52 protein-coding genes and 1 other RNA gene (2 of these 53 cut by a window edge) are annotated in these 57671 nt (G+C 45.3%); 35 read left to right on the forward strand and 18 right to left on the reverse strand.

Annotation, left to right across the window (positions count from 1 at the left end):
- The 4 genes from radA to C7379_RS04410 form a co-directional block, all read left to right on the forward strand.
- Nucleotides 1-317, forward strand: the end of a protein-coding gene (radA, locus tag C7379_RS04395) for a DNA repair protein RadA (protein ID WP_116616163.1). 1093 nt of this gene lie to the left of the window's left edge; 317 of the gene's 1410 nt are visible here — the last part of the coding sequence; the start codon falls outside the window, past its left edge; it ends in the stop codon at nt 315-317.
- 111 nt (nt 318-428) lie between these two features.
- The gene (gene queC / locus C7379_RS04400; protein WP_116616164.1) at nt 429-1139 is read left to right on the forward strand and encodes a 7-cyano-7-deazaguanine synthase QueC; all 711 of its coding nucleotides are present in this window, start codon (nt 429-431) and stop codon (nt 1137-1139) included.
- 172 nt (nt 1140-1311) lie between these two features.
- Entirely contained in the window at nt 1312-2562 is a 1251-nt protein-coding gene (locus C7379_RS04405) for a phosphoglycerate kinase (RefSeq protein ID WP_116616165.1), read from the forward strand.
- Between the two features lie 253 nt (nt 2563-2815).
- Entirely contained in the window at nt 2816-4054 is a 1239-nt protein-coding gene (locus C7379_RS04410; protein ID WP_116616166.1) for a type IX secretion system plug protein, read from the forward strand.
- A 39-nt stretch (nt 4055-4093) separates the two neighbouring features.
- On the opposite strand, the gene C7379_RS04415 is transcribed toward C7379_RS04410, so the two are convergent.
- A complete protein-coding gene (locus tag C7379_RS04415; protein WP_116616167.1) occupies nt 4094-5758 on the reverse strand; it encodes a calcineurin-like phosphoesterase C-terminal domain-containing protein in 1665 nt (554 codons plus the stop codon).
- Nucleotides 5759-6101: 343 nt separating this feature from the next.
- Between C7379_RS04415 and C7379_RS04420 the strand changes: the two genes are divergently transcribed.
- From C7379_RS04420 to C7379_RS04440, 5 genes are all read left to right on the forward strand, one after another.
- The gene (locus C7379_RS04420; RefSeq protein ID WP_116616168.1) at nt 6102-6590 is read left to right on the forward strand and encodes a low molecular weight protein-tyrosine-phosphatase; all 489 of its coding nucleotides are present in this window, start codon (nt 6102-6104) and stop codon (nt 6588-6590) included.
- Nucleotides 6578-7219 (forward strand): HAD family hydrolase, encoded by a 642-nt coding sequence (locus C7379_RS04425; protein ID WP_116616169.1) that lies wholly within the window; start codon nt 6578-6580, stop codon nt 7217-7219. The genes C7379_RS04420 and C7379_RS04425 overlap by 13 nt, the downstream gene beginning before the upstream one ends.
- A gap of 852 nt (nt 7220-8071) precedes the next feature.
- Nucleotides 8072-8632: an RNA polymerase sigma factor gene (locus C7379_RS04430; protein ID WP_116616170.1), complete on the forward strand. Its 561-nt coding sequence runs from the start codon at nt 8072-8074 to the stop codon at nt 8630-8632.
- On the forward strand, nt 8629-9954 hold the full coding sequence (locus C7379_RS04435) for an outer membrane beta-barrel protein (protein WP_116616171.1): 1326 nt from the start codon (nt 8629-8631) through the stop codon (nt 9952-9954). The genes C7379_RS04430 and C7379_RS04435 overlap by 4 nt, the downstream gene beginning before the upstream one ends.
- 182 nt (nt 9955-10136) lie before the next feature.
- Entirely contained in the window at nt 10137-10739 is a 603-nt protein-coding gene (locus C7379_RS04440; RefSeq protein WP_116616172.1) for a DUF4840 domain-containing protein, read from the forward strand.
- Nucleotides 10740-11112: 373 nt separating this feature from the next.
- Here C7379_RS04440 and ssrA read toward each other — a convergent pair.
- Nucleotides 11113-11511: a transfer-messenger RNA gene (gene ssrA / locus C7379_RS04445) on the reverse strand.
- 576 nt (nt 11512-12087) lie between these two features.
- Nucleotides 12088-12210, reverse strand: a complete 123-nt coding sequence (locus tag C7379_RS13080) for a hypothetical protein (protein WP_262500756.1) — start codon at nt 12208-12210, stop codon at nt 12088-12090.
- 122 nt (nt 12211-12332) lie between these two features.
- Here C7379_RS13080 and C7379_RS04450 point away from each other — a divergent pair, with 122 nt between their 5' ends.
- The 12 genes from C7379_RS04450 to C7379_RS04505 all read left to right on the forward strand — a co-directional run bounded on the left by C7379_RS04450 (nt 12333) and on the right by C7379_RS04505 (nt 26691).
- On the forward strand, nt 12333-13412 hold the full coding sequence (locus C7379_RS04450) for a bifunctional hydroxymethylpyrimidine kinase/phosphomethylpyrimidine kinase (RefSeq protein WP_243406712.1): 1080 nt from the start codon (nt 12333-12335) through the stop codon (nt 13410-13412).
- Between the two features lie 99 nt (nt 13413-13511).
- Nucleotides 13512-14384: a pyridoxal 5'-phosphate synthase lyase subunit PdxS gene (gene pdxS / locus C7379_RS04455; RefSeq protein ID WP_116616174.1), complete on the forward strand. Its 873-nt coding sequence runs from the start codon at nt 13512-13514 to the stop codon at nt 14382-14384.
- A complete protein-coding gene (gene pdxT, locus C7379_RS04460) occupies nt 14381-14941 on the forward strand; it encodes a pyridoxal 5'-phosphate synthase glutaminase subunit PdxT (RefSeq protein ID WP_116616175.1) in 561 nt (186 codons plus the stop codon). Before pdxS ends, pdxT begins: the two co-directional genes overlap by 4 nt.
- A 312-nt stretch (nt 14942-15253) precedes the next feature.
- The gene (locus tag C7379_RS04465) at nt 15254-17854 is read left to right on the forward strand and encodes an SLBB domain-containing protein (RefSeq protein ID WP_116616176.1); all 2601 of its coding nucleotides are present in this window, start codon (nt 15254-15256) and stop codon (nt 17852-17854) included.
- 20 nt (nt 17855-17874) lie between these two features.
- Nucleotides 17875-19209: a lipopolysaccharide biosynthesis protein gene (locus tag C7379_RS04470; RefSeq protein WP_116616177.1), complete on the forward strand. Its 1335-nt coding sequence runs from the start codon at nt 17875-17877 to the stop codon at nt 19207-19209.
- Nucleotides 19197-20489: a glycosyltransferase gene (locus C7379_RS04475; RefSeq protein ID WP_116616178.1), complete on the forward strand. Its 1293-nt coding sequence runs from the start codon at nt 19197-19199 to the stop codon at nt 20487-20489. The genes C7379_RS04470 and C7379_RS04475 overlap by 13 nt, the downstream gene beginning before the upstream one ends.
- A gap of 11 nt (nt 20490-20500) precedes the next feature.
- Nucleotides 20501-21562, forward strand: a complete 1062-nt coding sequence (locus C7379_RS04480; protein WP_116616179.1) for a Wzz/FepE/Etk N-terminal domain-containing protein — start codon at nt 20501-20503, stop codon at nt 21560-21562.
- Nucleotides 21563-22228 (forward strand): acyltransferase, encoded by a 666-nt coding sequence (locus C7379_RS04485; RefSeq protein ID WP_116616180.1) that lies wholly within the window; start codon nt 21563-21565, stop codon nt 22226-22228.
- The gene (locus C7379_RS04490; RefSeq protein ID WP_116616181.1) at nt 22225-23373 is read left to right on the forward strand and encodes an EpsG family protein; all 1149 of its coding nucleotides are present in this window, start codon (nt 22225-22227) and stop codon (nt 23371-23373) included. The genes C7379_RS04485 and C7379_RS04490 overlap by 4 nt, the downstream gene beginning before the upstream one ends.
- 20 nt (nt 23374-23393) lie before the next feature.
- Nucleotides 23394-24488, forward strand: a complete 1095-nt coding sequence (locus tag C7379_RS04495; RefSeq protein ID WP_116616182.1) for a glycosyltransferase — start codon at nt 23394-23396, stop codon at nt 24486-24488.
- On the forward strand, nt 24485-25618 hold the full coding sequence (locus C7379_RS04500; RefSeq protein ID WP_116616183.1) for a glycosyltransferase family 4 protein: 1134 nt from the start codon (nt 24485-24487) through the stop codon (nt 25616-25618). The genes C7379_RS04495 and C7379_RS04500 overlap by 4 nt, the downstream gene beginning before the upstream one ends.
- 11 nt (nt 25619-25629) lie before the next feature.
- Nucleotides 25630-26691 carry a glycosyltransferase family 4 protein gene (locus tag C7379_RS04505; protein ID WP_116616184.1) on the forward strand — a complete coding sequence of 354 codons (1062 nt, stop codon included), beginning with the start codon at nt 25630-25632 and terminating at the stop codon, nt 26689-26691.
- A 29-nt stretch (nt 26692-26720) separates the two neighbouring features.
- Here C7379_RS04505 and C7379_RS04510 read toward each other — a convergent pair whose 3' ends face one another.
- Nucleotides 26721-27842, reverse strand: a complete 1122-nt coding sequence (locus tag C7379_RS04510) for a glycosyltransferase (RefSeq protein ID WP_336469917.1) — start codon at nt 27840-27842, stop codon at nt 26721-26723.
- A gap of 630 nt (nt 27843-28472) precedes the next feature.
- On the opposite strand from C7379_RS04510, the gene C7379_RS04515 reads away from it, so the two are divergent.
- A complete protein-coding gene (locus tag C7379_RS04515; protein ID WP_116616185.1) occupies nt 28473-29138 on the forward strand; it encodes a sugar transferase in 666 nt (221 codons plus the stop codon).
- 26 nt (nt 29139-29164) lie between these two features.
- Here the strand turns inward: C7379_RS04515 and C7379_RS04520 are convergent, their stop codons facing one another.
- On the reverse strand, nt 29165-29602 hold the full coding sequence (locus C7379_RS04520; RefSeq protein WP_116616186.1) for a lipocalin-like domain-containing protein: 438 nt from the start codon (nt 29600-29602) through the stop codon (nt 29165-29167).
- A complete protein-coding gene (locus C7379_RS04525; RefSeq protein ID WP_116616187.1) occupies nt 29599-31173 on the reverse strand; it encodes a capsule assembly Wzi family protein in 1575 nt (524 codons plus the stop codon). The genes C7379_RS04520 and C7379_RS04525 overlap by 4 nt, the downstream gene beginning before the upstream one ends.
- Before the next feature lie 225 nt (nt 31174-31398).
- Between C7379_RS04525 and C7379_RS04530 the strand changes: the two genes are divergently transcribed.
- Nucleotides 31399-32475, forward strand: a complete 1077-nt coding sequence (locus tag C7379_RS04530) for a hypothetical protein (protein WP_116616188.1) — start codon at nt 31399-31401, stop codon at nt 32473-32475.
- A gap of 530 nt (nt 32476-33005) precedes the next feature.
- On the opposite strand, the gene C7379_RS04540 is transcribed toward C7379_RS04530, so the two are convergent.
- The gene (locus C7379_RS04540) at nt 33006-33512 is read right to left on the reverse strand and encodes a histidine phosphatase family protein (protein ID WP_116616190.1); all 507 of its coding nucleotides are present in this window, start codon (nt 33510-33512) and stop codon (nt 33006-33008) included.
- 183 nt (nt 33513-33695) lie between these two features.
- On the opposite strand from C7379_RS04540, the gene C7379_RS04545 reads away from it, so the two are divergent.
- Nucleotides 33696-34523 carry an HdeD family acid-resistance protein gene (locus C7379_RS04545; RefSeq protein WP_116616191.1) on the forward strand — a complete coding sequence of 276 codons (828 nt, stop codon included), beginning with the start codon at nt 33696-33698 and terminating at the stop codon, nt 34521-34523.
- A 259-nt stretch (nt 34524-34782) separates the two neighbouring features.
- Here the strand turns inward: C7379_RS04545 and udk are convergent, their stop codons facing one another.
- The 3 genes from udk to C7379_RS04560 form a co-directional block, all read right to left on the reverse strand.
- Nucleotides 34783-35439, reverse strand: coding sequence for a uridine kinase (udk, locus tag C7379_RS04550; protein ID WP_116616192.1), 657 nt, complete (start codon nt 35437-35439; stop codon nt 34783-34785).
- Between the two features lie 55 nt (nt 35440-35494).
- The gene (locus tag C7379_RS04555) at nt 35495-36019 is read right to left on the reverse strand and encodes a uracil-DNA glycosylase family protein (RefSeq protein ID WP_116616229.1); all 525 of its coding nucleotides are present in this window, start codon (nt 36017-36019) and stop codon (nt 35495-35497) included.
- 208 nt (nt 36020-36227) lie between these two features.
- Nucleotides 36228-37274, reverse strand: a complete 1047-nt coding sequence (locus tag C7379_RS04560) for an endonuclease/exonuclease/phosphatase family protein (protein ID WP_116616193.1) — start codon at nt 37272-37274, stop codon at nt 36228-36230.
- Between the two features lie 145 nt (nt 37275-37419).
- On the opposite strand from C7379_RS04560, the gene C7379_RS04565 reads away from it, so the two are divergent.
- From C7379_RS04565 to C7379_RS04590, 6 genes are all read left to right on the forward strand, one after another.
- Complete coding sequence (locus C7379_RS04565) at nt 37420-39903, forward strand: TonB-dependent receptor (protein ID WP_116616194.1); 2484 nt, start codon at nt 37420-37422, stop codon at nt 39901-39903.
- A 10-nt stretch (nt 39904-39913) separates the two neighbouring features.
- On the forward strand, nt 39914-40771 hold the full coding sequence (locus C7379_RS04570; protein WP_116616195.1) for a DUF5689 domain-containing protein: 858 nt from the start codon (nt 39914-39916) through the stop codon (nt 40769-40771).
- A gap of 18 nt (nt 40772-40789) precedes the next feature.
- On the forward strand, nt 40790-42142 hold the full coding sequence (locus C7379_RS04575) for an OB-fold nucleic acid binding domain-containing protein (RefSeq protein ID WP_116616196.1): 1353 nt from the start codon (nt 40790-40792) through the stop codon (nt 42140-42142).
- A gap of 129 nt (nt 42143-42271) precedes the next feature.
- Nucleotides 42272-42523, forward strand: a complete 252-nt coding sequence (locus tag C7379_RS04580; protein WP_116616197.1) for a type B 50S ribosomal protein L31 — start codon at nt 42272-42274, stop codon at nt 42521-42523.
- Between the two features lie 117 nt (nt 42524-42640).
- The gene (locus C7379_RS04585) at nt 42641-43546 is read left to right on the forward strand and encodes a DNA/RNA non-specific endonuclease (protein ID WP_116616198.1); all 906 of its coding nucleotides are present in this window, start codon (nt 42641-42643) and stop codon (nt 43544-43546) included.
- A gap of 601 nt (nt 43547-44147) precedes the next feature.
- A complete protein-coding gene (locus C7379_RS04590; RefSeq protein ID WP_116616230.1) occupies nt 44148-44393 on the forward strand; it encodes a GlsB/YeaQ/YmgE family stress response membrane protein in 246 nt (81 codons plus the stop codon).
- A 276-nt stretch (nt 44394-44669) separates the two neighbouring features.
- Here the strand turns inward: C7379_RS04590 and C7379_RS04595 are convergent, their stop codons facing one another.
- The 3 genes from C7379_RS04595 to fldA form a co-directional block, all read right to left on the reverse strand.
- Nucleotides 44670-45125 carry a DIP1984 family protein gene (locus C7379_RS04595; RefSeq protein WP_116616199.1) on the reverse strand — a complete coding sequence of 152 codons (456 nt, stop codon included), beginning with the start codon at nt 45123-45125 and terminating at the stop codon, nt 44670-44672.
- A 445-nt stretch (nt 45126-45570) separates the two neighbouring features.
- Nucleotides 45571-45930 carry a DUF2023 family protein gene (locus tag C7379_RS04600; protein WP_116616200.1) on the reverse strand — a complete coding sequence of 120 codons (360 nt, stop codon included), beginning with the start codon at nt 45928-45930 and terminating at the stop codon, nt 45571-45573.
- Between the two features lie 68 nt (nt 45931-45998).
- Nucleotides 45999-46487 carry a flavodoxin FldA gene (fldA, locus tag C7379_RS04605; RefSeq protein ID WP_116616201.1) on the reverse strand — a complete coding sequence of 163 codons (489 nt, stop codon included), beginning with the start codon at nt 46485-46487 and terminating at the stop codon, nt 45999-46001.
- 696 nt (nt 46488-47183) lie between these two features.
- On the opposite strand from fldA, the gene C7379_RS04615 reads away from it, so the two are divergent.
- Together C7379_RS04615 and aroC are read left to right on the forward strand one after the other, a co-directional pair.
- Nucleotides 47184-47762 carry an FKBP-type peptidyl-prolyl cis-trans isomerase gene (locus C7379_RS04615; RefSeq protein WP_116616203.1) on the forward strand — a complete coding sequence of 193 codons (579 nt, stop codon included), beginning with the start codon at nt 47184-47186 and terminating at the stop codon, nt 47760-47762.
- 173 nt (nt 47763-47935) lie between these two features.
- Complete coding sequence (gene aroC / locus C7379_RS04620) at nt 47936-49012, forward strand: chorismate synthase (protein WP_116616204.1); 1077 nt, start codon at nt 47936-47938, stop codon at nt 49010-49012.
- 1187 nt (nt 49013-50199) lie between these two features.
- Here aroC and C7379_RS04630 read toward each other — a convergent pair.
- The 4 genes from C7379_RS04630 to holA all read right to left on the reverse strand — a co-directional run bounded on the left by C7379_RS04630 (nt 50200) and on the right by holA (nt 54291).
- Nucleotides 50200-51105, reverse strand: a complete 906-nt coding sequence (locus C7379_RS04630; protein WP_116616206.1) for a dihydroorotate dehydrogenase — start codon at nt 51103-51105, stop codon at nt 50200-50202.
- Nucleotides 51099-51872, reverse strand: coding sequence for a dihydroorotate dehydrogenase electron transfer subunit (locus C7379_RS04635; protein WP_116616207.1), 774 nt, complete (start codon nt 51870-51872; stop codon nt 51099-51101). Before C7379_RS04635 ends, C7379_RS04630 begins: the two co-directional genes overlap by 7 nt.
- A gap of 143 nt (nt 51873-52015) precedes the next feature.
- Nucleotides 52016-52480 (reverse strand): helix-turn-helix domain-containing protein, encoded by a 465-nt coding sequence (locus C7379_RS04640; RefSeq protein WP_116616208.1) that lies wholly within the window; start codon nt 52478-52480, stop codon nt 52016-52018.
- Nucleotides 52481-53262: 782 nt separating this feature from the next.
- The gene (gene holA / locus C7379_RS04645; RefSeq protein ID WP_116616209.1) at nt 53263-54291 is read right to left on the reverse strand and encodes a DNA polymerase III subunit delta; all 1029 of its coding nucleotides are present in this window, start codon (nt 54289-54291) and stop codon (nt 53263-53265) included.
- 79 nt (nt 54292-54370) lie between these two features.
- Between holA and C7379_RS04650 the strand changes: the two genes are divergently transcribed.
- Nucleotides 54371-54820 carry a type I restriction enzyme HsdR N-terminal domain-containing protein gene (locus C7379_RS04650; protein WP_116616210.1) on the forward strand — a complete coding sequence of 150 codons (450 nt, stop codon included), beginning with the start codon at nt 54371-54373 and terminating at the stop codon, nt 54818-54820.
- Between the two features lie 144 nt (nt 54821-54964).
- Here the strand turns inward: C7379_RS04650 and C7379_RS04655 are convergent, their stop codons facing one another.
- On the reverse strand, nt 54965-55174 hold the full coding sequence (locus tag C7379_RS04655; protein WP_116616211.1) for a hypothetical protein: 210 nt from the start codon (nt 55172-55174) through the stop codon (nt 54965-54967).
- Between the two features lie 256 nt (nt 55175-55430).
- Between C7379_RS04655 and C7379_RS04660 the strand changes: the two genes are divergently transcribed.
- Both C7379_RS04660 and C7379_RS04665 read left to right on the forward strand, forming a co-directional pair.
- On the forward strand, nt 55431-56249 hold the full coding sequence (locus C7379_RS04660; protein ID WP_116616212.1) for a DnaJ domain-containing protein: 819 nt from the start codon (nt 55431-55433) through the stop codon (nt 56247-56249).
- Between the two features lie 588 nt (nt 56250-56837).
- Nucleotides 56838-57671: the 5' end (the start) of an outer membrane beta-barrel protein gene (locus C7379_RS04665; RefSeq protein WP_116616213.1), read on the forward strand. Its footprint extends 1527 nt past the window's final position; the window shows 834 of its 2361 coding nt (coding positions 1-834); its start codon is at nt 56838-56840; its stop codon lies beyond the right edge, outside the window.

Below are 57671 nucleotides of genomic sequence, written 5' to 3' on the forward strand. Positions count from 1 at the left end.
ACGTGTTCCTGAACATAGCCGGAGGATTGCGTGTCACGGACATGGCCATGGACCTCAGCGTTATAGCCGCGGTTCTCTCAAGTAACGTGGACACTCCCATAGAGTCTGGCTGGTGCATGTGTGGCGAGGTGGGATTGAGTGGCGAGGTGAGACCGGTGAGCCGCGTGGAGCAACGAATCACAGAAGCGGAGAAACTTGGGTTCACCCACATCATACTGCCATCTTACAACATGAAAAGCCTTAGCCGCAAAAACTTCAAGATAGAAATGCACCCTGTTAAAAAAGTGGAGGGTGCCTTGCGAGCGCTTTTCGGATAAGCGGGCGCACGCAAACCTGCTTTCAGCACCCCCAAATCCCATACATGGGAAAAATTCATGACAACACAATCAAGGCATCAGTATTTAGATATAAAATAGACACATATAAATATGACTGAAAAAAAAGAAGAAGTATCGCCTCGCGACAATAGCATAGAGAAAGAAAACAAGGCTGACTGTGTATTGATAGTGAGCGGTGGCATGGATTCTATCACCATGCTTTATGAGTTTAAGGACCGAATAGCCTTGGGAATCTCCTTTGACTATGGAAGTAAGCACAACGCCAAAGAAATTCCCCTCGCCAAACTACATTGCCAGCGTTTGGGTATTCCGCACCTCACCATCCCACTCCATTTTATGGCACAGTATTTCAGGTCGAGTTTGCTCAAGGGCGGCGAGGACATTCCGGAGGGAAACTACGATGACGACAACATGCGCTCCACGGTGGTACCTTTTCGCAATGGCATTATGCTAAGCATAGCGACTGGCATAGCTGAGAGCCATGATCTCAGGTATGTTATGATGGCCAACCACTCTGGAGATCACACCATATACCCTGACTGCACACCCCAATTTGTACAAGCCATGAGCCAGGCCACAGAAGCCGGGACGTTTCCCGGCATCAAGATCCTCGCCCCATATACAAGGATAAACAAGGCGGACATAGCGCGTCGAGGCAAGATTCTGAAAATAGATTATTCCGAGACATGGAGCTGCTACAAAGGCGAGGAATTTCATTGTGGCGTGTGCGGCACGTGCAGAGAACGCCGAGAAGCCCTTGCCGAGGCTGGTATCGATGACACGACCATATACATGGACTAACGGTCGCACAGTCCAACACTTGCCCCATTCGTTGCGACACAGACGTAACAAAAAGCTAATTATTGAGCGACAACGATAAAAAACAACGTTTGTCTCTTCAGATTATCATATAAAATAAGTAACTTTGCAATAAGTAAAAGACCATTTATCTCACTATAAAATATTGTAAAGTATGACAATCGAACAATTTAATTTTGCCGGCAAAAAGGCTATCGTTCGCGTAGATTTCAACGTGCCATTGGATGAGAATGGCAAAGTGACAGACGACACACGTATCCGCGGGGCTCTCCCTACCTTGAAAAAGATATTGGATGACGGTGGCTCCGTTATCATGATGAGTCACATGGGCAAGCCCAAGGGCAAGGTGAACGCGAAACTTAGCTTGTGCCAGATCGTAGATGCCGTGTCAGAACGACTTGGCGTGCAGGTCAAGTTTGCCAAAGACTGTGCCAATGCCGAGGCTGAGGCCAAGGCTCTCGCCCCGGGCGAAGCCCTGCTGTTGGAGAACCTTCGCTTCTATCCTGAAGAGGAAGGGAAACCCGTAGGCTTAGAAAAAGGCACTCCGGAATACGACGCCGCAGCAAAAAAAATGAAAGAGTCGCAAAAGAAATTTGCTGAGAAACTGGCTTCGTACGCGGACGTATATGTAAACGACGCTTTTGGAACCGCTCACCGCAAGCACGCCTCTACGGCGGTGATAGCTGACTATTTTGACGCAGATTCCAAAATGTTGGGGTTCTTGATGGAAAAAGAAGTTTCCGCTATTGACAGCGTTTTGAAAAATGCCAAGCACCCTTTCACCGCCATTATCGGCGGCTCGAAAGTCAGTTCAAAACTCGGTGTGATTAAAAACCTGCTTGACAAAGTAGACAATCTTATCATTGGCGGTGGCATGGGCTATACTTTTATCAAGGCACAAGGTGGAAAAATCGGCAAATCCCTGCACGAAGACGACCTTATACCCGAAGCTCTTAATGTTTTAGCGGAAGCAAAGAAGAAAGGAGTAAATCTTTCTTTATCGGTTGCGACCATCTGCGGTAAAGAATTTTCAAACGATACCGAGCGCAAAAAGTTTCCAATAAACCAGATACCTGACGAGTGGGAAGGTATGGACGCAAGCGAAGAGAGTTTGGCCAATTGGAAAAAAATTATTCTTGACTCCAAGACCATTTTGTGGAACGGACCTGTTGGTGTGTTCGAGTTCGAGAACTTCGCGCATGGTACTGGCGAGATCGCCAAGTACGTGGCAGAGAGCACTCAGAAGAATGGCGCATTCTCTCTCGTAGGCGGAGGAGACTCCGTGGCGGCCGTCAACAAATTTGGCTTGGCTGACAAGGTGTCTTACGTATCTACCGGTGGCGGTGCAATGCTCGAAGCCATTGAAGGAAAGACACTTCCTGGCGTAGCCGCTATCAAAGGTTGATTGGGTGTCAATCCATTGTCTTCATCGTTTTGTAAACGCCAATGTCTCAGCGTTAAGGCCAAGGAGGGATTGTTGAAACAATAGCTTTTTGACAGCAAGGCATGATGATGCTCATGGACAAAGAGACACTTATTAAACGCCTTCCCTGAATTTGGGGAAGGCGTTATTTTGACATTCAGGCCATGATAAAAGCAAAAAATAATTTGCTTCTACATTTATTTTATTACATTTGTGTCATCAACGCATTATTACTATGAGCAAACTGGTTCTTTTTGTCATATTATTGGCGAACGCGACTCTCATGTCATTTGGACAGCGAAACAACGTGGCAGACCCCAAGATAGCCTCGTTACAGGTAATGGCAGGCGAAAACTGGATGGGTATGCCTGTCATAGAATTAGGGCAACCTACCCCCATAACCATATCGTTTGACGTCCTGACACACAACTACCATCGCTACATTTACAAAGTGGAACACTGCGACGCAGACTGGTCTACTTCCTCGGGAATTTTCGAGAGCGATTATTGTGAGGGCTTTGCGCAGGGTAATGTCATCGAGAATTTAAGGCAATCCCAAGGCACGAACCAGCTTTACACCCATTACACGTTGCGCATACCTAATGAGAAATGTATTTTAAAATTGAGTGGCAACTACAAAGTTATCATATACGACGAGCAAAACGAGGACTCGACCGTACTTACAGCTTGCTTCATGGTGGTGGAGCCCATGATGAAACTCAGCATGGAGGTGTCTGCTAATACAGATGCGGGAATAAACGATAAGTACCAGCAGGTTTCCATGAAGTTGGATTTTGGCAATACAAAAGTAACCGACCCATCAACGCAAATAAAAACCGTGGTGTTGCAAAATGGGCTTTGGCACACTGCCGCGCGCAACGTCAAACCACAATACATCACACCCAATGGGATGGCATGGAGTCACAATAAAGACCTGATCTTCGATGGTGGCAACGAATTTCGCAAATTCGAAATGTTAGACATGAACCACGCCACGATGGGATTGGAAAGCGTGTCATGGGATGGACATACATACCATGCCACAGTTTGGAAAGACACTCCACGCCCCAATTATGTATATAACAGAGATGCGGACGGAGCCTTTTATCCCAGAACATCAGATAATTACGATAACGACGTTACTTCTGAGTATGCTGTGACACATTTTTGTCTTGTATCTCCACGTCTTCAGGGCGAGGTCTATCTCAATGGAGCATGGACCAATGACCACCTATCGCCCAAATACAAAATGACTTGGAACGACACCGACAAGCTCTATCAGGCTAACGTTTTGCTAAAGCAAGGTTATTATAATTACCAATATGTTCTCCGACAACCCAATGGAAAGATTGTGTTAGTTCCATCCGAAGGAAATTTTTTCCAAACGCAAAATACTTATCAGGCATTGGTTTATTACAGAGGCGCCGGTGATCGGACTGATAGATTGGTCTCTTACGTACAATCAAAACACTAATCGTACATAATATTATCATTATTTACTACCTATTCTCTCCTATTTCATCATTGTATGAAACGCTTTGGGACGCATCATTTTTTCTTGATAAATGTTTCCAAAACGATCCGTCACTCTAATGAGTAGTGTGGTGTTAGGATGGTTGGCTTGCACCATAAACATATGACTTGTAGGAACTGTTGGGAAATCGACCAAGCGTGCTCCACCCCTCCTAACACGTATGGCATCATACGAAATGATATGTAATGGGTCGTACGTTTGAACCTGCGTTACATCAAGTTTCTTTCCATTTTCACTCACCTCTACAATCCATTCGGGGTCATAGTTCCACACGTTGATAAGCACTTTGTTATCGTTTCGGCGTGTGGCATAGTTATGCGCATATTGCGTCATATCCTTAATAAACTTAGGAGCGTAACTCTTTGGAGCGATCCACGTGGTGTTCAGGTCATAACTTCTGAACTGGTAGCTTCTTGAATGAGCAGCACTTTTATAATACCATTTCACTTGATTGCCTTGCCAAAGGTACACACCGTAACCGCTCGGAGAACCATCTTGGCAAACAGAATTACCCGCTAATTTATCTGTCCACCACCATGTACCACAGATGGCAGGTGTGTTATGGTCAATAATATGAGCCGTTTGTTGCAAATGATGAGCTTTGTGAAGATGTCCGGAAAGCACTTGCACGTTATCAAATCTACGTAGTACCTCCTCTAATTCCCCACCATTTTTAAGGAGATAATCACATGTCTCTTTTCCGTTTTTAAGGTTGGGATGTTTGTATATGGGCGAGTGCATCGCAATGACAATAGGCGTATGACTATTGTCTATGAGCGCAAGATCTTTTTTTAGCCAGTTCATCTGCTGACTTTCAATGGACTCGCGAAAGTTTATTTTACCTACATGACCTTCTCTGCCGTTCTCGTTGATATACTCGGTATTGTCTAATACAACGTAATGTACCTTGCCAAGATTGAAAGAATAGTATTTGGGGCCGCATGCGTCAATGAACTTTTGAGACGAAGCTCTATCACCTTGTTTATACGGATTACCATCATGGTTTCCCATATTGTGAAACACTGGGGCTTTAATTATCTTCATCTGCTCCTTAGCTTCTCTGATAGTGAAATGATTACTATACCAATAAATATCCCAACTCTCATCCCCCAAACTTATCCCATAAACTTTATAACCCTGACGTTTAAGATCTGAAATAGAGCTGTTGATATCGTCGGCCACTTTTCTGAACTGCTTGATGTCATCGTTTTGAGCAGCCAAATGAAAGTCGGCCATAGCCAAAACAGCATGCTTTTCATTGTCCACTTTATTTAGCTCGAAATCGGCCTCTTCTACAGATTTATCTTTTTTTGAATCCAGATACTTAAAAAAAAGAGGTGAGTTCCCATCCAAACTCACCTCGTAACCACTTGGTATTGACACAAAAACATAACCTAACTCTTTCTTCGAATTCAGTCGATATACCCCGTTCGAATCTGTCACCGCAATCTCTACTCCATCCGAGACCTCCACTCCCACGACACCTTCGCCATTACAACTCACTTTTCCCGTAACAGTATAATTGGTAGTGAGTGCTTGCTCACGCCAATCAAAGTTACTGGGCAAAATCGTGTCTTCGCCAAAATAGTCTCCCAAAGGCACCATAAGCGTTAATACCAAAAAAGTGAATAAACCTTTTTCCATCTTTTATTATAGTGTTGATGAATACTTGTAGTTGTCAGTTTTTACACTGCTGCAAATTTACTATCTAATAATGTCAATATCGTTACACTTGTTTTGTAATTCTCATACTAAATGATTACAATTCGTTTTCAATTCCAAACCAAGTCCATAATAATATAAGATATTGATAGATAGCTCATAAATAAAAAAACCGGAAGCAACCAGAGGCACATCCTACGATTGTAAAACAAACGTTATTGCTGTGAATATTCTGTCTCAAACATTATTGATCTCACTGTTTTTTGGTATCTTTGCACCACCCCACCACATTTAACATCCACAGCAATCCCACTATAAACGAATAATGAAAGAAAAAAGAATCAAAATTCTTTTCATTTGCTTAGGCAATATATGCCGTTCTCCGGCAGCTGAAGGCGTGATGCAAAAGATGGTCGACAATCGCGGACTTGCCAACTTGTTTTACATAGACTCTGCGGGCATTGGCGGCTGGCATGTTGGGCAACTGCCCGACAAACGCATGAGACTCCACGGCAAAGCACGTGGTTACCATTTTGTTCACCACGCCAGACAGTTTGATGCTGAGAGCGATTTCAAAAAGTTCGATATGATAATCACTATGGACGAAGACAACTATCGCACCATTAGGTCCATGGCAACTGACGATGACGAGCGCGACAAAGTGCTGCGCATGAAAACATATTTTAAAAGTTATACAGATGCCGAGAGCGTACCCGACCCATATTATGGTGGTGACAGCGACTTTGAATTGGCTCTCGACTTGATAGAAGATGGATGCGAAAATCTTTTAGACCAATTGACATGTACAAACTGATTATACTTGATTTTGATGGTACCATTGGCGACACCAACCAGATTATAATTGACACATTGCAAACAACGCTCTGTACGCTCGGTTTGCCCAAACGTTCTAAGGAGCAATGCCGACGCACCATCGGTTTACCACTGGTTGAAAGTTTCAGGGCCATGATGCCTCTCTCTAACGAACAGAACAGACTATGTGTGGAAACTTACCATCGTCTGTTCCATGAGAAAAACAAGAACTACAAGGTGAACGTGTTCCCCGGTGTTATTGAGGCCATCAAGAAATGGCATAATGATGGCATTCTCATCTCATTGGCAAGCAGCCGTGGCCATGCCACGCTTGCAGCATTTGTGTCCGACTTGAAACTTGACAATTATATTGCGTTGGTTTTAGGAGCAGATGACGTGAAGATTGCTAAGCCAGACCCCTACCCGGTTTTGAAAACACTGAAGCAGCTTGGTGTCAGCGCAAAAGATACGCTTGTTGTGGGCGATATGAGTTTTGACATACTTATGGGTAAGCGTGCGGGATGCCGAACATGTGGTGTCACTTACGGTAATGGTACTGTAGACGAGCTGCGGTTGGCTGGCGCAGACATTATCACAGACTCTCTTATGAAAATAGATAGCATGAGTTGATAAACCTCTATTGCTTTCATGATTAATATTTGGCGTGCAACCAAGCATATTTGATAACGGCTAAATAACATAAAATCAATATTACACAAATCCACACGAGGGGGCGTCAAAATAGGCATACCTTTTTTATGAATAAAGCCCCAATAGCGTCCTAAGTAATTTTGTCAAACATCACGTAAAGTTTCTTTTCTTTAGTTTCCTTTCTCACCACGAAGCGAGAAGTCAAGAATGAACTGTGTGCGACCATCGCTCTAACACAGCATAAGGAGCCCTATCCCCGAGAATGCACTTCTGGTGCACAAGCGAGAAAATCTTTCCAATGGCTTCCATGCGCAAGTCAGTCTTGGCAAGGTAGGTGTCATACGCTATTAGTACCGCAGGCAAATATGTGTTTCTTTCTTCCAAGCATACTGATTAGCACAGAGCCGTTGTAATGTGAGAAGCCTTTTATGACAAAGAATGGATGCATCACTGATATTTGGAACACGTGAAGATTTATGAACTGACAGTTCCTCTCATGTTTCATTCCGTCATGACTGCGGCAATCCAAGTTAGCGTTTTCAAGGTAGGCGCATGAATGTGTCCATAACGGCAATACGACGTTTTTCACTGAAAAAATTGCGGATTTCTAATGGTAATTTTTTTCATGGATTTGATTTTTTGAGTAATATTTTCTCAAATCTTATCTATTCATTTCCTGTGATATACGGAAATACCAAAGCTTTTTTATGAAAAAATAAACGTTCATATCTTAATCCGAAACTTGCGTAAAATACCGTTAGACTGCAAATTTGTTTAAAAACTATGCAAGTTTTACGGTCTTATGACGTTTAGAAGACAGAAAAACTATTCATGACGTACACCCAAACTGGCAAGGAGGAAGATATTATCAACCTGTTTCGCGAAGACAACGTCTTGGCGATGAATAAATTGTACGCCGAATTTGCCCCATATCTCACGGGCATTTGTGCTCGTTACATTGCGGAAGACGCTGAGTTGAAAGATGTGTTGCAAGAGTCTTTTATCAAGATTTTCACACGGATAGACCACTTTGAATATCGTGGCCAAGGTTCGTTACGGGCTTGGATGGCCCGTATTGTGATCAATGAAAGCCTGCAAACACTGCGTCAGAAAAAGAAGTTCCCTTTGACATCACTCGATAATGAACCGGTCGATTTGCCTGATGAAGAGCCCGCCACTTATGGAATAGACACTGAAACGATGGCTCAACTTATCGGGAAATTACCAGCAGGATACCGAACGGTGCTCAATCTATATATCATTGATGGTTTGTCGCACAAGGAGATAGCGAAAATATTAGGCATTAAGCCAGACACCTCCGCGTCTCAATTACACCGCTCCAAAAACATGTTGGCTAAACTAATTTTGGACTTTAAACGAAGCAAACAATGAAAAAGCAATGGAAGAAAGACCTTGAACGCCTTGGGACGGAATACGTGAAGACTCCGCCCGAAGGGTTATTAGCCGATATCAAACGAGAGATGTTGGCCCGTGGCATTGTACCAGCTCAGCCCAAACGAAAGATTAGTCACGCGGTGTCTTGGCCACAAATGGCAGTGGCCGCAAGCGCGTTAGTTCTTCTTGGAGTAAGCGCGATAGGCTATCTACATCACTATCATAAGAGCGAGCGCACTATGGCAGACAAGGCAAAGTGCGAGAGAAAAAAGACTTGGGATTACGGTACATCCCAAAATGCTACCGCAAATGTAATTTCCACAGCTATCAATGACGCTGGGTATCAACTCAAAAAAAACGAAAAAAAAGATATGGCACAGAGTTTAGGGAAAATGGTGTCACGTCTAAAATTTGCCATGAGAAAAAGCCCATCAGCGCATACCAACTACGAGGGCAAGACTCTTTTAGCCCAGTCTGACATTGACCATGATGTGGTCCAAATACCTTTAAAGCATGAGGGAGATGCCAAAATTGTCGATCAGAATAACGCCAGCCAAACTTTTATGGGCAACGACCTACCCCAATCTCAACACTATCGCTCTCAATATTCTACCAACCGGCATAACACATTGCGTCATGCCGATACATGGCAACTTACAGCATACTATATGGGGCAACCCCATCATCAAACGGGCGGAGGTACAGACATGATGTATACCACCAGCATGACCCATTTTGCAAGCGAGCCAGTAAACGGGGATGACAACAATAAATCCATGTCCGCCATTAGCGCTCCGCCTGTGAAACGCGAATATCACCATCGTCCCATCAAAATAGGCGTATCAGCTCAGTACATGATTGATGATCGATGGAGCATCCTGTCCGGATTGACTTATAGCAAACTAATCTCCACTTTCACCGAAGAAACGGTCGTTTCCACCAAAACGACCGAGCAAACCCTGCATTATATCGGCATACCCATCAGTGTCACTTACTCTTTGTGGCAGTCTAATTATTTTAATATATATGTCAAAGCTGGGGCTGAAGTTGAGAAGCTCGTCAAGGGAAAAAGCGTCACGAAATGCGTTGATATAGACCGTACCGCTCCTCCCATCTCAAAAACTCTAAGCGAACATAAACTATTATTCAGCGCACACGCCGCCGCCGGAATGGCATACAAGCCAGTAAAGATGATGAGCGTTTTCGTTGAGCCAGGATTAGAATATTATTTTAAAAATCAAAGCGATATCAAATCCTCGTACACTGATAAACCTTTGGGGGGCAATGTCAATGTAGGTATTCGGCTGAACATCAAATAGCGCAACTTTTTCAAAACTCATGCCATTGGCCCCCTCGTAGGGCAGCTATTAAGGTGAATTTTATAATATACTTATGTCTCGCGCTGTATTCCCAGCAAAAAAAATTACCAAGACATGCAAGATTTAGACAGTCTAAGCATTTAACGAACAGGAAAAAACAAATTAATAAACATCGTTAAAACATGAAAATTATCAGATCTATCTTTCTCGCTTGCTGCGCATGTGCAGCAGTGACGTTCACATCTTGCATTGGCAATGATGAGCCGACAGTGTTGACCAAAGAACAAAAGGCGGCAGCTTTCCAACAAATTAAAGGTAACTACACTGGCAAGTTGGTTTACAAAAATCCAACTTCCACCACCGCGTCAAAATTAGACTCCGTCGATGTCAAATGGGAAATGCTGACAGACTCCACCATGCGCATCAATAATTTTCCGACCGCCCCACTGGTCAAGAACATAACTAACAAAGAGATAAGTGCCGCTCTTGCCACACTCCCACCCCAAGCTCTAAACTGCATGATAGACATACGGAAGAGCGACCCATTGCTCTTTACTGTCAATCCCAAACCTTTAGAATATAACACGACGTATGAGGGCAAGGCTCATCACCTAAAAATACTATTCTATATCAATATCAGTGGTTCTTTCGGTGGATATATCCCAGCCAAAAAACGAATCCAAATTCAGATAGTCATCGCCTCCGTCTTTGTGGATGGCAAGCCTAAACCTGAACTTATCAAAGGTTACATCCCTGTCGTACTGGATGGAAAGAGAGAGAAATAAAGGTCTCTTAAAACAACCAATTAAGTGCCAATAATAGCTCAAGACACCCAACTTAGCAAATGGCAATTATGCAGACCACATCTTCAAGGCGTAAATATCATTCATAACATTACAGATGTTTATAGTTTTGGCCAATAATAAAGCTTGCGGCGGAGCAAGCGCCATCTGATCTAAACCATTTTAAACACACAGCCCCGTTTTTCGCGACATGCGCGGAGACGGGGCTTATCGTACGCGCCAATTACAAAACAAGGATGCCTTTATATCGCATGGCACAATCTGTCAGGATATATATAATAATAAAAATGCTTGAAATTAGCCACACACAGGGTTAATTTCAAGCATTCTTCCTTACTGGTCTACCTTATCCTAAAAGTGGAGCTGGCGGGAGTCGAACCCGCGTCCAAACAGGGAAATCATACGCTTTCTACACGTTTATTCCAGCCTTCGATTTTCGTGTGACGGCAAGACCTGGACCACCAACCGGCACCTTATCCTCTAAATTTCACCCTTGCATCGAGGCCTACAAAAGCTATTTCCGATTTTCCTGCACCGCTAAACCCTCAGATTCGGAACAACATCCTTGGAGCGATGTCTCGTTCCATCACCTTGTGACGGAATTAAGCCAGTAACTTACTGTTCTTCAGTTAGGCAGCGAGAGCGTAATTGTTTTCGCCAATTAATTTTTTGACAGCTCAGATTAAGGAGCAAGCTACCAAGGCTCCGCGTGCTTACGTACCATCTCATCCTGCTGTCAAATCCAGTCAACCCCGATACATCGTGTTCTACTGAAAAATCAGCATTCTACGTGTTTGCATGGCCTTTAGTGCGAACGACGCTTGCCATCATTTCATGGACATTATCCTCATTTCGGCCATTTTCCAATTTGCAAAGATAGTACAAACAAGCGAAAAGACAAAATAAAACACCCCGAAATTGCACTTCTATCTTGAATATTTACAACTTTACGTTAAAACTATAGTCGATGCCCGATGCGCCGCGAGAGCGGAATAGGCTGCGATGTCGGCATGTCAAAAGCTGGGAAATGTCAGGATAATTCCGAATTTTCAGGGGTTACGAAATGGATTCAAATAGCTTCGGAAAGGCAAGAGGCGAGCTTCCAAACGAAGAGAACAAGACAATTTCCGTGGAAAATCCATCGATTTTTACCCAAAAATCACTCAAAAAACGGACTCAAGATTGCCCTTTACTGCTTTTTCTTCATGCGACAAAGACCTAAACGGCGAGCCTTTACTATCCCATCGCGTTGCCATTGCTATCTAATCACTGTGCGATTGGATAGCAATGGCAACACCGATTTTTGTTAAGAAAGCACAAGTCTCTGTCTTCAAGCGCTTTGCCAAATTGTCATTTTTTGCCCATTTTTCCGCCCCCCTGCCTTGTCTTTTTGCAAAAAAGCTAAAAACAGAATGGTTTTATCCGTTTTTTTCAACGTTATTTTTTTATCCACGCTTTTGACGGAACAGCCACATCAAGCACACAGACAACCGCCCCGTGAGCATAGTGCCAATTTTTGGCGGCGGAAAGAGCGGCTTTCCATATAGGATTTGCTATCTTTGCACCATGAAACCAATGATTTCAGTGCTAAGCATCACCGGCTCCGACAACACGGGCGCGGCCGGCATACAGGCCGACATCAAGACCATCACGGCCCTTGGCGGCAACGCCTTGACAGCCATCACCACCATGACCGTGCAAGACAGCGGCGGCATCCGCAGCCTGCTCGACCTGCCGTGCGACATGGTTGTGGGACAAGTGAAGGCCATCGTCGAGGATCTTCATCCCCGTGCCGCCAAGGTAGGCATGGTGCGCGATGCCGCGACCATCCGCGCCCTGAGGCGTGAGATCATCGGATGTCCGCGGACTGTGCTCGTGCCTGGCATCGTCAGCTCGCGTGGCCAGCGGCTCCTCTCCGACGACGCTGTCGACGCGTGGCGGCGAGAGCTTGTTCCAGAGGCCACGCTTCTCATCCTACGCTGCAATGAGGCCGAGCTGCTACTGGGACGTGCCATCCGTTCAGACGACGACATGACGGCGGCCGCCGAGGCACTGAAGGAGATGGGAGCCGAGGCCATTCTCCTGCGTGGCGGTCACCAGACGCAAGGCCGGCTCACCACCCTACTCTACGGAGCGGGCCGTCCGCAGTTTTTCACCTCGCAAAACACCGAGGGCTGGCAGCGTCACGGTGTGGGCGGTGTGCTATCGTCGGCCGTCGCCACCCGACTGGCCATGGGCGACGACATTGCCACGGCCATCCGATTAGCCCACGACTATCTGCACTCGCAGGTGGTCTATGCCGTGGAGCCACACGGAGGAGGACTTCGGCCCGCCGACCTCTACAACCAGTACATGACGCTCATTGCGGCCCACTACCGCACGGCCCACGGCGTGGCCTTCTACGCCGACCAGCTGGCCATCACGCCGAGATACCTCGCCCGTATCACCTCGCAGGTGGTGGGCAAGTCGCCCAAACAAATCATCGACGACTACCTGATGACGGAAGCCGAGAGCCTGTTGGGCGCTACGAGACTGTCGGTCAGCGAGGTGGCCTATCGGTTGGGATTCTCCTCCCCGGCCATGTTCAGCAAGTTTTTCGGCGCGAACGCCAATTGTCCGCCCAACGCATACCGGAACAAATTGGGCGACTTGTGATTTTCGGAACAATATTTTACGATAAGGGAACGACCGTTATGCCGTTCCTTTTTTTATGTTTAGCTTTGCGGACAAACCATAAATTAATACAATCATACAATGGAAGATAGAACAACTCTTAACCGCAACTTGGCACAGATGCTCAAAGGCGGTGTGATCATGGACGTGACAACCCCCGAGCAAGCGCGCATAGCCGAAGACGCTGGCGCATGCGCCGTAATGGCTTTAGAGCGCATCCCAGCAGACATCAGGGCAGCTGGTGGCGTGTCGCGCATGAGCGACCCACACATGATCAAAGGTATCCAAGAGGCCGTCAGCATACCCGTGATGGCTAAATGCCGCATAGGCCATTTCGTGGAGGCGCAGATATTGCAAGCCATCGAGATAGACTACATAGACGAGAGCGAGGTGCTCTCTCCGGCCGACGATGTTTACCATATAGACAAACGCCAATTCAGCGTACCATTCGTATGTGGCGCCAAGGATCTCGGCGAGGCCCTGAGACGCATTAGCGAAGGCGCGACCATGATACGCACCAAGGGCGAGCCCGGCACCGGAGACGTCATTCAGGCCGTGCGCCACATGCGCATGATGCAAAGCGAAATACGCCGCATCACCTCACTTAACCACGATGAACTGTACGAGACTGCCAAGACGCTGCGCGTGCCGTTTGAATTGGTGGAATATGTACATGACAACGGCAAGTTGCCAGTGGTCAATTTTGCCGCCGGAGGCGTGGCCACCCCCGCCGACGCAGCCTTGATGATGCAACTTGGAGCCGAGGGCGTGTTCGTGGGCAGCGGCATATTCAAGAGCGGTGATCCCGAGAAACGAGCTCGCGCCATCGTGCAGGCCGTGACAAACTATGACAATGCCAAGATGCTGGCCGAGCTGAGCGAGAACCTCGGTGAGGCTATGGTGGGCATCAACGAGAGCGAGATACAAATACTGATGGCCGAGAGAGGAAAATGAGAATAGCCATTTTAGCACTGCAAGGAGCGTTTGCCGAACACCAGCAAACGCTTCAGAAAATGGGCATCGAGACCTTTTTGGTAAGAAACCTGTCAGACTGGCGGCAACCCAAGGACGGACTTGTGATACCGGGGGGCGAGAGCACCACGATGATGAGGCTTGTTCGCGACTTGGGGTTGTACGAGCCCATCAGGCAGGACATCATCGACGGCCTGCCCACGTTTGGCACTTGCGCTGGCCTTATCATGCTTGATGGCGAGCATTTGGGCACCATGAGCATAGACGTGAGACGCAACGCCTATGGCCGACAGCTCGGCAGCTTCGTGACAAGAGCCGAGATGAGAGGCGTGGGCGAAGTGTCGATGGTCTTCATCAGAGCACCATATATAAACAAGGTGGGCAAAGATTGCGAGGTCTTGGCCATCGTAGACGGACACATCGTAGCCGCGCGACAGGGCGACCAGTTAGTCACGTCGTTTCATCCCGAGTTAAGTGATGAGACCGCCGTGCACCAATATTTCATCGACATGTGCCAAGATCGAGCCAAACGCAAATAGGCTGAAACCGCACTCATAACATGGAACCCAATGGGCTGATAGCCCACCATGATATGTGGCGAGCGCATACGACACACACTAAATTTCAAAGAGCAAAGGCATCGTATAAGAAAAATATACGATAGCTTTTGCTCTTGTTGGTTATAGTTTTGCCATCATCATACACCCAGCGCATATAAACCTTGTAGTTAGAAGTGATACAAAAACATATCAGATTTGCTTCGTTGCAATTTTTTTTGTCGTAACTTTGCACAACGCCCACAATATTTTGATAAAAAGAAAGTTTAAATTATAATTAAGAACTTAATAAGAATGAAAAAAAACATCGTTTGTATCATACTGTTGAGCTTATTGCCATTAAGTTTATGGTCACAATCGTCCATGACCGACTCGCAAGTAGCCGAATTTGTGCAGAAAGAAACAGCAAGAGGAACCTCGCGGGCACAGATAGTGACAAAGCTGATGCAGAGCGGTGTGGATATAACGCAAATGCGACGCGTTGAGAAAAAATATAAGCGCATGATGAATAACGATGGTTTGGGGGATGCGAGCCAGACCACCAAGGGAAAGAGCCGCATGCGCGCCAACAACTCACAGGACAAGGAATACGACAAACAGGCCACGGAGACAGAAACAGAGAAACGCGCCACCACCACCACCCATCGACTGCAAGGAAACACAAAGTGGAAAGCGCAATACAACGAATACGACCCTGACTTCACGCAAATGCAGGTGGCGCTCGACAATATGACCCCCACCGACTCTTTGAAACTGCTGAGAGACATCCTAAGCCACAAGGAACAAGAAAAAAACAAGGTTTTCGGGCGCGACGTCTTTAACAACAAGGACCTGACTTTCGAACCAGCCATGAACATCGCCACCCCCCAGAACTATAGGCTGGGACCGGGCGACGCGGTGATTATAGACATATACGGTGCGTCGCAAAAAACGATAGATACCACTATATCGCCAGATGGCGATATAGTGATAGAAAACTACGGACCCATCCAAGTGAGCGGACTGACCGTGGCCCAAGCCAACCGCCGTATACGCAGCATGTTGGGCACGAGATACCAAAGCAGCCACATAAAGATTTCTCTGGGGCAGACACGCACCATATCCATCAACGTGATGGGCGAGGTGAAAACACCCGGCACCTATACCTTGTCAGCATTTGCCAGCGTGTTTCACGCACTGTACATGGCAGGCGGCACAAACGACATGGGAACGCTACGCGCCATCAAAATATATCGCCACAACCGATTGGTAAGCGTATGCGACATCTACGACTATATCCTAAATGGCAAGATGAGGGGCAACGTGCGTCTGGCTGATGGCGACGTGATCATCGTGGGACCATACGATTGCTTGGTCAACATATCGGGCAAGGTGAAACGCCCCATGTTCTACGAGATGAAAAAGAGCGAGAGCGTGGAAAGCCTGCTCAAATACGCGGGTGGATTTACGGGCGACGCCTACACCAAGTCGGTACGCGTAAATCGCAAGACAGGACGCGAGCGCGCGGTATTCAACGTGGAAGAATTTGACATGAGCAGTTTTCGCGTGGCGGATGGCGACAGCGTGAGCGTGGACTCCATATTGCCCCGATACCACAACACGGTCGAGGTGAAAGGAGCCGTGTTTAGACCTGGGATGTATCAATTAGGCGAAAGTATCAACAGCGTGCGCACACTGATAAAACACGCCGAGGGATTGACAGAGGAGGCCTTTACCTCTCGAGCCGTGATGCACCGCATGAAAACAGACCGAACGCTGAAAGTGATAAGCGTGGACGTGGATGGCATAATGAGCGGTCGCGTCGCAGACATACCACTGAAAGAAAATGACGTGCTCTTCATACCCAAGAAACAAGAGGCCATGACAGAGCGTACGATAACCATACACGGCGAAGTGCAATACCCCGGCATATACAAATACGCCGATAACGAGACATTGGAAGACTTTGTGCTGCAAGCCGGCGGACTGAAAGAGACGGCGTCTACCGTGAGAGTGGACGTGGCTCGCAGGGTGAACAACCCCAAAGCCCTAACCACAGATAGCATCATCGCACGCAATTACAGTTTCGCGCTGAAAGATGGCTTCGTGATTGACGGCGAGCAAGGGTTCGTGCTACAACCCTTTGACGAAGTGTACGTGCGCAAGAACCCCGCCTACTCAGAGCAACAAAACGTGACCATTGAGGGAGAGGTGATTTTTGGCGGCACATACACCCTAAACAAGCGCAACATGCGACTCACCGACCTGTTGCAGGCAGCAGGTGGGGTGACAGACATGGCCTATATCCAAGGGGCGCGCTTAGAACGCATACCAAACACGGCCGAACGAGCACGCATGGAAGCAGCCTTGAAAATGCAGCAAGAACAGTTGCAGCAACAACTCCTCTCGCTTGCGTCGAGCAGCAACAACGCCGCCAATATACAGCAAATAGGACAACAGGCATCATCGACACAGCTTAAGAAGTTTGAGGTGCCCAACACTTTCCCCGTTGGCATAGAGCTTGACAAGGCACTCGCTAACCCTAAGAGCGACGCCAACATCGCGCTGCGAGCTGGCGACCGCCTCATTCTGCCCCAATACACCGCCACCGTGAAGATTAATGGCGCCGTGATGTATCCGAACACCGTGGCTTACAAAAAAGGAAAAAATCCAAGATATTACATCAATGCCGCAGGCGGTTTTTCTCAAAACGCATACAAGAGCAAGGCTTTCGTCATCTACATGAACGGCATGGTGAGCAAGGTGAGCCAAGGCGCGAAAATCCAGCCAGGATGCGAGATCGTGGTTCCAAGCAAGATCTCACGCAAGATGAGCATCGCAGAAACCATGAGCCTTGGAACCGGCATGGCCAGTATCGCCGCGATGATCGCGACGATAGCGAACGTGACAAAATAGAGAAACAACCTGTATATCTGATGAGTATAATCAGAACAAAGAATGAGCGTAACAAGATGCTACGCAACAACATATTAGGTTCGGGAGCGCTGAAGTCTATCGGACTACTTACCTCTTTGCTTATAGTGCCAGTTACAATCAATTACTTAGATAATGAAGTATACGGCATATGGATGACTATCAGTTCCATGCTTTTCTGGATAGGAATTTTCGATATTGGCTTAGGCAATGGCATGCGCAATTATCTAGCAGAATCTATATCAAATGGAGACTATAAAAGAAGTAGGAAATATATTAGCACTACTTTTTCACTATTATCCATTGTGGCAATCGTTATATTTCTAATGGCACAGATTCCAATGTCATTAATGAATTTTAATTGGCTGTTTAATACCACGCACATTGACAACACCACTTTACGCGATGCGTTATTTGTAGCCATTTCGTTCACCTTGCTCAACTTTGTGCTGAAAAATATCGGGTTGGTTTTCGTGGCACTCCAGAAATATGCACTCAATGACTTGCTGAATGTATTAGGCAATGTTATTTCCCTGCTCATTATATACCTGCTAACCAAATTCACAACCGGCAACCTCCTTTATGTAGTGCTTGTATATACAGGTACTTATACTTGTATATACCTATTCGCTATCTTTCCTACATTTAGACATTATCCACAACTCAAGCCTTCATTAGCAGATTTCGACAGAAGCATAGGCAAGCAAGTTATAAGCAAGGGATTAGGATTTTTTATCATACAAATCACAAGCTGCCTTTTTATTTTCGGAGCTGCCAATGTTTTCATTACACGCTTTTGTGGGCCATCACAAGTGACTGTATATAACATTGCCTATAAGTATTTCAATCTTTTGGTCATAGCCTATACAGTTCTTATATCTCCCATGTGGAATGCTTATACAGATGCTTATGTGAAAAAAGATTGGATTTGGATAGAAAAAAATTTTAAACGATCATTACGTTTTTGGCTACTCTCTGTAATGGGAGGCCTGATCATGTTGTTGTTAGGAAACTCTTTTTACTATTTATGGGTAGGCAATAAAGTCGTGGTTCCACTTTCAGTTTCTATGAGTGTATTGGCCTATGTATGCTTTTTTAACTTAAATAACTGCGCAACCTATCTGATTAACGGTTTAAACAAAATCAGAATACAAATTATTACATCCGTAAGTTTCACGGTAATATATTTTGTGGCGGTTGTTTTTGTAGGTAAACAACATGGAATAGAGGGTATCGTGATAGCTATGGCGGCAAGTTATGCACTGATGGCCATTATCCATCTCTATCAGTGCCATCTGCTTATCCAAAACAAAGCACAAGGAATATGGAATCATTGAAACTGATAAGCAAAAACAATAAAATAAGCGTAATCACCGTTGTCTTTAATGATGCGAAACATATCAGAGAGACGATGGAAAGCTTTTTCTCACAAACGTGGGAAAACAAGGAATACATTGTGATTGATGGTGGTAGCAATGACGGGACTGTCGAAATCATTCGCGAATACGAAGAAAGGATAGCTTATTGGTGCTCAGAACCCGACAAAGGCATATACGATGCCATGAACAAAGGTATCGCACACGCAACAGGAAATTGGATCAACTTTCTCAATAGTGGTGATCTTTTTGCCGAGAAACAGTCGTTGGAAAAGACTATCAAATATACTCCAGACATTCAAAATGTAGCTGTTATCTATGGCAACAGTATCAAACGAGATGACGATACGGACATATTCCAAGAAGCATCTCAAAATCTTGAGGATATGCGGCATGGACCAATTTACCGTCATGGATCGTCTTTGGTGAGAACGGACGTGCATCAAACACATCTGTTTGATGTCTCTCAAGCAGAGAAATATGGTTTTGCCCTTGATTGGTTGATGATCTATAAACTTTATTCCAAGGGTTATAAGTTTAAGAAAACAAATGTTACAATTCAGATTTTCCTAACAAAAGGTATATCAAATCAACTGGAGCAGAGCCTCAAACACAATAGAATAATCGTCACAGGAAGACCTCTTTCCTGCATAGACAAGTTTAAAATCAAAAAGCATATAGTGGTTGAGCGACTGAAAATGAGCCTACCCTACAAGTGGATAGTCGCATTTGGAACCGAATATCTGCTCAACGACTGGTTACCACTCATCCCTTTTTGGAAACTCAGAAAGCCTTTTATGAAGATGCTCAAAATGAAAATAGGTAACGGGACTATTATCATGAAGCGAGTTTATATCATGACTCCGCAGAAAATCAGAATAGGAAGATACTCCCATATCAATAGAGGCTGCCTGCTCGATGGACGTGGCGGGATCACAATTGGCGACAATGTATCTATATCCTATCATGTGAACATCATGACAGGAAGTCACAATCACAACACCCGACAGTTCAGAGGAGTCTTTCTCCCCATCGTGGTTGAAGACTATGCGTGGATTGGAGTCAATGCGACGATATTGCAAAATGTAAAAATTGGTAAAGGGGCGGTGGTCTGTGCCGGTGCAGTGGTCACCAAGGATGTGAAGCCATTCACCGTTGTTGCTGGAGTGCCAGCTCGTTCAATTGGAGAGAGAAATCGTGATTTAAATTACCATTGCAAGTGGGATGTTCCCTTTACTTAAAAAAAACAAAAATGGAAGAAAACAAAATATCGCATGAAATCGACCTGTTGAAATTGGCCGGAAAAGTTTTAAAAGAATGGAAAACCCTTCTGCTCTTTATATTATGCTCGATGACTATTGGGATTATTGTTGCCTTGAGCACACCCAAAGAGTATAGTGCCAACGTGTTACTCGCTCCCGAATTGTCATCCGGTGGCCTGGGATTGTCGAGCAATTTGGAGGACATGGCCTCTTCTTTCGGATTTGATATCAGTGGCAAATCGTCCATGGATGCCATCTACCCAGAACTGTATCCAGATATTTTCCAGTCGACAGACTTTCTCTTAGGTCTGTTCAGCACACCCGTGAGACTCAAAGACAACCCCACCATTCGTTCCTATAAAGATCATATTCAGAACGAAACTAAGTTTCCATTTTGGTACTATCCTAAGCTATGGGTTGCCAATCTTCTGAAAAAGAAAACATCAACCAGTGAACAAGCAGGACAAAAAGACCGCTTTAAGATTTCCAAAATTGACTATGATCTTTGTAACGCTATTAGTAAAAAGATCCTCTGCAACATCGATAAAAAGACCAGCGTGATATCTATTTCGGTTTCCGATCAAGATCCATTGGTGGCTGCCATCATGGCTGACACACTACAAAACCGGCTTCAAACCTACATTACCAACTACCGAACGCAGAAGGCCAGAGCCGATATGAACTACTATAAAGCACTCACTGTCAAAGCTAAGCAAGACTATGAGAAAGCCCGTAGAACCTATGGTGGATACGCAGACGCCAATACCGATATAATCCTCGAGAGCTTTAAGGCCAAACAGGAAGATCTTGAGAACGACATGCAATTAAAATATAATGCCTACACATCTCTGAATACACAGTTGCAGGCAGCTAAAGCAAAGGTACAGGAACGTACTCCGGCTTTCACCATCCTACAGAAACCCATCATGCCTTATATTGCGTCAAGCATGCCAAGGAGCCTCATGGTAATCTTATTCATGCTCGTCGGACTCTTCCTTGATGTATTATGGATTCTCTACGGAAAAAACTATTTGAAGAAAAAAAAATCGTAAATGTCTATCGAACTGCTCCTCTCCTTGCCTAAAAGTTTCTATGTCTCGTGGCGCCTCACATCGTTTAAGGAGGCATTTAGACTCCCTGTTTTGGTGAGATTCAACACAAAGCTGATCTCACTGAAAGGCCATATGTCTATCCATTCGGCTCACAAGGGAACAACTCGGCTGATTATCGGTTTCAATTCCGTAGGCATCTATGACAAAAAATATTCCCGTTCCATACTCCAAATAGATGGGAATATCGCTCTCCATGGGAAATCCACATTCGGTCAGGGAGCCCGCATCTGCGTCATGACAGACGCACTTCTTTCCTTGGGCAATGGGGTCAACAACACGGCTGAAGGCGCTATCGTCTGTCGAAAAAATATCAAGATTGGGCAAAATTGTCTCATATCGTGGGAAACTGTTATCATGGATTCAGATTGGCATGCCGTCAGAGATCTCGATAAAAATATGTCCATGGACGACACTCAAGATATAGTGATCGGGAATAATTGTTGGCTCGGGATGCGTAGTGTGGTGCTTAAAGGAAGCCGAATAGCCCATGGAAGCATCGTTGCAGCTCAATCAACCGTGACCCACGCATTCGACACGCCCAACGTTTTGTTGGCAGGCACGCCCGCAATTATCAAAAAAGAAAAAGTGACGCTTCATAGACCATGATATATTCAATACCCTACAGCCTATTGGTCATATTTTTAGGCATCCTCGCCATGTTGTTGCATCAAAGGCGTGATGATCAGGACTTCTGCTATAAGTTGAAAATTGTGGGGGTGAGCGTTTATTTTGTGTTTTTTGCTTTTCGTGGCTTTATATTTACCGACTGGCTCACTTATTACATAGAATTCGACAATGTCAACTTAGATCTGCTGCTCCACTATGAGTTGGGCAAGAGTCGAGAGCCCTTGTTTCTCATCTTAATGCTGATAACGAAAGGGATTATCAACGATTTCCACTTCCTTATTTTTATTTGCACGGCCATCAACACTTGGTTGCTAATTACATTTTTCCGAAAATATACCGACAATATTTTTATATGCCTCGTGCTGTATTTGGTATTTGAGGGTTTTGGTATTTCCATCAATCTAATGCGTAATTCTATTGCCATTTTCATTTTCCTCAATGCTATAGAACACCTCGAAAAACGCCAGCCTCTACAATATTTCGGAATGTGCCTGATGGCCGTAGGATTCCATTTCTCTGCATTTGTCTATATTCCATTATATTTTTTTTTCCATCGAAAAATGAACAAATGGGGGTATCTAACAATATTGATAATGTGTAATGCCGTTTTTATCTTTCATATTCCTATATTCATGAGACTCATCTCCCTATTTGGCATCGGCGGAGCATTTCTTGAAAATAAAATCGACGTGTATTCCGAGATCGGAAATCGATTAGGATTCGGCATGGGATTTATCGAGCGTTTTATCACTGGCTTACTAGTGTTTCTCTATTATGACAAACTCAACAGCATACGTCCCACAAACAAGATATTCATCAATGGACTGATCACATATTTCATTTGTAGCTTCATGTTCAGCGAATTTACAGAAATCAGCAAGCGATTGGCCATGCTCTTCGTGTTCTCCTATTGGATTATCTGGGGCGACCTCATTAAATGTTTTGCCATCAAAAACAACCGACGTCTGTTCATTGCATATCTCTGCGTCTATTGCCTACTGAAGACAACCGTCACCATTAATCAACCAGTAGACCAATATGAGAACTTGCTGTTTGGCAAGACCAAGTCGTTTCAGGAAAGAAAGTATATATACGACCGAACCTTCGAAGAGCCCAAATACTGACCTCAACCAAGATTTACACCATGAGAAAAATACTTTTCGTGACATTTGCCAATCAAAGCGCCTATTCTGGTGGAGAACAATGTGCCAAAAGAAATTTGAAAGCCATTGAAGATATTTACGGGCAAGAGAATGTGACTGCCTATATTATCCGTCCTGACAATGCTGAGCGAAAAATTCGCGACAAGCTCGTAAGAATGGCCGAAATCATGAAATGCTATATGGGCGGATTGCGAAAGTCGGTGCTCAACGATATTATCCGTATAGTCAAAGAGCAACAGATCACGGATCTTTTCATAGACAGTTCGCAATTGGGTTATCTTGCCAAGAAGATCAAGCAGATAGCCCCAAAGACCAAGGTTTATGTCTTCTTCCAAAACATAGAATACGATTTTTTTTCCTCCACAACGCTTCACAGCTACGACTACCTACATCTCTTTTGGATACCCTTGTCTTTTCAAAATGAAAAATGGGCTTGCCGATGGGCTGACAAGGTGGTAGTGCTCAACCAGAAAGACTCCAGTCGGTTAGAAAAGCTCTATTACAGGCAGGCCAATGCCATCATTCCCATTACAATGGTCGACGACTACGCACCCACCATGGAAGCAATGAAGGCACCCACTTCAAGACCGCTCAGTGCTGTTTTTGTAGGTAGCTATTTCACGGGGAATGTCAAAGGTATCAAATGGTTTTGCCAAACAGTAGTGCCATGCGTCGATTTGCGCCTTACGATTGTGGGGGCAGGCATGGACAAGTTGGCCAACGACATAGCCCCGTCAGACAAAATAAGTATTCATGGTACAGTTCGAGACCTCGCCCCATACTATGAAGAAGCCGATGTGGCCTTGATCCCTATCACTTCGGGAGGAGGCATGAAAGTGAAGACAGCTGAAGCCTTGAAATATGGCAAGCATATCATCGGTACCCGGAATGCATTAGAAGGGTATGAGGGCGACAGTGAAATCATCACCGAATGTAATACGGCAGATGAGTTTGTTCAAGCCATTGAGAAGTATCGCAATCCATGGAAATTTCAGCCTAAGGCGAGACAACTGTTTCTCGAAAAGTATGCCTACGAGGCATCTCTACTATTGTTCCACCAACTCTTTCAATCATGAATGTACTTATCGATGGCCGGCCATTGGTCACCAGCAGTGCCGGCATTACGTTTTTTCTAATAAACAGTCTTCAAGCCTGGGCAGCGTCAAGCCCCGAAAATCTTTTTTATGTGGCTATTCCGAAGCCACTTAACAAGACGGTAGATACCACCGGCTGGCCCAACAATATCCATATCATAGAGAACCGATCCCCATTCCTTCGTCGACTCCCCAATCTGATTTGGCTCAACCTGATTATGCCATGGTTAGTGCGCAGACTGAATGCCGACCTTTATTTTTCACCCCTACCCTGCATTCCTTTCTTGCTGCCCCAACATCTATTTCGGCTCATTGTGGTGCACGATGTGGTCAATATTGAATATCAATCGACCATGCAGTGGACCAATATAATATCTAACGCACTGTTCTTCTCACGTTCGATACGCAAGGCTGACCTCATCTGGACCAACTCGCTTTATACCCGTTCAAAGGTGCAACAGTATTTTCCCAAACGGCGATGCCAACAGATTTTCACCGGATGCTCCGTCAACCGTACATTATTTCGTCGCCTCTCGCTCACCGAAGAAGACCGAGCCGCTGTCAAGAGTAAATACCGAATCAACGACCGTTTTATACTCTTTGTAGGCTCATTAGAGCCTCGCAAAAATCTTGGCTATCTATTGGGGCTTATGCCTGACATCTACGAGACCACCAAAGTGCAATTGGTTGTAGTGGGCGGCATGAGCTGGAAAAGCTCTGCCTTAAAAGACATTATCCAACAGGATGGATTTCCTCGCGAGAGCGTTGTATTCTGCAATTTTGTGCCTAACGACGATCTCGTCAAGCTTTACAACATGGCTGACAGTTTCGTATCGACCTCGTTGAACGAGGGGTTCGGCATGCCCCAATTGGAAGCCCTGTCGTGCGGCTGTCCCGTCATCACCTCACGAAACTCGGCCATGGCCGAGATAACAGAAGGAAAAAGCGGAGCTGTGGCTATCGAAGGCTACGATAGAAAACAATGGATCAGTGTAATCAGAAAGGTAATAGACCAACGACCCACTCCGAAAGATGACGAAATAAGCTCATACGACTGGACTTCGATCATCGCCAAACTGAAAGAGCGCCTGCCGTTCCACCGTAAACATTAAAAACAACCAATATGAAAATAGCGATAGATTGCCGCCTGATCGGCTCCAGTGGCATCGGGACTTTCATCGAAAACGTTGTGAACTACATGGTAAAATATGCGGATCATTCGTATGTCCTCATTGGGAACCCAGACTATTTAGCAACTTATCGATACCATTCGCATTGTCAAATCATAACCTGTACCCATCGTAGTTTTTCCCTCAAAGAACTATTATTTTTTCCAGTCGGGATCATTAACCAATGTGACGCATTCTACACGCCAAACTTCAATGTTCCCTTAGGTATCCATGTGCCTACCTACTCCACCATCCACGACATTGTAATGCTCGATACCGAACATTTCAACAACCGACTGAAACGCTTCATTACAAAGTTGTATCTACGTCATGCTCTCTACATCTCAAATACTGTATTCACTGTCTCTAAGTTTTCGCAAGAGCGCATCCGGTCCACTTTCAAAACTAACACTTCCATAAAGGTGGTGCCTAACGGAATTTCCAACGAACTTAGAAACTATGCAAATAACCACTTGGAAACTACATGGCGCAAGGGCATTGTTTTTCTCGGCAACCTGAAGAAACATAAGGGTTTAAGTACACTCATCCAAGCTTTCGACCTCTTGGTCCGCAACGGCCTTGCCAAACAGCTCACGGTTATAGGACGATTTGACTTTCGAACCAAAGACAAAGATATTATAAAAGTGCTTAAAACCCATCACGAACACATTCGTTTTGTCTCCAATGCCAGCAATTCCGACGTTTTCCACATGGTTTCTGAGGCTGAGCTACTTGTTTCACCCTCGCTTTACGAAGGCTTCGGAATTCCTCCCCTCGAAGCAATGTATCTTGGCACTCCTGTCATCATCTCCAACATACCAGCATACCAAGAAATCTATCGAGACCTACCTGTCACCTTTTTTAAGGCAGGAGACGCTAAGGACTTGTTTGAGAAAATACGAGATCACAGTCCCCACGCACTTCACATTAGGGGAAAAATAGACAAGCTCTACAACTATCAAATGGCGGCAAAGCGTATAATAGACGTGATCTATGAGCAACGGCATCCACAATAAAACGTAAAAATCAAAACAACAGAAACTTTCTAAAACAACGACTGATAAATTTTGCGGCATCCATCAATCATCTCGTCAAATTGAAATATCTCTTTATAACGACGCGATGCACCCTGCGACAACCGCTTTCGGAGGCTCTCGTTTTCCATTATTGATACCAAAGCTTCGGCCAAGGCATGACTGTCCGCGACTGGCACATTCAAGCCCGAAACACCATGCGCATTGACCCACGACACACCTGACCCAGGAATGTTAGTGGCGACAATAGGCTTACCACACGACATAGCTTCCAATTGAACAATAGCAAATGCTTCAGTTCTCAAAATAGAACTCAAACAAAACAGGTCGCATGCCTGGAAATAGTTAGGCAGGTCTTCGTCTGGCACACGTCCAAGAAGCTTTACCCTATCACTGAGTCCATAGATATCAATACGATCTTGAAGTTTCTCCCGTAACTCGCCACCGCCGCCAATAAGCACTACATAGTCATCGGAAAGCTCGCGAGCCGCATCGACAAGGTACTCAAAACCTTTATAGCGCACCAGCCGACCTAACGAAAACACAATGTGCTTTCCCGGATACTGGGCTCGAATCCGTGCCACTCTCTCATCATTCCAAACCACAGGATGAGTACCGATGGGCAAATAAGTACATTTTTTTTGAACAGCCTGTAGATGTGGAGATTGCTGAACATAGACAGGAGTGGTACCCACTACAACCGCTGCACGTCTGAGCAGCCAATTTTGCAGGGGCATATAAAGCCGTAGGAGAGACCTCTGGGATAGAATATCACTGTGCCAATGAACCACCACCTTGCCTTTAAAGCCCGACAATAGCAATGCTAACGCAGCCATTGGATCGGGATGATGTACATGGATGATATCGTAATTGCGACAAATACGTCTCAACTCAATTATCATCTGTATAGAAATCATTGTGGAATATTTTTTTAGCAAAGATTTCTCACAAATAATATGAGCATTCGAAGCCACTTCCAAAACTCGTCGCGATGCTCCAACCACTGCATTACAACATAGCATATCACAGATTAAGCCTTGCTCAGATAGTCCTTGCAGCAAGTCAACCATCACCCTCTCAACACCACCAGAAACTGGATAGAATTTGCCTAACTGAAGTATCCTCATTAACATTTCTTTTGTGCAAAGGTATTGAATTAATTATAAAAAATCACAAGAAAAATGTATAATAGTATTGAGAATTGTTTATTTGCTACTTAACAAAGTTACTCTGAATGAAAATTCTACGTCAAAAAATGATAATCCCTATCTCTTTCATAGTATTGGCAACCACTCTCGTCTTCTTGCCGCTACCACTGATGTCAGATCCGTAAATCAAACTAATTCAGGCGTTCCCTTTGGCCAATATATAGCATGAAACCTCTTTATTTAATTAATTTGCCAGATCAACAGAAGTGGCAATGGGCCAAACAGCCTCTTTCCAGTTTATACTACTTTCTCCCAAATTCCTTAAAGAAATATATCAAGACAAAAAAATCCGCAACGAGCGGTTCAACTCTGTAATAACATCATAAAGGACTGGGACAACAATGAAACAAACCTTGTTAAATCTTAAAACACAAGGCATCTCTGTTGCTAACTGCTCTCTGCAAAACAAATCGAAGATAAGACTAAATTAGCCATAAAATTCAAATAAAATATGGATAACGATATAATAAAAATGAGCCTTTCGTGTTTTAATATAATAGAATGCACTATAACAATAAGAAACTTTAACAGAAGTTATATTACAAACTTAATCCAATGTTCGACAACATCCTTTCAAGTACTATATACAACGACGACATTGCCAACAAACGGTTCATTCCCGATGGGATGAATGAATTTGAGCGTAATGTTAAGCGTGTCTTTGATTTTCTTACAGCCATTGTCTGTATAATCATTTTCTCTCCTGTATTTCTTATTTGTTATTTTCTTGTCAAGCGAGAGGATGGTGGGCAAGCCATTTTTCGGCAAGAACGCATCGGACGTTTTGGACGACCGTTCACCATCTACAAGTTTCGCAGCATGCGAACAGATGCCGAGAAACACGGACCGCAACTGTATGGGCACGACAAAGACGACAGAATGACCAAGATTGGGCATTTTCTCCGCAACCACCATCTCGACGAGTTGCCCCAGCTATGGAATGTTGTTAAAGGCGACATGGCTTTCATCGGTCCACGGCCAGAGCGAAAATATTATATAGACCAGATTGTCGAGCGTGACCCAAGGTATGTTTACCTTTACCAAATCCGCCCGGGTGTCACGTCTTACGCCACCCTGTACAATGGCTATACCGATACCATAGAAAAGATGCTCAAGCGCTTAGAGCTTGATCTTTATTATTTGGAGCATCGATCATGGTGGTTCGACGTGAAAATATTGGTGAAGACATTCATCAATATCGTATTTGGGAAAAAATTCTGAGGTTTCGTCATCATCAGGTTTTCAACCTAATATTTTCTGAACGTCAGTCTTAGCGTCTCGCTTCTAAGAATCATCCTTTGGCTGGTGAGTTGCTCCACCACGAACAATTCCTCCAGCTTGCTCATGCCGTAAAGTCTCAACCGGTCCACGTTGGTCACGGACACATCACCAGCCTCACGATCGTTTATCCTCGCGTCATAAATTTTCAATTTGTTGTCGTTCAGCGAGAACCTGAAGATATATCGCTCACCATTCGCGGTGGCGTTCATCTGCAGCATGTTGCCTTGCACGGCATAATACACGCGGTTTGCCGTCGTCTCAAGGATGCCTCCCGTGGCCAAGGTGTCCACGCGGGTCATTTGCCACAAGCCGTCCAACTTGCCGTTTCTTGATGTATCGACCCATTCACTACAAGCAGTCAGTCCCACCAATATCAATGCGAACGCAAAAAACAATTTCTTCATAAGTTGAATACCCCCGATTTTGTAACCGTAAATTGAAAACCAAAATTATTTCCTATCAGCGTGCCAAAGTCCAAGCCACAGGCCGCCTTCATCTGCCAATGTCTTGGAAAACAGTATGTGGTCTCCATCATGAGGCTCGTGTTGCGTCTCTTGTCAGTGTAAGGCTTGTCGTAAGTGCCCCACCCCGTCTGCCAGGTTATCATAGCCCGATAGCCTATGCGCTTCGTGGGCTGGCCATCAAAGGCGAGATGCCACGCCACGAACCGGTTGTTCTTAAATTCTATTCTGCCATCATCATTATAAATGGGCGATGTGTACAGTGGATTGCCCATAGCCTGCCCCCAATGTTGCCACCCTGTAAAGATATAGTGATTGTAGAAATTGTCTCGCCCGCCCAAATGATCAGGCAGTCCCATCGAGTGGTCGTGGTAGATGGGGCCGCTCTGGTATTTTGTGTAGATATATTCCAGCACAATGTCGCGCAGCCAACCGCCGAACTTAAAATTTAGCTCGGCACCCACCATCACGTCTTTCAGGTCGTACATGAAAAAGTGGTTGCGCTTCCTCACGTTCCATTCTTCACCCACGCCATATCCGTCATAATCGAGGAGTAACATAGACGAGTGGTCCTCGAAAAACTTATCCGCGTACACGCCCAAACGCCATGAATCCGTATCGTAGTTTACGCGTGCCACCCAGCTACCCAACACGTCTCCCTCTGCGTTTTCATACACAGTGCCTTTCTCCGGCACATCCTCTCCACCGGGAACAAAGGCTTTCAAAAAACTTTTCAATCCCGTGGCGTTACGTATCGTCACCAAATGGCCATTTTCGTCCATGCGACAACTCTTGCCGCCAAACAGCGTGGCCATCTCCAAACCCACCTCCACCGACAAGGGCAAGAACCTGTCCTCCTCACTGCCTATCTTCAGGTAGCCCGCCTTGCTATGGTAAAGCGCATCTGCCATGTACTTCGATTTTCCACCCGTGAACCGTCGCTGCCAGCCATCGTCAGTCATCTTGCCGTACGCTATGTGCCCTTTTAGGTGCAGCCACCTGCCCAATGCGGGTATCGTCCAATACTCGGGCAGGGCCAATCGCACCTGCGGCACCGGGCGGGCGTTCACTCCCAGCGTTTGCGACCCAGTGCTCAGCCGGTTGTTTTTCAGTTCCATGGCATACTCCTTGGCACCCACGGTCAGCGTTCCATGCAGCCATCGGCCCTCCACGAATACTTGCTGCGCCATCACGTCAGCGGCATGGTTAAGGGCCAAAGCCATGTCCACGCCATATCCACAACCCCATCTCCGGGCTGAGTCAGCACTCAGGGGTCGTACCACTTGGCATCGCCAATAGCCGTTCACGGCGTCTATCGACGACAGTCCATGCTTGTTGGCATTGAGCCACAATGGCGTGTGCCCATCAGACACAGATGCTTGCGCCTCTATCTTGTAATGGATATTCTTGCCCAAACACAATTTTTCGCGCTCGGTGTCATATTGTCGGGTATATTGAGCCGCCACATTTTGGGTCGCCAATATCATGGCGAGAAGTATAGGCAAACGGTTCATTCTTCAATGTTATAAATCCAACGATTATTTTATATAGTACCACGTGGGCATCCGTCCCACATAGCCTAACGTAACCTTACATTGCAAAGATAATGCTTTTTTAGGGATTTTCCCCCACCTACATAGGGAAAAACCTTTCCCACCCTGTCACGATATGGTTATCTTTGCAATATATAGCAGGGAGAAACGCTCCTTGAAGCTGTTGAACCACAAATTATCAAGGATATGAAAAAATTAGCATTAGCATTTGTAGCATTGCTCGCCATCACCATCCAAGCATCGGCTATGAGCTATGAGCAGGCCCGCGAGCAGGCCTTGTTTCTCACCGATAAAATGGCTTACGAGCTCAATTTGACCGAAGACCAGTATGAGGCCGCTTACGAGATAAATTTAGACTATCTTATGGGCATAGAAGATTATACAGACCTTTATGGCGCATATTGGACACGCCGTAATCTCGACTTAAGCTATATCCTGCTCGATTGGCAGTACCGCACCTATGTCAACGCGACCTATTTTTATCGCCCACTCTATTGGAATGCAGGCTACTGGCATTTCGGTGTATACGCGCGCTATCCACATCGCGACTATTTTTATTTTGGAAGGCCACGCTTTTATGTAACCTATAATGGCTACCACAGTTGGCATAGCAATGGTGGGCGCAGTTGGTATCGTGGCCGTAGTTTTGGTGGCAGGTACTCCAATGGCGCGGCTCGAGTAGGCATGCGCGACGGCTTTGATCGGGGCGATTTTGGCCGTGGCACCCGATTCTCGTCTAATGGCAATCGGTCTTTTGGCAATGGCACCCGTCGCATAGATGCCGACACACGTTCCTTCGGCAATGGCAACGGTCGTTTTGGCTATAGCAACAGGTCGTTTGGCAACGGCGATCGTCGATTTGACGGAGATACACGCTCATTTGGCGGTGGCAATCGTCGCATGGGGTCCAGTTCACGCTCGTTTGGTTTCGGCCGTCGTTCAGATGATCAGCGCTACGGAAGTCCACGTTCGTTTGGGCATGGCTCCTTTGAGGGAAGTCCACGTTCGTTTGGACATGGCCGACAGAGCAGTACCCGTTCCACTGTCACTCGCCCCAATTCTAACCCATCGTTTGGCAGAGAAGCACCTCAATTCACAGCCCCACGACGCACGTTCACACCTCGTAACAGCAATGGCTCGCAATCATTTGGCAACCGTCCTTCCATCCGTCAGCCTAACGCGCCAGCTCGCTCTTTTGGCGGTGGCAACGGCGGCAGCTCTAACAGCCAGTCCACGGGTGGTCACTTTGGTCGTGGCAGATAATATCGACAAACAATTCCAGGCATGCGTGCCTATAATCATTGGTCGTGCATAGTCTCCACGCGCGGCCATTTTTAGTAGGTGCCCACCTTGTTCCACCGTGTTGTTTGTCAATAAAACATCACAAAAAACAGCACTTCCAAACACTTAGTTTTAGCACGCTCCTAAATCCATCACGGCATACATTGCATTCGTTTTGCCACCGCGTTCACGGTGTCGGCTCTGCCTTGAAGCACCATTCGCACTGCCAAAACTATCTAAACACGAGCTGATTGCAACCCATTCAGCTTGCCTTTAGGCCTTATTCGCATCTCGAATAATGGCTAATGGCAAGCCTATCAAAAAACTTTCGAGACAACACCGGCTTGAAAAATGCACAACATTCTATAATACAACCAATTACAAAAAACTCAAATACAGCGCGTATTTGCGCCCAGCCGGCAGTCCATTTGCAAATACGCCAAGCACACGATGGCTTTTGTCGTATTTTTTCAACGCCGTATTCCCACGGCCAGCACCGATTGCACCAAATCTCACAGCATGAGTACGCGCACCTCAGCATTGCCCATCTTGCGTATCTCTCCCATGGGTTTGTCAAAGTAGACACTCTGAATGGCCTTGTTGATGATGCCATGCCCCACGGCCAGCACCGTGCGCCCGGGGTAGGTCTCCTTGAGCCACGACATAAAATCGCGTGCCCTACCCCTCATGCGCTCCAAACTCTCAATGTCTGGCGGCCATTCCGCATCTCGCAGATCGGGGATATACCTGCCGGTGAACCCTCCCCAATCACGCTCCCTAAGCAATGGCGTGGTGACCACAGCCTTGCCGTGTGGTTCGGCGACAATCTCGCAAGTATGCACCGCTCTGCGCAAGTCGCTCGCCACAAACACGTCTATGCGCTCATGGCTCAGTGCGTCTCTCAACGCCCTGGCCTGCTCGATTCCCTCGTCGCTGAGCCGCCCGTCTGTCTGCCCCTGCATAATCTGGGCCTTGTTCTCCACAGTCTCACCGTGCCTTACCAACAATAATTTTACCATCGCGCGTTTTTTAGATAGGTGTTAAAAAATAAGCGTATAGCGTGCACCACCGTTTATCAACGTGTTTTCGGCTCACGAGCCGTAAAATTACAAATTATATGTGACGATGCCTTGTATATTCAAAAAAATAATATAAATTTGCAAAAGAATACCTATAGATATCCCCAACTAAATTTTCTAACAATGAAATTACTCCAAAGCGGCATATTCCGTGCCATCTGTTCCATCATCGTCGGCGCACTGCTTGTGAAATATCGTGAGCAGACAATGACATGGCTCACCGTGGCCATAGGCGCACTTTTCTTCCTGTCGGGCCTCATCAGCTGCATCGTTTATCTCGCGGACAAACGCAACAGCGACAAAACTCAAGTTTTCGACTCTGAGGGGAAACTCATCCAAGGTGGCAAGCCCAATTTCCCCCTTGTGGGTATTGGCAGCATCGTGCTTGGTGCAATATTGGCCTTGGCGCCCAACTCGTTTATCAACGGACTAATGTACGTCCTCGCCGCAATTCTCATTCTTGGTGCCATCAACATGTTTTACAATCTCGCCTCCATCACACGCATAGCCAAGATAGGCGTGGCATGGTGGGTGGTACCCATATTGCTGTTGGTCACAGGCGTTATCATCATCGCCAAACCCACCCTTCTTCCGGCCTCTGCCCTGTTCATCATAGGCTGGGCCATGATGGTTTACGGCGTGATAGACCTCGTCAATACCATTAAAATTCAGCAGGTGGTCAAAGCCTACGACCGATCGCTCAAGGCCCAAGAGGCCACCGCCATAGAGGTGGAAGACATTGCGCCAGCCGACCCCGCACCTATGGACCAAACGGCCTTGGAATCAGGTGCTCAAGCCACGGGCAATGATACGCCCGACGTATCCAAGGATGGGGCTGGGAGAAACGACGATCAACCCAGCGACTCCACCACAAGAACCATTGACCACAACGCCCCGAACCAAGATTGGTCTACGACCACAAGTGGCACGCTCAACAAGCCGACCAACTGATTTTCACTACCGCTCCAACGAGCGCCGTAGCTCAACGCGATGGCCACGCAGTGCCCACTATCAGTAGAGGAGGCTGCGTGGCCATCGGCGTCTTATCGTCCATGTGCGCATCGAGCGCACTATTGAACGTTTCGCACATACCTTGATTTTCACAATTTTACGTCACGTCGCGCCATTACATGTTAAGAATAGCCGTATCACCGCAAGGCAAGGCGATCTCGACGAGACGGTTTGACCCGCTCGTCACGGAATGAGGTGGCTACTGCATCGCCCCCGTAAGCTCTGACTTCGAGGCCAACCCCTCAATATATTTGCACAATATGCCTATGCCTTTAAGGTTCTCGCCGCCCTGCGGTATGATGAGGTCGGCATAGCGTTTGGTCGGCTCGATAAACTGCTCATGCATGGGCTTGAGCACCTTGAGATATCGCTCCACCACCATCGACACCGTGCGGCCACGGTCTATGGTGTCGCGCTGGATGTTGCGAATGAGGCGCTCGTCGGGGTCTGTGTCTACGAAAATCTTGAGGTCCATCATGTCGCGCAACTTCTTGTCAATAAGGGTCATGATGCCCTCAATGATGATAACGGGCTTGGGCTCTATGTGAATGGTCTCAGGCAGGCGGTTGCTCAGCAGATAGCTGTAGGTGGGCTGCTCCACGGGATGCCCCTTGCGCAACTCATTGACGTGCTTGATGAGAAGCCTCCAATCAAATGCGTCAGGGTGGTCAAAGTTGATGGCCTTACGCTCTTCGTCTGTCATGCCCGTGGTGTCATTATAATAGGAATCCAAGGGCACCACGACCACATAGTCTGGTGGCAACGCCTCCACAATCTTGTTGACCACGGTGGTCTTGCCCGAGCCGGTACCACCGGCTATGCCAATGATGGTGATATTGTCTGTTTTTGCGTCCATAGTGTATCTGTTGACTGTTGTTTTTATATGCTATAGCATGTTGAGGTTGCGAGCTTTACAGCAGGCCGATGTCGCCAAACATCTTTGCGTAGTACTCAGCCTTGGCCTCCAGCCTCATGGGATAGGCCCTCGACGAGCTGGGCAGGCGGTATAACGACAAATCGCGACCATCAAACTGGAAGTCTCTATGGTCGCCCATCCTCATGCCCTTGGCATCGATGCCATAATGCTCGGAAAATATGCGGGTGGCCAATTGTCCGGCTGCCACCACGGCCCGGCATTGTGGCAACGCACGCAGCATGCCGTCGAGGTCTGCCTGCCGCACCACCTCGAGGTCCTTGTCCGATGCCGTACCCTTGGTGCGGCGCACGCGCAGGCAGGTGTCAAAGATGGCTATGCCCTTGTTTTGTAAAAATGCTTTCAGCGGTTCAAGTCGGTAAGTCTTGCGCTCCACGTCCACGAAGCGCAGCTTGTCGCCAAAAAAGCAAAGGCCAACGATGCGCCACATGTCGTTGGTGAAGTTGGGATAATACCACGGTATGCACCAACGCTTGGGCGCCGGGGGAAACGTGCCAAGCATGAGAAGTTTGGCGTTGGGTGGCAAAAATGGAACAAAGGGGTGGACTTCCACGCCACCCCGTTCCTCTTTTTGAACCAAATCACACGCGGATTTGGATATCTCGGTAGTTTCTGACATCAACTTTTGGTTTTCAACGTCCGTGCTTTCTGGCTGTCAGCGAAGCGTGCCTTTTCGCTCCACGCACCGGAAACACGCATGCGGAGTGCTATCATTTCTGCTCTTTAACCAAATAGACGCACACCGGCAGGTGGTCGGAGAAACCGTCCAGCCATACGCCCCCGGCCGAGGTGCGCTTGGGAGCTCCCTTGTATTTACCCTCGGTCTGGAACAGGTAGGGCATGCGCTGTATCTCGTTTTTCCAGTATTTCAGGGTGCGGTAGTCTTTGGAGCCCTTGGGGTTGAGCAGGTTTGGTGTCATCAAAATCTGGTCAAACAGGTTCCAGCGACCTTGATACATCAGCGTGCCAGTGCCCTGTTTGACGAGGATGTTGTACCAAGGGTTATACATGTCGTCTGGTCCCACTTTCTCAATCTCCTCCTTGCCACCAAGCACCTCGTACATACTTTTGTTGGTGGGATCATCGTTCATGTCACCCATGACAAACACTTTGCAGTGCTTGTCGTCTCGGAGCAACGAGTCTTTGACAGCCTTGGCCTGCGCGGCGCCTACCTCGCGATAGTAAGAGCCGCTGAAACGACTGGGTAGGTGACACACGATGAAGGCTACGTGCTCGCCTGCCATCTCGCCGCTCACGGTGAGAAAGCCGCGTGTGGCAAAACCGCTGTCTTGCTTGGCGGTGGGCACGTATGATACCAACTTAACGTTCTCAACCTTGAAAAGGGCCGGATTGTAGAGCAGGGCGCAGTCTATGCCTCGCTTGTCGGGACCCTCAACATGGCAAAACTGGTAGCCGCGAGTCTTGAGCGCCGGCTGGGCGCAGAGGTCAGCCAGCACCCTTGCGTTCTCCACCTCGGCCAGACCGATAACGGCACAGCCCACGTTTGGTAGCACGTTTGTGCCCATGTCGCTCAGCGCACGGGCCATATTGTGGAGCTTGTGACCATATTTCAAGCCGTTCCAACGGTACGACCCCGTGGGGAGAAAGTCGAAATCCCTCTTCCCCTCGTCGTGACACGTGTCAAAAAGGTTCTCCTGATTATAGAACCCCACAGCGTAAACAGAATACTTCTTTTGTGCTGACAGTGGCAAAAGTGTTGCTAATGCCAAGGCAACAAGCATGATTTTGTGTTTCATCGTGTACATATAATATTTGTTGCAAATATCGTAATAAAATCCGAAACAGAACCGTCTTTCACGAAATTTTATCGAAAATGCTGCGCCGATTTAAAATAAATTTCGTTATTTTGTAAACACAAATACAAATATTAATCTCTTTATTATGCAAAAGAAGCTTATCATGGCCATGATGGCCCTAAGCTGCGCACCATTGGCTTATGCACAATCCGACTCAACAAGCGTTGGCGAGGCGGCATTCACCTTTACAGAAGCACAATTAGGCGAGGACGACAACATGGAGCAAAACATATCCATTGTCAACTCTAACTCGAACGCTTACGCCTCGGGGCTGGGCTATCTTTTCTCACCAATGAGATTTAGATACAGGGCCTTGAACCAAAAGTACAACGAGATTTACATTAATGGGGCACCCGTCAATGACATGGAATCAGGACAGTTTCGCTACTCTTTGATTGGAGGACTAAACCAGCAAACGCGTGGCATGGAATCGGCGTTGCCCTTCGAGAGCAACAATTTCGCCATGTCGGGCATGGGCGGGTCAAACAACTACAACTTCAGGCCGGCTGCCATGCCGACAGGCCACCGCATGACTTTATCGGGTGCCAACCGCAACTATACACTGCGAGGCATGTACACATACAATAGCGGACTGACCAATGACGGCTGGGCCTTCTCTGCCAACGTGACCTATCGGTGGGCCAACAGGGGCTACGTGCCAGGCACATTCTACAACGCCTTGTCTTATTTCTTTGGCATCCAGAAACTCATTGGAGACCACCACTCCATCTCATTGTCCACGTGGGGCAACCCCACCGAGCGCGCGTCGCAAGGTGCGTCGACCGACGAGATGTACTGGCTGGCCAACAACTACCAGTACAACCCATATTGGGGCTACCAAAATGGCAAGAAACGCAACAGCCGTGTGGTGAACGACTTCTCGCCAGCGGCTATCTTGACATGGGACTGGGACATGAACGACAAGAACAGGTTGACCACCTCGCTATTTGGCAAATACGGCATGTACTCAAGCTCAAAACTCAACTATAACAACGCCGAGAACCCCCACCCAGACTATTACAAGCGTCTGCCGTCCAACAGTTACAACCCTTGGGGGGTCGGCGCCGCAAACTCGAGGCAGGGATACAACGATTTCATTTTCACGCGAGACTATCTCATGGGTAACGAAAGGGCACGCCAAATAAACTTTGACGAGCTGATATTCGCCAACCGCCAAGCAGCCAAGCAGGGCACCGACGCCATGTACTACATACAGGCCAAGCACAACGACGCGCTCAACGTGACACTATCCTCAACGCTCTCCTCTCGCGTGACAAGGAACAGCGTTTGGAACAATGGCTTCGTCTTGGCGCACAACAACATCAACCACTACCAAACCATGGAAGACATGCTGGGAGCCTCTTCTTACCACAATGTCAACAACTACGCCTTGGGTAGGTACGCGGCAGGGTCGGACAAGTTGCAATACGACTTGAACAACCCGAACGCAACGATCAAGGAAGGCGACCGCTTCGCTTACGATTACCACATCATCACCAACAAGGCGCAATTCTGGACAAGCTACAGCGAGGACTTCGGCTTGGTACACTACAACGTCTCCGCCCGCGTGGGTGGCAAGACCATGCAGCGTGACGGCAAGATGCGTAACGGTCTATTCGCAGACAACTCGTATGGCAAGAGCAAGACGGCCAAATTTGTCGAGGGCGGCTTCAAGGCCAGCGGAGATTTCAATCTCGGGCGCGGCAACACGCTGACGCTGGGCCTTGGCTATGAATCGCACGCTCCCGAAGCATACACAGCGTTCTACGCTCCGGAGATGAACAACGACTTTGTGAGTAACCTTTTCAACGAGCATATATTCTCAAGCGAAGTGGGCTACCAATTGAGCACCAGCTGGCTGCATGCCAACATCACCGCATACTACAACCATTTATCGCACGTGACAGAGTGGACATGCTTCTATTTTGACGACATCAACAGTTTCTCGTACAACTCCCTGAGCAACCTAACCAAGGAATATTACGGCGTGGAGGCCGGATTGAAGTTCAAATTGTCTTCGGCGCTCGACCTGAAACTTATCGGGACGATGAGCGACGCCAAGAACACGAGCGACGCCAAGGTGCGCTACTTGAACTCGACACAGGGCATATACAACGACGACGTGGCCTTGGTGAAAAACATGAGAGAGAGCGGAACGCCACTCACAGCCACATCGATAGGACTGAGCTATCATCAAGGCGGATGGTTTGTCGACCTCAATGGCAACTGGTATGACCGCATCTACCTGAGCTACTCGCCCTATTACAGATACAAAGGCGCATTGGAACGCATTGGCAGACAAGTATCGCCACAGGATAAAGGACATGGAGGCTGGATGCTCGACGGCTCTATTGGCCGAAGCATTTATCTCAAGCGAGGCAGCCTTTCTATCAATCTCATGGTGACAAATATCCTGAACAACCAGAAGATTGTGACCGGAGGATACGAACAAAGCCGTTCCGACTACAGTGCGTCAGGCAACAATCGCATGTATATCTTCTCTAAAAACCCCAAGAAATATTATGCCTTTGGCACAAATGGCATGCTTAACATCGCTTACAAATTCTAATAGAACCACTATGAAAACATTAAAATATATCATGGCTATAGCTATGACATGCAGCGTCAACATGGCCTGCATGAACAGCAATTGGGACGAGCCAGAGCTTACTCCCGAACAGGCTGGTATCGGCAACAACGCCATCAAGGAAACTCACGTTGTGAGCATCGCCGACCTGAAGGCCAAATATAAGGAATATATCAACACCGATTACCGTGATGGAAACTCTTTTACGCAGGTAGCCGAGGACATGCAAATAAAGGCCGTAGTGACTGGTAATGATGTGCAGGGCAACCTCTACAACGAGATATCCGTGGACGATGGCACCGGCGCTATCATCATTGCCATAGCGCAAGGCGGCATATACGGCCAGCTGCCCATTGGCACGGAAATACTCGTGGACCTGAAAGGACTCTACGTGGGCAACTATGGCAAGCAAGCCGAGATAGGCACTCCCTTTACCAACGCACGTGGGCAGACTTACGTGAGCCGCATGAATCGTTTTGTATGGGCACAGCATTTCAAGGCCACCGGCACCGGCAAGACCGTTGAGCCTATCTTGTTTGACAAGAGCATGACTGTCAACAAGTATGGCAACGTGTACGACGGCAAGCTCGTCACGCTGAAAAACGTGAGTTTCAAAAGCGCCGACGGCAAAGCCACTTACGCATACGCAAGCAGTGGCCCGGGCTCGAAACAGGTTTATTTTAACGAGTACAACAGCAAGTTGGTGATGCTTTACACCAGCAACTTCGCCAAATTCGCCGCCTATCCACTGCCTACCGGCAAGGTGAATGTGACGGGTGTCATGAAGCGGTTTAACAACACTTGGGAAATCATCATTCGCACATTGGATGATGTGGAAGAAGTAAAATAATAATAAAAATAATAAGAAATGAAAAAACTTATCTATTCAATGCTGGCGTTGGCCATCGCCACGCTCGCATTTACAAGTTGCGAGGATGTTCCCGCACCATTCGATACCGACTATCACGAAAATGGCGGCGCCATTCCCACAGACCCCACCGGTGAGGGCACTTTGGCCTCTCCATACAACGTGGCCAAGGTAATACAGATTATCAAAGCTGGCGAACAAACCGAAAAAGAGGTGTATTTCAAGGGCATCATCACCAACATCAAGGAAATAGACACGGGGCAATTCGGCAACGCCATCTACTCGGTCAGCGACACGAAAGAGGGCAAAAACTCTTTCTTGGTATATCGTGGCAAAGGTTTGAACGGCCAAAAGTTTACCACTGGAAATGAAATTAACGTGGGCGACACGGTGGTAGTGCTCGGCCAGTTGACCATATTTAACGGCACGCTCGAAACCACACCCGGAAGCAAGATTATATCCATCAACGGCAAAGGCGGCACCGGCGGAGACGATACACCCACCATTACCCCAGCCGGAGAGGGCACCAAAGAGTCGCCCTACAACGTAGCCAAGGCGCTTGCCCTAACCAAGGCACTGCCTAAGGATGGCAAATCCAACGACGTTTACGTAATGGGCACCATCGTCGGGACCCCTTCTATCGACACCGGAACATACGGCAATGCCACCTACGACATATCTGATGACGGCAAATCGGCCGTCACTTTCAAGGTGTTTCGTGGCTACGCTTTCAACGGCAAAAAGTTTAAGGCAGGAGACAAACTGAAAGCAGGCGACAAGGTTGTGGTCTATGGCAAGTTGCTCAACTACTTTGGCAACACGCCTGAGATGGCCCAAGGCAACAAACTCATATCCGTCAATGGCAAAACTTCGTTTGACAACACAGGCGAAACACCGGGCGAGAACCCATCCGATACACCCACAGGCCTGACCATAAACGGTACCATCGTGACGGCCGTGAACGCTAAAGCGACCGTTGGTGCCACCACAGCGACTATCAATCTTGGCAAACTTACGCTGGCCAAGGGTGCGGAAGTGACCACCGTACAGCTTTCTGACGGGTCGACCATCACGTTCGGGGGTGGTGAAAACACGAATAACAAACCGGTGTTCTATCCAACCACAAAGGGCGTGCGCGTATACGCCAACAACATAATCAAGTTTGACTGCAAAGCCAAGATTGCCAAAATAGTGTTCACATGCGACGCTTACAATGGGCAAAACTATGTTGGCAACAAGACCGCGACCATCACTTTTGATGGCAACAAGGGCACCTACATCAACAAACACTTTGAGAACAAAGGTGGCGTCCAGCTGCGCGTGCAAACCATAACAGTGACTTACGCAAAATAAAAAAACTTAATTATCAGCGCCATATAGGCAAAATGTCAGCGAATTGCTTGGCGGGTTGCATTATTCTTCGTAATTTTGCACCCGCTAACAATATAGCATAGACAATATTCACAAATAATAATTGACACAATGAAAAAAGGTATTCATCCCGAAAACTATCGCCCCGTCGTATTCAAGGATATGTCCAACGGCGATATGTTCCTCTCAAAATCTACATGCAAGACTTCAGATACAGTAGAGTTTGAAGGCGAAACTTACCCCGTGGTAAAGGTCGAAATCTCAAGCACTTCCCACCCGTTCTACACTGGTAAGAAGAAGCTCGTCGACACAGCAGGTCGCGTAGACCGCTTCATGAACCGTTACGGTAAGCTCAAGAAGTAACACGGCGAAATACCTATACGGTATAAACGATTTTAACAAAAGTGCGGTTGAATGTAGTTGCATATGCGTTCAGTCGCACTTTTTCTTTTGCTTGCCCTACCCCATAACATCTTCTATATGAAACTCACGCCTCTCCTCATATTGTGCGCCCTTCCACTTTGCTTTGCTTGCGGAGATGACATAGACATCGTTAGGCCAGACAAGCCTGACAAACCAGCCATCACGAGCGACAACGTCAACGCAAACCCCACCTACAACAAGGCATACACCCGATTGGAAATGCCACGCTTGCGCCAAGGCAACGACACCATCTTGGTGCACCGAACGTCTGGAAACACCGTGAACTATATCACAGAGTGGGACATTGATAAGAAATCGCAGCGATGGAGTTGCTACGTGATGAACCGCGCGTTGGCCCAGCAAAACGTGACACGTTATTACAGCGAAGACAACCAATACCCTCGCGACCCACTCATCCCCCTATCCATGCAATGGGCAGAAGACCCATATTGGTACAACGGTAAAAAACTCGATCATGGACATATCTGCCCCTCGGCCGACCGCCTATCGTCGTTCGACATGAACTATCAGACATTTTTTCTCACCAACATGCAACCCCAATTCAATGTTTTCAACACTGGTTTATGGGCCAAATTGGAGAAGAAAGTGCGTATCATCGCATCCACTTGCGACACCCTTTATGTATGCAAGGGCGGCACCATAGACGAAGGTAAGTACGGCGGTTACAACAAAGTGTATAGCAGATTGGGCAATGGTCTCATCATGCCACGCTACTTCTTCATGGCACTGCTCCGCCTGAACAACGGCAGATACAACGCCATAGGTATCTGGACAGACCAGATAGCCAATGCCCACGATAGCGGTCAGCGCATGGCGCAATACGCTATCAGTATCGACGAGTTGGAAAAACGCACGGGCATTGACTTCTTTTGCAATCTTCCTGATGCCGTTGAGGACAAAGTGGAAAAGGCTTTCGGCTCCGCTGTCTCGTGGGGTTTGTGACCTTTGAGCCACACTGACGCACACAGCGTCAAAATCGTTGCCGCATGGCATGGGCAATGAATACAGTGGACAATGACAGGCACTATGTCTATAAGCATCCTCTCAAAAGACAAACTAAAACGATCCATTTTCGATTAAATGAAAGTTGCTTCTTGAAAGAGTATGTCTGTCATACTAATCTTATTAGGCCTCATGCAAGCCAAGTAAGCACTTTTACGTTTTAACATATAGCAATAAGAAAAATGAGCTGGAAACTTGATCAAGCTACCGAAAAGAAAAGCCGAACACACGGCCAACGTTAAAATATTATATATATTAACCCTCAAACTTGTAAATTTCGTATTTTTTTTACTAAATTGCATCAAATTAAAGGTAAGCAGCACAAAATAGCCTTGAGATGCCTCGATTTCACCTCGAAGTCACAATGCGCAGGCCAAGAAAGGAACAGGATGTATTAAATAGCCTTTTGAGTATATGCCTTGCGAGGCAAAAAAACAAGAAGAAAACAGGCTGCCAACCATTAAATTTACATCAATTGAAAATTGAAACGGTGGCAATTTATAAGAACCACCATAAATATTTTTTTAAAAAACTTAAGATTATGAATGGTTTTATTGGCTCCATTATCATTGGAGCATTAGCAGGATGGTTAGTGGGCTTTATCGCCCCCAAAGGCAAAGACGGTTGTATATGGAACATCCTTATCGGCATTGTCGGAGGATTTATTGGTGGTAATGTGCTTTCATGGATAGGAGTAGATTGGGGCGGTGGCTTCTGGGGTTCTTTAGGAACCGCTGTCGTAGGTGCCGCCATTCTCTTGTGGGCATGGAACTTAATAAAGAAATAGCACAGACTACCCATTAATGGTTAATAAACAGCAAATCCTAACAAGTTCAACCTGTTAGGATTTGCTGTTTGTCCCTCGTCCCACCCTCGTCAGTCTGTAATAGTCAGCTAATGGTAGTGCTAAATGAATGATGCTAAATGCAATATGCGGTAATCATGCTGGGCAATGCTACATGCAAGAATGGCGAATCGAACGCCGTCAGTGCCCCTATCTGACTACCTAAGAGTTTTTTAGCTCACACCTATCACAAACGAGACTATACCTGTAAAAACTGTGTCAGTCTGCCAACTCCGTAGAAAAATTGGCTGCCTGTATCTTGATTTCAAGTTCGCGAAGCTGCTTGGAATATGTGTCTATCTGCTTACCAACAGCTCTGACATCTACCGTATTGACATATTTAATTTCCGACCTGCTGTAACGTTCCAATGACTCGGTGGCCTGTTTAAAAACATTGTGCAAAATAGAAACACGCAGTGTGAGCGCGTCTTTCTCGGCCATAAGCTCCGTGAGAGTTTTACCCTCCACCAGAGTGTGCATGTTGGTCTTGTTGATGAGGAATATGAGCTTCTGCAACCTGTCAAGGCAAGCATCCAGTTGGCTCATCAATTCGCTGGGATCTTCGGCCGGCTCATTGCCCTCCTGCACTTTCACATTGTTCTCCAAACGTGTGCCAAGCTGCTCTATTTTCTTTTGGGTATCCTTGCGGATAGCCAAGGCTTCTGCTAATTTCATGTTGTAGGCTATTTTTTTATAGTTATTGGCGGAAAAGCTTCCGTCATTGATACTTATACAACAAAGGTAAGCATTAATTTTGATTAATAATGCTATATTTGAAAAAATATTTGAAATTATCGGTGTATATAAAGACCTACTGAAGAGTCATCTACCCTGACGATGACTCCGTGGTATGAGGCATGCGGATACAGATTGATGGTCAAAGCACATCAATGAAACACGTGCGGATGAGACGGCGGAACGTGATCTTGCCATTTTTTTGAACCAAAAATTATTAAGCTGCAACCCATTTGAAACAAACCTTATAAAGACATAAAAGCCGCGCTTCACAGCGAGGCTTAAACATATTATACAAAAACATTATGAATTTCTATTTTTACTATTACACAAGATGAAATTTATGGCTAATGATGAATTGATTAAAATCTATTTATGTGTTGTTTTAGCATCCCGAACATCTGCCCATCTTTGTCTTACGCTGACAATAGCGCTCACACTGCATGCGGATGTCATAACCTAAGAGCGTGCCTAACATAAAATCTTCCTCGGGTGTCAGGTCACTCAACGATTTATTAACAACCAACCGAATGGCATCCAAGCACTCCTTGCTACCAAAAAAAAGGTTGACGGTGTCGGCTCCGGCAGGATGCATGACATAATTGATGCCCCGATGCTCTAATCGCTTGATGGCATATGCGGCATAACGGCGGTTGAAAGTGTAGAGAACCATCTGCCGAACGCCTTTCTGATATTCATAAATGTGGTTCATAAGAACCTTCATCTCTATGGGGACATCAGTCATGTCATTAAAATTTTAAACATTAAACTATAAAAAATACTACAAGGGTCTTTCTCGTGACTTTGACGTGTTTAGAACCCGAGCGTCGGTATCCAAGCGTCTATGCGTTCTTCGGTTTTGCCATCCTCATTGACATCGTCAAGAGCCAACCCCACGAAATGGCCATCCACCACAGCGTCAGAATCGTCAAACTCATAGCCATCTGTCGACACCGCACCAACGAGTGTGGCACCTGCCTCTTGGGCTGCGTCATAGAGTTCTTTCATGGCACTGCAAAAGGTGTCAGAATATGAGGCGGAGTCTCCACAGCCAAACACGGCCACCTTCTTACCTGACAAGTCGGCCTTTTTAACTATCTCTATACCATCATACCAATCGTCTTGCAACTCTCCTGCGCCCCATGTGGAACTGCCAAGAAGGATATTGTCTGCCTCGGCAAGCTGCTCGGCGGTAAGGTCAGAAACAGCTATTACCTCTGCGCCAAGTTTGCTGGCGATAGTCTGTGCGATGCTCTCACAAGTTCCGGTTGACGAACCGTATACTACAATCGTTTTGCTCATTTCGTTTGAAATTTATATGTCGTTTTATTTTTACTGTTGCAAAGATAATTGGTTTTCGAATATGCCACAATACCTAAAAATTAGGATTTTGCGTAAATACCTACATGTGATGAATAATTTCTGAAAGAAAACATGCCGCTTTTGCAAGTACGGATCAATCTTGAGGATCGCCTGCAAGATGGCGAGGGGGACCAGTAATTTCATCTGCAGTTTGCTGGCAAGCAAGATTGCCGGTAAATACATACAGGCCAATTTGTCATCGTTAACGGTCATATCATTGTTATGCTCCATAGCATACACATTAATCTCTACAGCTTTTTGCATGTTTGCCCCGATCTTGTAGAAAATATCATGGTCATTGAGAGCAGTATAGTAAATGAAGATACCATCTTTTTCATTTCTCTTTCTTTGTTTATAAATCCATCTTGTACATTATACCTTTATAAATGAACTGTCATTAAACATATAATTCCCGCGAAATTCACTGATTTATATTGCAAATAGAAAATAAAGTGTCAAACAAAGCAAAGCATATCGTGTATTGTATGCGACACCAAAATTTTGTTGTAACACGTCAAGCATGAGTGCCGACTAATATGGTTTGGATTTTTTAAAAACAAAAATGACGATATTATAAGGAATTTGTAAAAAATACTCTATCTTTGTAAACCAAAATAATAAACGAGCATTTGCAAAATGATGGAAAAGTATATTAGCATATATTACCGACTCTGTGACGTGACAGACGGGCAAAATGAACTTATCGAGGAGTTTTCTAAAGACTACCCATACCACTGCATATTGGGTATAGGAGAACTTTTGGACGAATTTGAAAGACAAATTTCTGAAATTGAAGCAGGCCATGAGTTTGACATTACCCTACGGCCGGAACAGGCTTACGGGGAATATAGCGACGAGAAGGTGGTGGAGATTGAAAAAGAAACTTTCGTGGTGGACGGTGCGTTTGATAACGAAAACGTATATGAAGACGCCGTTATACCTCTTCGGGATGAAGATGGCAACTACCTAAAAGGGATTGTCATGGAAGTGAGGGACAACTCTGTGATAGTAAACCTAAACCATCCGCTGGCAGGCCGAGTGCTCAATTTTCATGGGGGTGTTATCGAAAACAGAGAAGCATCCAATAAGGATGTAAACAATATCATAGAGGAATATGATTGTGTAGGCAATCATTGCAACTGCAATTGCAACTGCGAAGATAATAACAGCAAACATCAAGGCGAATGCCGTTGTAGACATCGCCGCAGAGAATAACGAACGAAAAGCCAGACTCGGACTTCGTTAGCGCGATTGCTTTGGGGGGTAACCACACATTGGCAACTATGTCGCATTGCAATCACGGCAATGTATTTTTGCAGAAAAAAAGACAGGGGCGTATTCCCCTTAGACATGAACTTCTATCGGACTTCAACATCGGAAACAAATAAATGAGCAATACTTTTGGCAACGTCTTCACACTAACCACTTTTGGCGAGAGTCATGGTAAGGCTGTTGGCGGCATCGTTGATGGCATGCCCGCTGGCATAAAGATTGACACTGCTTTCATACAGCAGGAATTGAACCGACGCAAACCGGGCCAAAGCAAAATAACCACGTCGCGCAACGAAGAGGATCAAGTGGAACTGCTGAGCGGTGTCTTTGAGGGAAAAACGACCGGAGCGCCAATTGGATTTGTGGTTTACAACAAAGACCAGCACTCGAAAGACTACGACAACATGCGTCACCTGTTCAGGCCATCGCATGCAGACTATACCTATTATGAGAAATATGGCTTAAGGGATTATCGCGGAGGCGGACGTACATCAGCACGCATCACCATCAGCAGAGTAGTAGCGGGTGCGTTGGCAAAGATGGCATTGCGACAAATAGGCATTTCCATACAGGCCTATACGACTCAGGTGGGTCATATCAAATTAGAAAAAGACTATCATTTGTATGACTTAAAACAAGCCGAAACCAACGCTGTGCGCTGCCCAGACGCAGAGATGGCCCAGCTCATGGAAAACCTTATTTTACATGTAAAAGAAGCTGGCGACACCATAGGAGGAGTCATAGCCTGCGTCATTAAGGGCACGCCCATTGGGCTGGGCGAGCCAGAATTTGGAAAGCTACATGCCCAACTCGGCGCTGCCATGTTGGGGATCAATGCCGTGAAAGGTTTTGAATATGGCGAAGGTTTTGGCGGTGTGGAAGCCCTTGGAAGTGAACAGAATGACGCTTTCACTATACAAGACGGCAAAATTGAAACTACCACCAACCATAGCGGTGGAGTTCAGGGGGGGATAAGCAATGGGCAGGATATCTTTTTCAGGGTTGCTTTCAAACCCGTAGCAACCATTTTACAAGAACAAGACACCGTAGACACAGATGGCAACACCACCACACTTATCGCAAAAGGCCGACACGACCCATGCGTTTTGCCAAGGGCCGTACCCATCGTAGAAGCGATGGCAGCTATGGTGATGATTGATTATTATCTGCTCAACAAGACAACCCGCATATAAGCTATTTATAAAATATTATGCAATTTATTGCCAAAACATACGAAAAAACAAAAATATATCGTATATTTGCGGCAAAATATGATGAGGGATTTGTGAAAACCCCAATTCAATTAGTTAAGTCTAGTTTAGTTTTTGTGTTGGTTGGGGACTGACTTATGGCAGTCCCCACTTTTTATTCTACTAAACGCTTGACTTGTTTTCATTCATGAAATTAGGCTCAGTAGAAAAAGTATGGAGTTTCATTTTGCTATTGAGATTAACCCATTGGTACAATAAATGCCCGTATGTTTTTTTGAAGAGACGCTCACCATGTACAACATAGGTGGGCGAATGGGGCGTGTGTACGCTTCGAGATGGCGACAGAATGTTTGCGCATTTTCGTTTTTTCTCTTTAAAACCCTGCTTGTCCCGAACGCATTTTTTGAAAAATTAGAAATAGTCAATTATTTGAACAAATAACCCTCTCAAATTCGCTTATTTAAAAATAAGTTTGCCATCGTCCGAAATACGCGAAATCTGCGATAGTTTGTAAATGGCTGACATTCAGCATTTTTTAAAAAATAGCCTTTATTCTCCTATTTTGTGGTCTGCGGTTGAATATTAAATGGCATGGCGTTTAGGCCTTAAAAGCAACATGATAAGGCACTAATCGCATTACCATTACTATCTAATCATGCTGCCAATAAGGCCCAATCATGCTATGAGAAAGCACCAATCGCAGCACTCTTATGATTTTTGGTAATGCTCGACTTGGTTTTGACAAAAAAAGATAGCCCTTTTTGCTCTGGATGACTCGAAAATAATGATCAAAAAAACAGTAATTATATTTTATAAAATGAAGACTAAGGAGTGAAGGGTGAAGAATGGGGAGCAAAGAATGAATGAAGACAACTTCACCGGATTCAAGAAGCGTCTGAGTGCGGTAGAAATTTACACGTATGAACTTTTTATGCCTACATCATATCTTCCTGTTTTTAATCCTGTTTGCGCTTATACATGGTTACCACAATCGTAGGGACCTGCGATATCTCCCCAAAAGTAAATGCCTACTGAGCCTTTAGCTCCCCCATTAAATATCAGCTGAGCCCGAAATTAGCCAAATATCTACAGAAAATATTCTAAATGCGCACAAACTCCACTAACGATGCCGTCTGATCTCAATGGGAAAAAGAGAGATACGTGAACGATTAAACTACGCCTATAATTTCAGATACATGCTTACAGCCATGATTTTCAAGCCACTCAGCAATGCCTTCTTTAACCTTCATGGTAATCATGGGATCAACAAAATTAGCCGTTCCTATTTGAATGGCGGTAGCTCCGGCCATCATAAACTCAATGGCGTCGGCTGCATTCATAATTCCACCAAGTCCTATCACTGGTATTTTAACGGCATGAGCCACATCCCATACCATGCGAACGGCTACCGGTTTGACAGCTGGCCCACTCAAGCCACCAGTGCGAATGCTAAGTTTAGGGCGGCGATGCTCTATGTCTATAGCCATTCCCATGAGCGTATTGATAAGCGAGACAGAGTCCGCCCCCTCCGCTTCGCAAGCTCTTGCGATATCTGCGATATTAGTGACATTGGGCGAAAGTTTCACTATAAGCGTCTTGTGGTAGACCTTACGTACAGCCTTTACAACAGTGGCAGCACCACTACAAGTTACGCCAAAAGCCATTCCACCCTCCTTGACATTGGGACACGATATATTAAGCTCTATGGCAGGAATACGCTCCAAGGCATCTATTTTTGCAGCACAAGCCGCATAGGTCTCGGGCGAATTGCCACTAACGTTGACAATGACTGCCGTTTGGATACTTTTTATCTTAGGATAGATTTGCTCACAAAAATAATCCACACCTTTATTCTGTAAACCCACACAGTTCAACATGCCCGAAGCCGTCTCTGCCATGCGAGGATAATCGTTTCCTTCGCGTGGCTCAAGCGTAGTGCCCTTGACAATGATGCCCCCAATTGCGTGCAATGGAACAAGATCTTGATACTCCAACCCATAACCAAAAGTGCCGCTGGCCGTCATTACTGGGTTGCTCAGTTGTAGATGATTTATTTTTACATTTAAATCTACCATAATAGTCTTTCAATATTAAAAACAGGCCCATCGGTGCACACACATCTATTTCCTGACACCGTCTTTTCTACACAACAAAGACATGCTCCAAGGCCGCACGCCATCAAGTTTTCTAAAGAAGCTTCACATTCTATATGATGTGCCATAGCATAACGAGCAACCGACATCATCATTGGCTTTGGCCCACACGTTTGGATAAAATCAAAATAAGCATCCCTCAATATGCTATGATCCGTCACAAAACCCTTTTCTCCTTTTGAAAAATCTTCCGTAGTGATATACACGCTGCCCAACTTTTCAAAATATTCAAGTTCTAAAAGATCTTTCTCTGAACGGGCTCCTAAAAGAAATGACGGTTTGTTGCCTAACTCTGCCAATTTTCGTCCTTGGTATAAAAGAGGTGCAACACCTACCCCTCCCCCAATCAAGAGCACTCTTTTATTCCGTAATTGTTCGGCACTTGTAAAACAATTGCCCAATGGAAATAGGCAATTCAAACTATCACCTTCTTGTAATTGACACAATCTTCGAGTGCCCTCACCCACGGCAGCAACAAGCAACCACAGCTCGTTTTTAGAGACATCCACATCATTTACAGATATAGGTCTGCGAAGAAACGTATTAGGAGAATTATCAACACGGACTTCAACAAATTGTCCCGGGCACATTTGGGGTAGCGGATTATCATGCGTTAGCTTAAGCAACACATGCTTATCACTTAATTTACGCACTGAATTGACACGCAAATCGCGACAATATTTACTCATACACAAATATATTTGAAGCAATGTTTCACATCAAAATAGCGCAAACCAAAAGCTATCAAGCATAACTTGAAGCCCACAGCAAAGCCTATTTCTTTACAAAGTTAGACATTTTTCTGGTGATGATTTAATGATAATAAGAAAAATTATCGCTTGGGTTCAAACGTCTCCCACGTCTGATCATCATAGAATATCCTTATTTCTGTTATTTTCCGCTCAGGTTTGTCAATATATTTGATAACAGTTTTTTCTTCACTACACGACTGCTGGGGTGCGGAATTATTACTTGTTCGTTGTTGACTTTCAAAAAGACTTGGTGCCTGCTGAAGAGAATGAGAAGTCGAAACAACAGAATGATCAACAACGTTAGGTTCTAAGGACGGAGTGTCATTATCGTCGTTTTTTTTATACATAGAACCTATACCAAAAAGCAACCATTCAACGGAAATATTTGGAAGACGATCATGAATAGACTCTATCATCTGTACTGTTGGTCTCGTACGGTCATTAAAAATTCCACTTAACGACCCTTCTGATATTCCGGTGAACTGTGCAAAATCTTTTTGAGACATTTGGAGACTTTCCATAACCTCTCTAATTCGATCTTTCATATACCTAATTTATTATGTCGACAAAGAAAATAATGGATTAAAATCTTATTTCTTACAGTTCACAAAGTTAAATATTAAAATTCTAATATCCAAACAAAAAGTTTTAAAATTTATATATTTGAATTTGCATACAAATATCAAAAATTTTAGATTTCAAATCTAAAACTACGTAATACAATAGTTCAAGTTTGCAAACTCAAATCCTAACGCAAAAATAAGCATTAAGTAATACTATACTCAATAAACGCAAGTGATTAGTTAGATTACTAATATTATACTTCTTTTTTACTCCTAAGCTATAAATACTCGAACAGCTGATGATTTCTAGCCCAATTTTATATATTAACACTTGATTGAAAACTTATAAACCGCTGATTTTAAACATAATAATACAACAAGATACCTTTCTATAAAAAGTTATTCACGTTTTCAAACTTATAAATTTGTATTTGCATATTTAAATAATTAAGTTTAAATATGAAAGATGGGTCTGCAATTTATATTTATGTATGTAAATTAATGCTTTTTCCTTTTTGGATTTGACTATATAAATTAAGAAAGTTAAATGTTACAAAGTATTAAAATTGAATTATTTGAGGGCGTTTTTGCAAAACATGCTCATTTTTTGCGTATTTACCGGCAAGTGGTAATGTCGTTTAAAATATGCGATTTTTGAGGCTACTAAAATTGCGTAACTACCCTATTCCATACGAGTTAAGTCTAAAAAAGAGCACCATAGAAATGCTCATTATAGAAGAAAAGAGTCAGTTTGAAAGATGTTTTTAGTGCAAAATATAGAAAATAAGCTCTTTCATTAAGTCTCCTGTAGAGGTGTTCGGATTATCTAAGCCCTTACTTTTAGTATCAGTTTCTCTTATCTTGTCCAAGATTTGCAATGTTTTCCTACCAGAGTAATTTCTCATACCAGTCATATAGTCTGTGACACCCCAAAGGCTTTTCAATTCTATATAATTAGCTACACTCTGTTTGTCTACCCTATTAGGTGCATAATAGGCAAGCATCAAGTTTTGAAAGAAATTAAAGAGCAAAGGCAAAAATGAATAAACAGAGCCAGCTTTGGGATTATTGTCAAAATATTTGATAATTTGATTTGCTTTGAAAACGTTTTTGTTTACAATGGCACTTCGCAACTCAAAAGCATTAAAATCTTTGCTCACTCCAATATTTCGTTCCACCATTTCTGGCGACACACAACGATTATCCTCCGGCAAAGAGATTAACAGCTTATCCAACTCTGAATGCAATCGACTAAGATCTGCCCCAATACTCTCGGCTATCATGTTAGCACTTTTTTCGTCTATAGCAACTTTTCGTTTCGAAAGATACGATTGCACATATCCTGGGAGCTGCCATTCTCTAAGTTTTTTGCTTTCAAAAACCAATCCTACCTTTTCAACTCCAGACATAAACTTGGTACGACGGTTGATGGTTCCATTCTTGTAACAAATGACAAGTATGGTTTTCGGTTGTGGGTTTTTGACGTATTTTTCCAACTTCTCAATCGACTTCATACCTTGCGCCTCTTTCACAATTATCACGCGCACCGGAGCTGTCATGGGATATTGCATAGCCAAGTCTGTCAATTGAGACGCGTTTGTGTCCAGGCCATAAACAACAATTTGATCGAAAGCTTGCTGGTCTGGTTTCAAAACATGATTTTGTATGTAGTCGCTTATCTGATCTATGTAATAAGATTCGTCACCCATCAGGACATAAACTGGCAAAAAATGACCAGCTTTCAACTCACGCATGATCGCGTCAAAAGATTGCGTTGTTTTCTTTTCAGGCATAGTTTATCACTATTTTTTAAAGTATCTTCATGCGATTTATTATCTTTGCACTATCAAAAACTCATGCAAAGATAATAAAATGATTCCATTAAATCTGCCTTCTTTCAACATAAAATTACAAGGCACGCGGGAGCATCCGCGCGTATTTGACATTCTGCGAAGACGCTATGTAGCCCTAACGCCCGAAGAATGGGTACGCCAAAATTTCATACATTATCTTATAGAGAGTCTCAACTATCCCGCCACCTTACTTGCTAATGAGATGCGTTTGCAAGTAGGGCAAAAGCAATTGCGTGCTGACAGCGTACTATTCGACACCGAATTAAAACCCCGTATGATCATAGAGTATAAAGCACCCAATATCGCTATCACTCAAAAAGTCTTTGATCAAATTTCCGCATACAATCTCATGCTTCATGCAGATTATTTGATTGTATCAAATGGCATGCGTCACTACTGTTGCAAAATGGATTATGACAATAACAGATACCTGTTTATGGACCATATCCCCAAGTACGAAGAAATTTGACAAGACACCTTTATCTGTCACTCAAGAAACACAACACACGAGCACGACATATCACTACATTGAAGATATATCGTGCCCGTATGTTTATATCATTCTTGGCATTATTGAGATTGTGCCAAGGATTTCCCTATTATATAAATATTTTCAGCCTACAGCATCGTAACCTCTTGTGCTATTATCGCGCAAGATGTCACGCAGACTTTTTTCCACATACTCGCCATCTTGGTGCGCTGTTGGGTCTGGGTGGTGAGGTTTATCTTCTTCATAATGGAAGTTTTTGTAGTTCATTTCTCCAATTCCCCACAACACTGCGGCCATGACAAGAAATGCCACAAATACGAAAGCGATATTCATTTCTATTGTCTGATTTATTAATTATTTGCTGCAAAGATAGCATTTTTTCAGCTAACAATGGATAAGTAAGAGAATATTTTATTAAATTTGCATTAAACAAACGACGAAGGGCTCGGGCAAAAACCACGTCGTTCTTTTAAACAAATATTACTCGTGACAACGTTGCGCTCAAGACACATACATCGATTGCATCGGAGCAACATGATGACTTCATTTGAAATTCGCATGGTCACAACATAAGAAAGGGAACATAGTTATGGCCAAAATTGGCAGATGGATAGGTGGCGTGTTAGGTTTTATAGTCACCGGTAGCCCCCTTGGTGCCTTAGCGGGGTACGTGTTAGGCTCTCTCTTTGACACAAATGACGAAGATACCGACTTTTCCTTCGGTAACGGAGATACACATTATAGCGGCTCCAATTATCAAGATGACACGAGATGGCAAACTAATCCGTATGGCCAGCAGCGCAACGACTTTTTGTTTTCGCTGCTCGTCTTGGCCTCTTATATTATCAGAGCCGACAACAAAGTAATGCACTCCGAGATGAATCTTGTACGTCGATGGCTACGCACCAACTTTGGCGAGGCCGGTGCCACCGAGGGCGAACAAATCATTCTAAAACTTTTTGAGCAGCAAAAAATACTTGGAGCTGTCGAATATCGGAACATTGTGATGAGCAGTTGCCAACAAATCAGGATGTACATGTCTTATGAACAGCGACTTCAACTCCTCAATTTCCTCGTGCTTTTGGCACAGGCCGATGGTGTCGTTGTCAATGTCGAAATCCACGCCTTAAAAGAATGTGCTATCCAATTAGGCCTCTCAGAAGCCGACCTCAAATCCATGTTGAACCTCCAAGATGCTAGCACAAGTCTTGACGCAGCCTACAAAGTCTTAGGCGTGTCGCCCAACGCATCTAACGAGGTGGTAAAACGAGCTTATCGCAAATTGGCATTGCAACATCATCCAGATAAGGTTGCCAACCTCGGTGAAGACGTTCGCAAGGCCGCAGTCAAGAAATTTCAAGAAATCAACGCTGCTAAAGATACCGTCTGGAAAGCCCGAGGTTTATAACGTTACAAGAAACACGGTTTGTCGCAACCCATCAACACCTTATATCCTTAGTACATGTCCTGAAATTCTTTCATAAAGAAAATTTCAACATCTGCCCTTTTACACTTATTGGTTATAGGGTAGTTCTTAAAAATTCCACCGTTTAGAAGAAACAAGAATAACGCCTTGTCTTCTTCGGGTTTCTATTCGCTTCAAAATGTAAAATCATTCATCTGCCTCGTTATTTTTCTCCGACACTTAACATTTTTTACTTTCTAAAACAAAACCAAAGTCTGTCAAGGCTAATTATTCCAATATCATTCGCTCAACTACAATACGACGTTTCCCTCAAGTTGGCTGATGGAATGTTGAAAGTAAATAATAATTCCAAGCTAAATAGCAAACCATCTAAAATTTAACAAAATAGCTTGTAAAGTTTACATATTTTTTATTACCTTTGTAAAGTATTAATGAAAAAGCGCTCAATAGGTTTTAAGTTCGGCGGCAAAGTTGTTTGCTATTTACCCTAAGCATAAACCATACACATGCGTTATATGAATATGCTTTCATTTACATTTTATTAATTAAATTAATATAAAACGTTCAGCAATGAAAAAAAACATTACGAAAACACTTTCTTTAGCAGGAATGCTGCTGTTGGGAAGTCTCAAATCAGCGGCACAAGTCAATGATGTATCTTTCATCGTGTCTCCCGCTGCAGAGTACATTTGGTGGGACGAGGATCTTTCCATTGACAACATGCCACTATACGGTGGTAAGATTGGATTCGGATTCGGCCCACTCTTTGAGTTGCGGGCATTCTATTTGCGTGGCAACGATGCCAACGCCAAAGTGCGCTTGGAAAACTGGCGCACAGACAAGTTATGGCCTGCCAATATCAAAGACACCAAATTAGACTTGACAAAATATGGCGGAGAATTGAAACTCAACTTGTGGAAAAACGCTTTCTTTACGCCATATCTCACAGCAGGAGCCGGTGTGCAAACCATGAAGTATAACAGCTACAAGGGCGATGTCTTGATGACAGACGTACCCATGAAAGACGAACAGCTCTTCGTGGCACTTGGGGTGGGAGCCAAGTTCAACCTGAGCAGTCGCACAGTGCTCGCTCTTGAGGCCAAGAACACCATGTTCAACGCCAGCAATGGAAGCTATCTCATGCGACCCGAATACAACAAGGCCGATGGCGGAAATCATCTATACAATTGGACAGCAGGTGCAACACTCGATTTTTATTTGGGCGGAACCACCGACAATAGCAGTGACGCCATCAGTCGCGAATACCGTAACCTATTCTCCAGTGGTTTCAAAGGTTTGAAGTTCGTTGTAGAGCCAGCCATGGCTTACATCAATTTTGACAAAGACATGCCCATGACCGACACCTATTTGTTAGGAGGTAGCGCAGGTTTTGACTTCTCATCG

The organism is Hallella colorans, from assembly GCF_003096815.1.
GTDB lineage: Bacteria > Bacteroidota > Bacteroidia > Bacteroidales > Bacteroidaceae > Prevotella > Prevotella colorans.

What these genes read in the sequence shown, in the direction of transcription:
- C7379_RS04515 (WP_116616185.1), top strand. Translation starts at nt 28,473, where the DNA reads ATGTTCGACAACATCCTTTCAAGTACTATATACAACGACGACATTGCC.
- C7379_RS04660 (WP_116616212.1), top strand. Translation starts at nt 55,431, where the DNA reads ATGGCCAAAATTGGCAGATGGATAGGTGGCGTGTTAGGTTTTATAGTC.
- C7379_RS04505 (WP_116616184.1), top strand. Translation starts at nt 25,630, where the DNA reads ATGAAAATAGCGATAGATTGCCGCCTGATCGGCTCCAGTGGCATCGGG.
- fldA (WP_116616201.1), bottom strand. Translation starts at nt 46,487, where the DNA reads ATGAGCAAAACGATTGTAGTATACGGTTCGTCAACCGGAACTTGTGAG.
- C7379_RS04420 (WP_116616168.1), top strand. Translation starts at nt 6,102, where the DNA reads ATGAAAGAAAAAAGAATCAAAATTCTTTTCATTTGCTTAGGCAATATA.
- C7379_RS04545 (WP_116616191.1), top strand. Translation starts at nt 33,696, where the DNA reads ATGAAATTACTCCAAAGCGGCATATTCCGTGCCATCTGTTCCATCATC.
- C7379_RS04430 (WP_116616170.1), top strand. Translation starts at nt 8,072, where the DNA reads ATGACGTACACCCAAACTGGCAAGGAGGAAGATATTATCAACCTGTTT.
- C7379_RS04415 (WP_116616167.1), bottom strand. Translation starts at nt 5,758, where the DNA reads ATGGAAAAAGGTTTATTCACTTTTTTGGTATTAACGCTTATGGTGCCT.
- C7379_RS04655 (WP_116616211.1), bottom strand. Translation starts at nt 55,174, where the DNA reads ATGAATATCGCTTTCGTATTTGTGGCATTTCTTGTCATGGCCGCAGTG.
- C7379_RS04570 (WP_116616195.1), top strand. Translation starts at nt 39,914, where the DNA reads ATGAAAACATTAAAATATATCATGGCTATAGCTATGACATGCAGCGTC.
- C7379_RS04410 (WP_116616166.1), top strand. Translation starts at nt 2,816, where the DNA reads ATGAGCAAACTGGTTCTTTTTGTCATATTATTGGCGAACGCGACTCTC.
- pdxS (WP_116616174.1), top strand. Translation starts at nt 13,512, where the DNA reads ATGGAAGATAGAACAACTCTTAACCGCAACTTGGCACAGATGCTCAAA.
- C7379_RS04475 (WP_116616178.1), top strand. Translation starts at nt 19,197, where the DNA reads ATGGAATCATTGAAACTGATAAGCAAAAACAATAAAATAAGCGTAATC.
- C7379_RS04580 (WP_116616197.1), top strand. Translation starts at nt 42,272, where the DNA reads ATGAAAAAAGGTATTCATCCCGAAAACTATCGCCCCGTCGTATTCAAG.
- C7379_RS04525 (WP_116616187.1), bottom strand. Translation starts at nt 31,173, where the DNA reads ATGAACCGTTTGCCTATACTTCTCGCCATGATATTGGCGACCCAAAAT.
- C7379_RS04560 (WP_116616193.1), bottom strand. Translation starts at nt 37,274, where the DNA reads ATGAAACACAAAATCATGCTTGTTGCCTTGGCATTAGCAACACTTTTG.
- C7379_RS04575 (WP_116616196.1), top strand. Translation starts at nt 40,790, where the DNA reads ATGAAAAAACTTATCTATTCAATGCTGGCGTTGGCCATCGCCACGCTC.
- udk (WP_116616192.1), bottom strand. Translation starts at nt 35,439, where the DNA reads ATGGACGCAAAAACAGACAATATCACCATCATTGGCATAGCCGGTGGT.
- C7379_RS04450 (WP_243406712.1), top strand. Translation starts at nt 12,333, where the DNA reads ATGATTTCAGTGCTAAGCATCACCGGCTCCGACAACACGGGCGCGGCC.
- C7379_RS04555 (WP_116616229.1), bottom strand. Translation starts at nt 36,019, where the DNA reads ATGCTTGGCACGTTTCCCCCGGCGCCCAAGCGTTGGTGCATACCGTGG.
- holA (WP_116616209.1), bottom strand. Translation starts at nt 54,291, where the DNA reads ATGCCTGAAAAGAAAACAACGCAATCTTTTGACGCGATCATGCGTGAG.
- C7379_RS04425 (WP_116616169.1), top strand. Translation starts at nt 6,578, where the DNA reads ATGTACAAACTGATTATACTTGATTTTGATGGTACCATTGGCGACACC.
- C7379_RS04435 (WP_116616171.1), top strand. Translation starts at nt 8,629, where the DNA reads ATGAAAAAGCAATGGAAGAAAGACCTTGAACGCCTTGGGACGGAATAC.
- C7379_RS04480 (WP_116616179.1), top strand. Translation starts at nt 20,501, where the DNA reads ATGGAAGAAAACAAAATATCGCATGAAATCGACCTGTTGAAATTGGCC.
- C7379_RS04495 (WP_116616182.1), top strand. Translation starts at nt 23,394, where the DNA reads ATGAGAAAAATACTTTTCGTGACATTTGCCAATCAAAGCGCCTATTCT.
- queC (WP_116616164.1), top strand. Translation starts at nt 429, where the DNA reads ATGACTGAAAAAAAAGAAGAAGTATCGCCTCGCGACAATAGCATAGAG.
- C7379_RS04615 (WP_116616203.1), top strand. Translation starts at nt 47,184, where the DNA reads ATGATGGAAAAGTATATTAGCATATATTACCGACTCTGTGACGTGACA.
- C7379_RS04470 (WP_116616177.1), top strand. Translation starts at nt 17,875, where the DNA reads ATGAGTATAATCAGAACAAAGAATGAGCGTAACAAGATGCTACGCAAC.
- C7379_RS04530 (WP_116616188.1), top strand. Translation starts at nt 31,399, where the DNA reads ATGAAAAAATTAGCATTAGCATTTGTAGCATTGCTCGCCATCACCATC.
- C7379_RS04540 (WP_116616190.1), bottom strand. Translation starts at nt 33,512, where the DNA reads ATGGTAAAATTATTGTTGGTAAGGCACGGTGAGACTGTGGAGAACAAG.
- C7379_RS04635 (WP_116616207.1), bottom strand. Translation starts at nt 51,872, where the DNA reads ATGAGTAAATATTGTCGCGATTTGCGTGTCAATTCAGTGCGTAAATTA.
- C7379_RS04485 (WP_116616180.1), top strand. Translation starts at nt 21,563, where the DNA reads ATGTCTATCGAACTGCTCCTCTCCTTGCCTAAAAGTTTCTATGTCTCG.
- C7379_RS04640 (WP_116616208.1), bottom strand. Translation starts at nt 52,480, where the DNA reads ATGAAAGATCGAATTAGAGAGGTTATGGAAAGTCTCCAAATGTCTCAA.
- C7379_RS04585 (WP_116616198.1), top strand. Translation starts at nt 42,641, where the DNA reads ATGAAACTCACGCCTCTCCTCATATTGTGCGCCCTTCCACTTTGCTTT.
- C7379_RS04590 (WP_116616230.1), top strand. Translation starts at nt 44,148, where the DNA reads ATGAATGGTTTTATTGGCTCCATTATCATTGGAGCATTAGCAGGATGG.
- pdxT (WP_116616175.1), top strand. Translation starts at nt 14,381, where the DNA reads ATGAGAATAGCCATTTTAGCACTGCAAGGAGCGTTTGCCGAACACCAG.
- C7379_RS04510 (WP_336469917.1), bottom strand. Translation starts at nt 27,842, where the DNA reads ATGTTAATGAGGATACTTCAGTTAGGCAAATTCTATCCAGTTTCTGGT.
- C7379_RS04565 (WP_116616194.1), top strand. Translation starts at nt 37,420, where the DNA reads ATGCAAAAGAAGCTTATCATGGCCATGATGGCCCTAAGCTGCGCACCA.
- C7379_RS04490 (WP_116616181.1), top strand. Translation starts at nt 22,225, where the DNA reads ATGATATATTCAATACCCTACAGCCTATTGGTCATATTTTTAGGCATC.
- C7379_RS04595 (WP_116616199.1), bottom strand. Translation starts at nt 45,125, where the DNA reads ATGAAATTAGCAGAAGCCTTGGCTATCCGCAAGGATACCCAAAAGAAA.
- C7379_RS04405 (WP_116616165.1), top strand. Translation starts at nt 1,312, where the DNA reads ATGACAATCGAACAATTTAATTTTGCCGGCAAAAAGGCTATCGTTCGC.
- C7379_RS04520 (WP_116616186.1), bottom strand. Translation starts at nt 29,602, where the DNA reads ATGAAGAAATTGTTTTTTGCGTTCGCATTGATATTGGTGGGACTGACT.
- C7379_RS04440 (WP_116616172.1), top strand. Translation starts at nt 10,137, where the DNA reads ATGAAAATTATCAGATCTATCTTTCTCGCTTGCTGCGCATGTGCAGCA.
- C7379_RS04500 (WP_116616183.1), top strand. Translation starts at nt 24,485, where the DNA reads ATGAATGTACTTATCGATGGCCGGCCATTGGTCACCAGCAGTGCCGGC.
- C7379_RS04630 (WP_116616206.1), bottom strand. Translation starts at nt 51,105, where the DNA reads ATGGTAGATTTAAATGTAAAAATAAATCATCTACAACTGAGCAACCCA.
- aroC (WP_116616204.1), top strand. Translation starts at nt 47,936, where the DNA reads ATGAGCAATACTTTTGGCAACGTCTTCACACTAACCACTTTTGGCGAG.
- C7379_RS04600 (WP_116616200.1), bottom strand. Translation starts at nt 45,930, where the DNA reads ATGACTGATGTCCCCATAGAGATGAAGGTTCTTATGAACCACATTTAT.
- C7379_RS04650 (WP_116616210.1), top strand. Translation starts at nt 54,371, where the DNA reads ATGATTCCATTAAATCTGCCTTCTTTCAACATAAAATTACAAGGCACG.
- C7379_RS04465 (WP_116616176.1), top strand. Translation starts at nt 15,254, where the DNA reads ATGAAAAAAAACATCGTTTGTATCATACTGTTGAGCTTATTGCCATTA.